Annotated in this window: 48 protein-coding genes, 3 pseudogenes and 2 riboswitches (2 of these 53 running past the window's edge); of the genes and pseudogenes, 49 read left to right on the forward strand and 2 right to left on the reverse strand. The window is 41.1% G+C overall.

Annotation, left to right across the window (positions count from 1 at the left end; genetic code table 11):
• The 8 genes and pseudogenes from V9W66_RS18925 to V9W66_RS18960 all read left to right on the forward strand — a co-directional run.
• Positions 1-515, forward strand: the end of a protein-coding gene (locus tag V9W66_RS18925; protein WP_144094075.1) for a DUF4179 domain-containing protein. It extends 913 nt beyond the left edge of the window; only the last 515 of its 1,428 coding nucleotides appear in the window; its start codon lies beyond the left edge, outside the window; it ends in the stop codon at positions 513-515.
• Positions 516-727: 212 nt separating this feature from the next.
• Positions 728-2,080 (forward strand): L,D-transpeptidase family protein, encoded by a 1,353-nt coding sequence (locus V9W66_RS18930; protein ID WP_243121717.1) that lies wholly within the window; start codon positions 728-730, stop codon positions 2,078-2,080.
• Between the two features lie 337 nt (positions 2,081-2,417).
• Positions 2,418-2,612, forward strand: a complete 195-nt coding sequence (locus tag V9W66_RS18935) for a DarT ssDNA thymidine ADP-ribosyltransferase family protein (RefSeq protein WP_207705786.1) — start codon at positions 2,418-2,420, stop codon at positions 2,610-2,612.
• Entirely contained in the window at positions 2,609-2,833 is a 225-nt protein-coding gene (locus V9W66_RS18940) for a DarT ssDNA thymidine ADP-ribosyltransferase family protein (protein WP_207705785.1), read from the forward strand. The genes V9W66_RS18935 and V9W66_RS18940 overlap by 4 nt, the downstream gene beginning before the upstream one ends.
• Positions 2,834-2,953: 120 nt before the next feature.
• A pseudogene (locus V9W66_RS18945) lies at positions 2,954-3,541 on the forward strand (macro domain-containing protein); the annotation flags it as partial.
• A 22-nt stretch (positions 3,542-3,563) separates the two neighbouring features.
• Positions 3,564-3,986 carry an IS200/IS605 family transposase gene (gene tnpA / locus V9W66_RS18950; protein WP_059086115.1) on the forward strand — a complete coding sequence of 141 codons (423 nt, stop codon included), beginning with the start codon at positions 3,564-3,566 and terminating at the stop codon, positions 3,984-3,986.
• Positions 3,986-5,083, forward strand: a complete 1,098-nt coding sequence (tnpB, locus tag V9W66_RS18955) for an IS200/IS605 family element RNA-guided endonuclease TnpB (RefSeq protein ID WP_439362799.1) — start codon at positions 3,986-3,988, stop codon at positions 5,081-5,083. Before tnpA ends, tnpB begins: the two co-directional genes overlap by 1 nt.
• A 198-nt stretch (positions 5,084-5,281) precedes the next feature.
• Positions 5,282-7,729 carry an ATP-binding protein gene (locus V9W66_RS18960; protein WP_144100529.1) on the forward strand — a complete coding sequence of 816 codons (2,448 nt, stop codon included), beginning with the start codon at positions 5,282-5,284 and terminating at the stop codon, positions 7,727-7,729.
• A gap of 2 nt (positions 7,730-7,731) precedes the next feature.
• Here the strand turns inward: V9W66_RS18960 and V9W66_RS18965 are convergent, their stop codons facing one another.
• Both V9W66_RS18965 and V9W66_RS18970 read right to left on the reverse strand, forming a co-directional pair.
• Complete coding sequence (locus V9W66_RS18965; RefSeq protein WP_144094850.1) at positions 7,732-8,772, reverse strand: hypothetical protein; 1,041 nt, start codon at positions 8,770-8,772, stop codon at positions 7,732-7,734.
• A gap of 99 nt (positions 8,773-8,871) precedes the next feature.
• The gene (locus tag V9W66_RS18970) at positions 8,872-9,801 is read right to left on the reverse strand and encodes a tyrosine-type recombinase/integrase (protein WP_144094852.1); all 930 of its coding nucleotides are present in this window, start codon (positions 9,799-9,801) and stop codon (positions 8,872-8,874) included.
• A gap of 403 nt (positions 9,802-10,204) precedes the next feature.
• Here V9W66_RS18970 and V9W66_RS18975 point away from each other — a divergent pair, with 403 nt between their 5' ends.
• From V9W66_RS18975 to V9W66_RS19175, 41 genes and pseudogenes are all read left to right on the forward strand, one after another.
• A complete protein-coding gene (locus V9W66_RS18975) occupies positions 10,205-11,338 on the forward strand; it encodes an AAA family ATPase (RefSeq protein WP_144094854.1) in 1,134 nt (377 codons plus the stop codon).
• Positions 11,325-12,167: a hypothetical protein gene (locus V9W66_RS18980; RefSeq protein WP_144094856.1), complete on the forward strand. Its 843-nt coding sequence runs from the start codon at positions 11,325-11,327 to the stop codon at positions 12,165-12,167. The genes V9W66_RS18975 and V9W66_RS18980 overlap by 14 nt, the downstream gene beginning before the upstream one ends.
• Positions 12,168-12,646: 479 nt before the next feature.
• Entirely contained in the window at positions 12,647-13,363 is a 717-nt protein-coding gene (locus V9W66_RS18985; RefSeq protein ID WP_243121788.1) for a substrate-binding periplasmic protein, read from the forward strand.
• Positions 13,350-15,485: an ATP-binding protein gene (locus V9W66_RS18990; RefSeq protein ID WP_144094859.1), complete on the forward strand. Its 2,136-nt coding sequence runs from the start codon at positions 13,350-13,352 to the stop codon at positions 15,483-15,485. Before V9W66_RS18985 ends, V9W66_RS18990 begins: the two co-directional genes overlap by 14 nt.
• Positions 15,486-15,741: 256 nt before the next feature.
• Positions 15,742-16,293, forward strand: a complete 552-nt coding sequence (locus tag V9W66_RS18995) for a hypothetical protein (protein ID WP_144094861.1) — start codon at positions 15,742-15,744, stop codon at positions 16,291-16,293.
• A gap of 77 nt (positions 16,294-16,370) precedes the next feature.
• Complete coding sequence (locus V9W66_RS19000; RefSeq protein ID WP_144094863.1) at positions 16,371-18,257, forward strand: beta-N-acetylhexosaminidase; 1,887 nt, start codon at positions 16,371-16,373, stop codon at positions 18,255-18,257.
• 168 nt (positions 18,258-18,425) lie between these two features.
• A complete protein-coding gene (locus tag V9W66_RS19005; RefSeq protein WP_059085761.1) occupies positions 18,426-19,091 on the forward strand; it encodes a response regulator transcription factor in 666 nt (221 codons plus the stop codon).
• A gap of 281 nt (positions 19,092-19,372) precedes the next feature.
• Positions 19,373-20,509 (forward strand): sensor histidine kinase, encoded by a 1,137-nt coding sequence (locus tag V9W66_RS19010; RefSeq protein ID WP_243121789.1) that lies wholly within the window; start codon positions 19,373-19,375, stop codon positions 20,507-20,509.
• A gap of 99 nt (positions 20,510-20,608) precedes the next feature.
• The gene (locus V9W66_RS19015) at positions 20,609-22,090 is read left to right on the forward strand and encodes a DUF6034 family protein (protein WP_144094867.1); all 1,482 of its coding nucleotides are present in this window, start codon (positions 20,609-20,611) and stop codon (positions 22,088-22,090) included.
• A 1-nt stretch (position 22,091) separates the two neighbouring features.
• Positions 22,092-22,982 (forward strand): hypothetical protein, encoded by an 891-nt coding sequence (locus V9W66_RS19020; protein ID WP_055059988.1) that lies wholly within the window; start codon positions 22,092-22,094, stop codon positions 22,980-22,982.
• An 18-nt stretch (positions 22,983-23,000) separates the two neighbouring features.
• Positions 23,001-23,729 carry an ABC transporter permease gene (locus V9W66_RS19025; RefSeq protein WP_243121790.1) on the forward strand — a complete coding sequence of 243 codons (729 nt, stop codon included), beginning with the start codon at positions 23,001-23,003 and terminating at the stop codon, positions 23,727-23,729.
• A gap of 43 nt (positions 23,730-23,772) precedes the next feature.
• A complete protein-coding gene (locus V9W66_RS19030; RefSeq protein WP_044925097.1) occupies positions 23,773-24,423 on the forward strand; it encodes an ATP-binding cassette domain-containing protein in 651 nt (216 codons plus the stop codon).
• A 2-nt stretch (positions 24,424-24,425) separates the two neighbouring features.
• Positions 24,426-25,739: a hypothetical protein gene (locus V9W66_RS19035; protein WP_144094869.1), complete on the forward strand. Its 1,314-nt coding sequence runs from the start codon at positions 24,426-24,428 to the stop codon at positions 25,737-25,739.
• A complete protein-coding gene (locus tag V9W66_RS19040; RefSeq protein ID WP_243121791.1) occupies positions 25,736-26,443 on the forward strand; it encodes a hypothetical protein in 708 nt (235 codons plus the stop codon). Before V9W66_RS19035 ends, V9W66_RS19040 begins: the two co-directional genes overlap by 4 nt.
• Before the next feature lie 433 nt (positions 26,444-26,876).
• On the forward strand, positions 26,877-27,854 hold the full coding sequence (locus V9W66_RS19045) for a M28 family metallopeptidase (protein WP_243121792.1): 978 nt from the start codon (positions 26,877-26,879) through the stop codon (positions 27,852-27,854).
• A 140-nt stretch (positions 27,855-27,994) separates the two neighbouring features.
• Entirely contained in the window at positions 27,995-28,369 is a 375-nt protein-coding gene (locus V9W66_RS19050) for a hypothetical protein (protein WP_144094871.1), read from the forward strand.
• Positions 28,370-28,664: 295 nt separating this feature from the next.
• Positions 28,665-28,937, forward strand: a complete 273-nt coding sequence (locus tag V9W66_RS19055; protein ID WP_144094874.1) for a hypothetical protein — start codon at positions 28,665-28,667, stop codon at positions 28,935-28,937.
• A gap of 98 nt (positions 28,938-29,035) precedes the next feature.
• Positions 29,036-29,275, forward strand: coding sequence for a transposase (locus V9W66_RS19060; RefSeq protein WP_144094876.1), 240 nt, complete (start codon positions 29,036-29,038; stop codon positions 29,273-29,275).
• A complete protein-coding gene (locus V9W66_RS19065) occupies positions 29,272-29,343 on the forward strand; it encodes a helix-turn-helix domain-containing protein (protein ID WP_243121795.1) in 72 nt (23 codons plus the stop codon). The genes V9W66_RS19060 and V9W66_RS19065 overlap by 4 nt, the downstream gene beginning before the upstream one ends.
• Complete coding sequence (locus V9W66_RS19070) at positions 29,327-29,719, forward strand: hypothetical protein (protein WP_243125574.1); 393 nt, start codon at positions 29,327-29,329, stop codon at positions 29,717-29,719. Before V9W66_RS19065 ends, V9W66_RS19070 begins: the two co-directional genes overlap by 17 nt.
• Positions 29,716-29,994: a transposase gene (locus V9W66_RS19075; RefSeq protein WP_243121794.1), complete on the forward strand. Its 279-nt coding sequence runs from the start codon at positions 29,716-29,718 to the stop codon at positions 29,992-29,994. The genes V9W66_RS19070 and V9W66_RS19075 overlap by 4 nt, the downstream gene beginning before the upstream one ends.
• A gap of 248 nt (positions 29,995-30,242) precedes the next feature.
• Positions 30,243-30,908, forward strand: coding sequence for a response regulator (locus tag V9W66_RS19080; RefSeq protein ID WP_144094880.1), 666 nt, complete (start codon positions 30,243-30,245; stop codon positions 30,906-30,908).
• A gap of 511 nt (positions 30,909-31,419) precedes the next feature.
• Positions 31,420-32,376: an Abi family protein gene (locus V9W66_RS19085; RefSeq protein ID WP_439362800.1), complete on the forward strand. Its 957-nt coding sequence runs from the start codon at positions 31,420-31,422 to the stop codon at positions 32,374-32,376.
• Between the two features lie 93 nt (positions 32,377-32,469).
• A pseudogene (locus V9W66_RS19090) lies at positions 32,470-32,798 on the forward strand (S-adenosylmethionine synthetase N-terminal domain-containing protein); the annotation flags it as partial.
• A gap of 123 nt (positions 32,799-32,921) precedes the next feature.
• Positions 32,922-35,411, forward strand: a pseudogene (locus V9W66_RS19095) (SpaA isopeptide-forming pilin-related protein); the annotation flags it as partial.
• Positions 35,412-35,479: 68 nt separating this feature from the next.
• Positions 35,480-36,178, forward strand: a complete 699-nt coding sequence (gene srtB, locus V9W66_RS19100) for a class B sortase (RefSeq protein WP_144095734.1) — start codon at positions 35,480-35,482, stop codon at positions 36,176-36,178.
• 298 nt (positions 36,179-36,476) lie between these two features.
• Positions 36,477-36,604, forward strand: a riboswitch (adenosylcobalamin (AdoCbl) riboswitch).
• A 202-nt stretch (positions 36,605-36,806) separates the two neighbouring features.
• Positions 36,807-37,370, forward strand: coding sequence for a hypothetical protein (locus V9W66_RS19105; RefSeq protein ID WP_144095736.1), 564 nt, complete (start codon positions 36,807-36,809; stop codon positions 37,368-37,370).
• Positions 37,370-39,523, forward strand: coding sequence for a leucine-rich repeat protein (locus V9W66_RS19110; RefSeq protein WP_243121827.1), 2,154 nt, complete (start codon positions 37,370-37,372; stop codon positions 39,521-39,523). Before V9W66_RS19105 ends, V9W66_RS19110 begins: the two co-directional genes overlap by 1 nt.
• Before the next feature lie 61 nt (positions 39,524-39,584).
• Positions 39,585-44,747, forward strand: coding sequence for an Ig-like domain-containing protein (locus V9W66_RS19115; RefSeq protein WP_144100496.1), 5,163 nt, complete (start codon positions 39,585-39,587; stop codon positions 44,745-44,747).
• Positions 44,748-44,821: 74 nt separating this feature from the next.
• Entirely contained in the window at positions 44,822-45,355 is a 534-nt protein-coding gene (locus V9W66_RS19120; protein WP_144100498.1) for a DUF4430 domain-containing protein, read from the forward strand.
• A gap of 94 nt (positions 45,356-45,449) precedes the next feature.
• Positions 45,450-45,605, forward strand: a riboswitch (cobalamin riboswitch).
• A 56-nt stretch (positions 45,606-45,661) separates the two neighbouring features.
• Positions 45,662-45,958, forward strand: coding sequence for a leucine-rich repeat protein (locus V9W66_RS19125; RefSeq protein WP_144095744.1), 297 nt, complete (start codon positions 45,662-45,664; stop codon positions 45,956-45,958).
• Between the two features lie 299 nt (positions 45,959-46,257).
• A complete protein-coding gene (locus V9W66_RS19130; RefSeq protein WP_330575539.1) occupies positions 46,258-47,004 on the forward strand; it encodes an energy-coupling factor transporter transmembrane component T in 747 nt (248 codons plus the stop codon).
• A gap of 5 nt (positions 47,005-47,009) precedes the next feature.
• On the forward strand, positions 47,010-48,743 hold the full coding sequence (locus V9W66_RS19135) for an ABC transporter ATP-binding protein (RefSeq protein WP_144096012.1): 1,734 nt from the start codon (positions 47,010-47,012) through the stop codon (positions 48,741-48,743).
• Positions 48,710-49,579 (forward strand): ECF transporter S component, encoded by an 870-nt coding sequence (locus tag V9W66_RS19140; protein ID WP_243121841.1) that lies wholly within the window; start codon positions 48,710-48,712, stop codon positions 49,577-49,579. Before V9W66_RS19135 ends, V9W66_RS19140 begins: the two co-directional genes overlap by 34 nt.
• Positions 49,576-50,334 (forward strand): sugar phosphate isomerase/epimerase family protein, encoded by a 759-nt coding sequence (locus V9W66_RS19145; RefSeq protein WP_144096010.1) that lies wholly within the window; start codon positions 49,576-49,578, stop codon positions 50,332-50,334. The genes V9W66_RS19140 and V9W66_RS19145 overlap by 4 nt, the downstream gene beginning before the upstream one ends.
• Positions 50,331-51,299: a prenyltransferase/squalene oxidase repeat-containing protein gene (locus V9W66_RS19150; protein ID WP_144096008.1), complete on the forward strand. Its 969-nt coding sequence runs from the start codon at positions 50,331-50,333 to the stop codon at positions 51,297-51,299. Before V9W66_RS19145 ends, V9W66_RS19150 begins: the two co-directional genes overlap by 4 nt.
• A 14-nt stretch (positions 51,300-51,313) precedes the next feature.
• Complete coding sequence (locus V9W66_RS19155) at positions 51,314-52,249, forward strand: AAA family ATPase (RefSeq protein ID WP_144096006.1); 936 nt, start codon at positions 51,314-51,316, stop codon at positions 52,247-52,249.
• Entirely contained in the window at positions 52,246-53,433 is a 1,188-nt protein-coding gene (locus V9W66_RS19160) for a DUF58 domain-containing protein (protein ID WP_144096004.1), read from the forward strand. The genes V9W66_RS19155 and V9W66_RS19160 overlap by 4 nt, the downstream gene beginning before the upstream one ends.
• The gene (locus tag V9W66_RS19165; protein ID WP_186290124.1) at positions 53,346-55,670 is read left to right on the forward strand and encodes a DUF3488 and transglutaminase-like domain-containing protein; all 2,325 of its coding nucleotides are present in this window, start codon (positions 53,346-53,348) and stop codon (positions 55,668-55,670) included. Before V9W66_RS19160 ends, V9W66_RS19165 begins: the two co-directional genes overlap by 88 nt.
• A 13-nt stretch (positions 55,671-55,683) precedes the next feature.
• The gene (locus V9W66_RS19170) at positions 55,684-57,054 is read left to right on the forward strand and encodes a DUF4430 domain-containing protein (protein WP_186290123.1); all 1,371 of its coding nucleotides are present in this window, start codon (positions 55,684-55,686) and stop codon (positions 57,052-57,054) included.
• Positions 57,054-57,671 carry the start of a hypothetical protein gene (locus tag V9W66_RS19175; protein ID WP_186290125.1) on the forward strand. The gene runs 1,026 nt beyond the window's last position, so the window shows 618 of its 1,644 coding nt (coding positions 1-618); it begins with the start codon at positions 57,054-57,056; the stop codon falls past the right edge of the window. The genes V9W66_RS19170 and V9W66_RS19175 overlap by 1 nt, the downstream gene beginning before the upstream one ends.

Genomic DNA, 57,671 nt, shown 5'->3' on the forward strand with positions numbered 1-57,671 from the left:
TAAGAGGGCTGGAAGCAGACTATGAGTGGTCAGAAGCGGATGATGAAAACTATGGAAGGGATGCCGGCTACTACAAATATGAAGGTGACTGGAGTTTCGATATCCCGGTTACAGTAGATGATTCCCGGACAGAAGTATTGGAACTGAATGATACAAACGATGCTGGTATCGGACTCAAATCCGTAATTCGTTCTCCGTACGAACTGACGGTAAATGAACTTTATAAGGAAGGATCCAACAGTGACTGCTTCATGGTAGCTCTTGATGCCAACGGAAACACACTTCCATATAATGAGTCTGCTGGAAACTGTAATAACTTCGCAATTCAGGATAGGGACATTTCGACAGTAGATATTTATTTCCTGGATTATATCCAGTATATGGATGAACTGAAGGGGCAGCAGAATTTTGATAATCCTACGAAAGAAGACGGACAGAACTGGAAAAAACTTCTGGAGGAAAATGCAAAGTACCATAAGACATTACATTTTGACAGTGACAATGCAAAAAGCTAATTGATTCAAAGAAAGATAAATAAGACATGAGACCAAAAGAAGTGATAGGGCAATCAATGAGAACCACAAAATCGGCAAGACCAGGTTCAGTTGTTTATGTGCCGATGGATAAATCGGAATTCAGATCCATTATATTTTCAGAAAAGAAGAAAAATAAAATTAAGAAAATTGTAATATTGATTATATTGATGATTTTTGTTATAGGCTGTTGTATGTATGCAGGTATATCTTATTATTACTCATATCACTTCTTTTATGGGACGACCATCAATGGGATTGACAGTTCAAATAAGACAGCTTATGAGGTTGAGCAGGAGATTGCTGGGAAAAAGGATAACTATACTATTCAGGTAAGGGCAAGAATGCAGGATCCGCAGATCATTACAGGAAAAGACATTGCTTATAAATACGTATCCAGCGGTGCGGTTCTCCAGCTGCTGAAAACTCAGAAATCAGGGGAATGGATCAGCGGTCTTTTTGAAACAAAAAACTATATGGTTCAAGAAGAGACTTCTTTCAGCCGGGAGAAACTGGAAGAACAGGTAAATTCATTAAATTGTGCGAAAAAAGGGAATCAGATAGCACCGGAAAATGCGTATGTAAGTTTTGTTAACTCAGAATTCACTATTGTGCCAGAAACGGAAGGCAACGAATTAAATACCAGGGAAGCTTATCAGGTGATATGCAGGGCAATCGATAACGATGCGGCAGAGGTAGATCTGGAAAGTGATCCAAAGGCTTATGAGAAAGCAGATGTGACGAAAGAAAGTTCAGAACTTCAGAATATGGTAAATACATATAAGAACCTGACAAAAGCAAATATCACATATACATTTGGAGACGAAACGGTAACACTCGATGGGAATACCATCAAAAACTGGCTGCAGTTTGACGAGAAAGGGCAGCTGCTCCAGAATGATGAAGCCTTCCGGCAGCATGTAGTGGATTATGTGGCACAGCTTGCAGCAGATCATGATACAGTTGGCACTGAAAGACAATTCCAGACCACGAGCGGAAGGACGGTGTATGTATATGGCTCAGCTTATGGATGGAAGATTGATCAGGACAAGGAAGCAGCACAGCTCATGCAGGAAATTCAATCAGGAACCCAGACAACCAGGGAACCGGTATATTCTATGAGAGCAAATGCACATGGGATCAATGATCTCGGAGATACATATATAGAGGTAGATCTTACAGAGCAGTATATGTGGTATTATCAGAATGGAAATATTATTTTTCAATCAGAAATCGTATCCGGACTGCCAGGTGATCCGGATAGAAAAACCCCTCCTGGAATATTCACACTGAATTCAAAGAGCAGTCCGTCTGTGCTGCGAGGTGAAATGACAGCAAATGGGACCTATTCTTATGAACAGCCGGTAACGTACTGGATGCCATTCAATGGAGGAATTGGCTTTCATGATGCAGACTGGCAGCCGTACTTTGGTGGTGACAGATATCTTACAGGTGGTTCTCATGGATGCATCAATCTTCCCCCGGAAAATGCCGGACAGCTTTACAGCCTTATTCAGTATGATGTCCCGATAATTTGTTTTTATTAATTTCATATTCAAGATGTACAGGACAGGAACTAAGTTGTAATGCAGCTGGCTCCTGTCCTTCATTGTCAGCAGCATCAGCCTGGCACATGATCACCCTCTCGGTAATCCAGAATAAAGCAGGCATGATATAGAAATAGCAGAACGATTGGTAAAAGTTAGAAATCTCTTCCTTTCGCAAAGAGTGAAGAAGAGAAGGCACATTAATGGGATTGACGTATCAATACTGGAACCATATAATGGGTACAAAAAAAATTTATTTATGGAAACAAACACATTGACAGAGCATACAAAAGTGCTGTGATTAAAGTTTAATGTGTGTTATACTAGGAGGAGAACAATGGGATTAAAAAATGCGAAAGAGGGGAAATTACTATATCATTTAACAGAGTTAAAAAATCTGGAATCTATCATTGACTCTGGGCTTGTACCAAGAAAGATTCTAAGGGAGAATACCGTAACGTTTGGAGATGTTGCAGATCCGGAAATTATACGCAAGAGAGAAGGTTTAGGATTGGACGAATCTTTGAAATGATTGACTGGGATACTCTTACCAGAGTGGGGCAGAATGACGAGAATGCCAGACAGATAAAGATGGCGGAATGCCTGAGTCCATTGGTTATTCCAGTTGATGCTTTCCAGTGTATCTATGTTTCATCGAAAGAAACTGAAAACAAAGTAGCAGATATGCTCAAACAGAAAGGCATTATTTTTCCGCCGCCATTCATTACAGTGATGTCCCAATGGTTTGAGTAACGAGAGGAGGTGGTTGTGTTGATTAAATACACAACTGGAGATATGTTTCAGTCTGGTGCAGAGTGTTTAGTTAATACAGTCAACTGTGAGGGCTACATGGGAAAATGAGTTGCGTATCAGTTCAAGCTGAAATTTCCAGAAAATAATAAAGCCTATATAAAAGCTTGCAAAAATAAAACACTGCATGTTGGAACAATTCATACGTTTGTAGAGAATGGTATAACTATTGTAAATTTTCCAACGAAAGATAAATGGCGTGAAAATTCTAAAATAAGCTATATAGAAACAGCGTTAGACGTTTTGGCAGAACGACTTCCTGGATTGCATGTGAAATCAGTAGCCATTCCACCACTGGGGTGTGGAAATGGTGGCTTGGATTGGCAGACAGTAAAAGAACTGATACAAAAGAAATTAGAACCAATCGCTGATAATTTTACATTTTTGATTTATGAGCCACAGAGAAATTATGTACAAAAGGCAGCGGTTGCACCTAAACTTACAGCAGCCAGTTTAGTTCTGATGAAAATAAAAATGGGCCTGAACCGTTGTACAAAACTTCGTCTGCAAAAAGCTGCATATTTTATGAATTTGTATCTGGAAGAACCGTATTTTTCGTTTCAGAAGTATAAATATGGTCCCTATGCTCATTCCATTGATATAGTTAGTAGAAACATCGGAGAATATCAGAGTTTTTATTGTATTAACTAATGAACCATAGTATAATATAAATATGAACACAACATATAAATCAAACAACAATGTCGTCTATTCCTGTAAATACCATGTAGTATGGTGTCCAAAGTATAGACGAAAAGTATTAATTAACGGTGTGGACGTCCGGCTGAAGGAGCTGCTCACAGAGTATGCTGCAAATCTTTCTGTAGACATTCTGGAAATGGAGATCATGCCAGACCATGTTCATATGCTTTTGGAAGTAGATCCTCAGTTTGGCATCCACAAAGCTGTAAAGTCATTTAAAGGCTATACGTCCAGAATTTTAAGACAGGAATTTCCCTATCTTAAAACGAAAATGCCGACTCTCTGGACAAACAGCTATTTTGTATCGACGGTGGGCGGTGCTCCGCTGGAAACAGTAAAACAGTATATTGAAAACCAGAAAACATCGCAGAGACAAAAGGATAAGATGGGATAATGCAAAAAGGAATTAAATTTAGGATCTACCCGAACAGAGAACAGAAAAACTTCATCCATCAGACCCTGGGATGCTGCCGGTTCATCTACAACCGGGGACTTGCCATGCGTAAGGAAGGCTATGAAAATGGGGAAAAGATCGGCTATCCCCAGACTTCCGCCATGCTGACTGAACTGAAAAAGCAAGAGGAGTTTGCCTTTCTGAAAGCAGCAGATTCCATTGCATTACAGCAGTCTTTGCGGGATCTCGACCGGGGATTTGTGAATTTCTTTGAGAAACGGGCTTCCTATCCAACCTTCAAAAGTAAACATAACCGGTTCCAGTCATACAGAACGGTAAATCAAAAAGATAATATTCGTATTGTGGGAAGATATATCAAACTTCCGAAACTTGGATTTGTTAAAATACGGCAGTCGATGGAAGTGGAAAAGATTAATCACGTGATCATTGAGCACACACCGTCTGGAAAATATTTTGCGGTTTTAAATGTTGATTTTGAACCGGAACCACGCTCAAATGCTGGCGGAACGATAGGGATTGATGTCGGGATCAAAGCGTTCTACTCCGACAGTAATGGAAATACGGTATCAAATCCCAGATATCTGGAACGCTCAATGCGAAAACTCATAAGAGAACAGAGCAGGCTTTCCCGAAAACAAAAAGATTCCCATAACCGCGAGAAGCAGCGGATCAGGGTGGCAGGAGTGTATGAGAAAGTAACCAATCAGCGGAATGATTTCCTGCAGAAACAGTCAACGATGCTGGTGCGTGAAAACCAAACCATCTGTATTGAAGATCTGAATGTTAAGGGGATGATCCGGAATCATAAACTGTCAAAATCGATAGCGAGTGTTTCCTGGGCAAGATTTTTTGAAATGCTGGAATATAAAGCTGGCTGGTATGGAAATGAAATTCACAGAGTACCAACGATGTATCCGAGCAGTCAGACCTGCAGCTGTTGTGGCTACAGAAATCCACGGATAAAGAATCTGGGCATTCGTATCTGGGAGTGTCCCAAATGCCATGGGGTTCATGACCGGGATACGAATGCAAGTATCAATATTCTGAAAAAAGGACTGCAGATGCAGTCTGCATAAAGATAAAAACTGTACCGTAGGGCATACGGGAACAGTATAAATATAGCTTGTGGACACTGTGTAAGACATTGCAGTACCGTAAGGTGTTTGCCAATGCAGTAGTGGGAGAAGCAAGAATCCCCCTGCTTTAGCTGTGGGGAGTGTCAATGAACCAAGGATAATATCTAATTATCTTTTTTATGGAGATTGGAGGATTGTATGAATCTGGCAGATTATCAGTGGGAGATGATTAATCAAATTTATCATCTTCTAACAGATGACGATCATAATAAAGTAATATCTTTACATGGTGATACTGGATGTGGAAAATCTACAATAGCGTTAGAAATCAGTAACCAACTCAAAGAAGGATGGTCTGTTTTTTTCATTGAAGGCATTGATCAAAATTTGGCTCCATATCTCACATGGCATATTGGAACTAAAATGTATTCCAAAAAGAAGTTAGATTTAGGGAGTGAAATTTCCTTTGGAATCAATTTTTCTCCGATACCTATATCGTTAGAGTTTGGTGCCACTGCACAATATGGTAAACAACATTTTGTATTGACTCCCAGTGAGGAATCATTAATAGCTGGAATTAAGAATCAGGCTGCCGCAAATCATCATATACTTTTTATTGCAGATAATTATGAATTGTGGGATGTTCCGTCAAAACAATTTCTACAGAAACTTATGTTACCACAGCTGAATCTACTCTCGGGTTTTCATTTGGTTACATTACTTGTATCCCTTGACAAAGCTTCTGTAAATGGGAATATTTCTTTTGATGTTCCGGTGAAAGATATACCTGATAATGATATACTGGATATATTACGTCAAAAAGGACATTCTGAACGCATTAATATAAAAGATATACGAGCTTGTGCAGGAAATGACCTGACCCTTGCGCTGATGGCTGCAGATTATTATCATCATAGCAATTCTATGACACGGGATTTTAATGAGATAATGGAAAAACGTTGTCAGGAATTGCCATCGCAAGATAAAAGTGCATGTAAGGTTTTAGAGCCACTTTCCATTATAGATTCTTACTTTACTAAGGATGAAACTGCTTTTTTTATTAATTCTGCCCCTGATGATGCGGACGAGACAGAGTATCTTGCTGAAGAATATCTTACATTAGCTGAAGAGCACATGTTTATTGTTGGAAAAGAAAGATACCATTTTTCTAATGAGTGGATTAAATCATATTTTAAAACACAGCTTTCAAAAAGAGAAAAATATCATCATCGCAAATTTTCTGGATACTTGCAGAAACGACATGCGGATGACTACTATAATAGGGGAAAACATTTGAAACTTAGCCTTCAAACAAATGATTCTAAAATTATTCTAGAATCCTGGCAGCTCTTGTTTCTTTCTTATCTTCGACGAGCTTCTAAAATCGGGGAAATGAACGATATATATAATATACTTGATCAAATTTATTCATTACTCAGGCGTTTAAATGGTGATCTGGAAGAAACTCAACGTTATACGCTAAATGAGTTTCTTTCAGGATATAAGGAATTTTCAAAATATAATTATAAAGAAGCACTTCTCCATTTACAGTCAATAACTCCAAGCCGATTGATTCCGGCCAGTTTGGCTGAATGTCAGAGATTAATTCTTCTTTGTTATGTGCAGTTGGCTGAAAACCCTATTATAATCAGTCAGTTGGCTGAAGAGTTATACGAAACGATAAATATGTCCGATTTTTGCGAAGACGAACAGTATTGTAGAGCAGCACTTGTGTTATTGGATGTTTATATAGATCGCTCAACCGATAGTCAAAAAGTAAAGATTCTTAAAAAGAGATTTATTCAAATGATTCAACAGCATATGGGAAGTCCTGCATTTGAAGAATTTGAAGCTTGTTATAACCGGAAGGCAGCTCTTTATTATTCGGCATTGATTGCAAGTAGGCAAACGGCACAAAGTATACAGTTTTATCGTAGTCACTTTAACCGCAATGGTCTTTATATGGCACTTTGCAATCACTTAGCAAATACAATTGTTGCTGGTGATTATTTTTCAGCAAAACAAACTCTAAATGAATGTAATGAAATGCTCAAACATAATGATAGATGGTACTATCCAAGCCGATACAAATTAGATAATAATCAGATTCTTCTTAAATTTCTTCTAGATGAAAGAAGGTATCTGAAGGATCGAGACCAATATTTAACTTGCGCAAAAAAGGCGGCTATGGCTTTTTCAGAAATTATGGAAAATCAGAGAGATGAAGTTTCCCATGTGATCCTTTTTAATTATTTAGGACTTTCTTTATTATATGGTTCAAAATCTATAGAAAAGGATATTGAAAAAGCGGTTAAAGATCTTTCGGATGCAGATGAATATTATCAATACTTTCTGCATGATTTACTTTTTGCTCATGCATTACTCCAAAATAACACAGTCATTGCCGGGAAAGAATTGAATATTTTAAAGTCACTGGATGTCCCACTTCTGCGTGAATACAAGCAAATTTTTAGAAAAAGGCAGAATGAGCAGGAAAATCTACTTCATGCCTCTTTTAAACTAAATGGAGATCCAATGATGTATCATACCGCCATCACAACAGCATGTACCCACATCCAGGATCCCTCATGTCAGTTTTATGGTCGTGGTTTTTTGCTTTCAGATCTCCAGTTTTTGTCATTTTAGTGCTACTGTTTTAATCGGTGAACAGCAGCAGTTATAATTGCATTGTAGATATCACTGTATTGAAACTGCATTTGATCAAAAGCAAACGCAAACGAACTATGTCGAGTAGTGTAAGGGGTTGTTGAAACATCAAATATGTAAGGCTTCCCATATGAATTTATACGAAAATCTATGCGCCCATATACATTCATCTGCATCAGATGAAACGCTTCTTTGGCGTAATTGCATATCTGGTCAATTGTCTGTTGTGATTGTGTGTCACCTAAACAATAAAAATCATAGCTGTTTTCTGCCGAAGATTGCTCATCAAGAATCTTCCTTTTACCAAGATTGATACCGACAGGGGGAAGTATTTTTATGGAATTTCCTATTTTAAATACAGGAACTTCACATTCCTCACCATCAATATACTCTTGTACGATACAGGTTACCCCATGAAATTGCGTAAATTTTTCTGGGGAAGCATAAAAAATACCAGATTCATGAACTCCTTGACTTGCAGATTCCGAGCAGGGTTTGCAAATAACTTGAATCCCCTCTTCAGGAGAACCGTTAATCCAACTGCCTTCACTGCTTAACAACCAACTTTTTGGTGCAGAAATATTATGTGAACGAAACAATGTTGTGAAATAGTACTTATTACGGCATAATGCACAGGATAAAGAAGACGAAGTGCTGTAATTGAGTCCTACTAATTCACAAAAAGCAGGAATCACCGTCTTTTTGTTATCCCCAAGTCCATTTCTTGCTAAATTATATATGAGACACTTTTGGAATCGGGTAGGATGCTCTATAAAGTCGGATATGAAATCCAACTCATTATAATATACCGATTGTATATAATAGCCGGCAGTTATGATTCCCTGATAAATTTCATTAAATTCTTCAATAGAAAATCGCTCAGTTTCACTGCACTGAAGTTGACTATTATTGATATAACCTCTTGGCTGTTGGACATGTGCCAATAAAATGATACTTAATATATTTTTATCTACTTTATTTTCTTCCTTGGTCCAAAAAGGAACATATTTTTTCTCTCGCATAGCAGACTCCTTTGTAATAGATAATTAGATATTATCCTTGGTTTAGAATTGGTAAAGAGGAAGAAAAAAAGGCCGCTTTAAATTGAGCGGCCTACAGTGTCACATTGTAATATCAATATGCATTGAGTTGCGAGGGTGTTTAGCAGTGAGGATGCTGTTTTGTTTGGAAGTAGACACGTTTGTATATATTTCGGTTGTTTTTATAGAGCTGTGTCCCAGCATTTTCTGTATATACCGAATATCAACATCAGATTCTAATAACAGTGTTGCAAAAGAATGCCGGAACATATGTGGAGTTACGTGCATATCTATGTTTGCAAGTTTCAGATACTTTACTATCATGTTTCGGACAGATTCTTCAGAATATCTTTTGTGAAGACGGTTGATGAAGAACCATCCTGTTTTAGTGATATCTGTTTTAAAGACTGTATAGTATTCAGATAATATTTCTTTGACATCTTCATTTCCAATTTGTAAAATACGTTCTTTTGAACCTTTCCCGTTTATAATAATTTTGTAAGTAGTGAAATCTATTTGGGCAGGAGTAAGTGAGCATAGTTCAGAAACACGTACTCCAGTTGCAAATAGTAATTCTATTACGGCTATATCACGAAGGAGCGAATTGTATTGATATGTTGTAGGCGCCAGTTTTTTTTGTTTATACATAGTACTGAGAAAGATTTCTATAATAGTATCAGGGACTGTTCTGGGAAGGACTTGTGGCTCTCGAAATTTCACATTGAGTTTCTCAAAAGGACTTTGAGACAATAATTCTTCATAAACAAGGTAATGGAAAAATGCCTTTAAAGTAGCAATCTTCCTTTTGACAGTTTTGGGTTTGTATTTCTGGTGTAACAGTGACAGGAACGAGTTTAAGGTGTTTTTTTCTGTGAAATCTTCCAGAGGCAGCATAAATGTATGAAATTGTGATAAATCTATACGGTATGCTTTAATGGTTTTTGAATTTAACTTTTGTACAGTTTCGCATGTTTTAAGATATTCGGATATAAAATTTGATAATTGATCCATGATAGGCATCCTCCTTTTTTTTCAATTATGATTGCCTATGTGGAAGATGTCGAATTTATTTTGAAAAATATTTTTCAAAGTTTACGCATCCCTCGTTCATCCCCCTATAATATGTGTTGTATAAGTCGGTAACTCTGTAACTCTTCCTTATCCTTCGTACTCTGCGAAACTGTCTTGATTGCATTATTTTATGGGATTGACATAGAAACCCTTATGCATAGTAAGCCCTTCCTATGCATATTGCTAAACAGTGTAAACTGAACAGGAATTTTTTGTTTTGGGGAGCAAAAGGGTATATTTTTAAAGAAGTGTAAAAAAATTACTTTTAATAAGTAAAAAAAGTGCATTAAGTGTTGACGCATAAAAAATAGTGTGTAAAATATAAATCAAGGAGGAAAACATCATGCTGGCTAAAATGTATCTTACAAATTTTCTTTCATTTAAAGAAAGAACAGAAATTGATTTAACTGCATCTAAGTATTCTATTCTTGGAAAAACAAACGTATATAAAAGCGAAATTCTTAAAGGCGCACTGTTTATTGGACCAAATGCTTCTGGAAAATCAAATGCATTGAAAGGTCTTTCATTTATTATAAAAATGATAAAAGGGGAAGGAGTATCGTTCAATAGATATCGTTGCCTTTTTTCAGATAATCCTATTATTACAATCGAATATGAATTTATATTTGAAAGCAAAAAAGTTGAATATGCGATTGAGTATAACATCCAGACGAATAGTATTTCGGAAAATCTGAAAATAGACGAGATTACCGTTTTAAAAAGGACGGGAAATACAGGAGAATTAAGAATTGGTCAAAGTGTAACAACAGATGATCAGGTTGACAGTGAAACATTATTCTTACGAACTGCGTCATTTAATACAGGCCGCTTCCCGCAGGAACCTACATTGAGAAAACTTATGGATTTCTTACAAAATTCATATATTGTTGATGAGTATAATTGGGATGCGAGGGTAGGAAGTACGATAACCAGATATGCAGAGGAGTTTGGTGTTGAAAAAATAAATAAATACCTTACTGCGTTTAAGTATGATTTTTCTATGGAATATGGTTCTGAAAGTGAGGGAGCAGGATTGAAACTGACCCTTGGTGCTGACAATAAAATGGTTTTCCTGAAAAGAAAGAGTTTTCCTTTTCCAAATGTACTTATTAACGAATCTCAGGGCAATCAGGTATTTGCCGATTTACTGCCTCATTTAATTAGAGTGATAGAAAATGCCGGGATGCTGATTGTTGATGAATTTGGCAATAGCTTTCACAATAAATTAGCGGAAAAAATTATTAGTTTTTTTATGGAAAATGCAAAAAACTCTCAGATATTCATTACATCTCATCATACAAATCTGATTTCAAATTCAGTATTCCGTCCGGATCAGATTAACCTGATTACTTTTCTTAATACGTCAGGAAGTAATGTGAAACGACTTTCACAGTTTAAGCCAAGGGAAGCACAAAATTTGGAAAAAATGTATCTGGGTGGTATGTTCGAGGGTTTACCAATATATGAAGAAGTATAGAATTGATAAGACGAAGAATATTGGAAATGTGATTTTTGTTGTTGAGGGAGGAAGACCGGAAACGGGTGGTACAGAACTCAGGCTATTGAAAAAAATATTCGCAGATATTTTGGAATATGAAGTTCAGGAACTAAGACGAGGCAGTGAGGAATTTATTGGGTATGGACAAAATCCGAACTTTCGTGTATTTGCGCTAAATTTACCCAAAAATCAATTAACGCAATTAACAGAGGAGGCAATGGACGAGTTATTCTGCAAATTAAGAGAAGAATTTCATATCAAACCAGAAGATTGTCCTATTTTCTATTTATATGACAGAGATGTGCTTAGCTATCAACGAAATGAGTTACGCAAGAAATATGTTAAAAAATATACAGATCCTTATGGTACTGAATCCGGAGATCAAGGACAGCTGTTATTAAGTTATCCTGCAATAGAAGCTTATCTTCTGTCATGCGTGAAAGACAATACTATTGAAATGTCATTTAAACTGGGAAAGGATGCAAAAGCGGCTCTTGCAAGAGAAATATGTACTGCAGACTGTGAAGACAAAACAGAGCTGCATTTAAAAACAATCAATCTGGTATTCTCGAACGAAACAGAGGAAATGGAAAAGCGGCTCATTCATTCTATTAATGAAATGGATAATGGATTAGAAGCATTAGGCATTCACCCATATGATTTGGATGATCTGGCACCAACATTATTGGAAGTATATGATAATCAACAACAAAAATACATGGGAGAGAACACATTTTCACTTCTTTCACTTGTTGGATTGGCATTGCTCGAATTAGGGGTTATTACTGAGGTGGAAGAAGAGGAATAGTAATTATACCAATTCAACAATATGCAATAATAGAAAACATTCCACTGCCGATAAAAAAGGCAGCGCTTCCCTATATCTACACGCCATAGGTATCGAAAATCTATGGCTTTTTTTAGGCCCATTTCTGAAGGAGTACCGGAAATTAAACTGGCAAAAGTAAAAATGAAGATGGAGTTTCAGATTAAAAGTGATGCAACGCCATTCCGGATGAAGTTCATATAACATAATCCAAAAAATCACCTGTTCTTTTTGAAAATATAAAATTTTGTGCATGTTTTGTATTATATCTTTTATGTAAATCCAGTATAAACAGAGTTATTATAATGACGTAAAATCCAAAAAAATCAGAGAAAATTGTTGAGGTACATAGCATGAAATCTAAATACATGGCAGTAATACCGTTTTTGTTTGCTTTTGGGGTATTACTGATATCAGGATGTTCAATTACAACACAGAAAAGTACATCTTCACAGGAAAATATGCCAGAGATAATCATTGGAAGTGACGATTTTCCACCTTTTAATTATTCCGATGAAAATGGAGAACCGGCAGGGATTGATGTTGACATTGCAAATGAAGCTCTGGGACGCCTTGGTTATAAGCCGGTATTTACAAAGATTGTATGGGATGATAAAGATAAAGATCTGGAAAATAAGGAGATAGACTGTTTATGGGGGTGCTTTTCCATGGATGGCCGGGAAAATGATTATAAGTGGGCTGGTCCATATATGGTGAGCCGGCAGGTCGTTGCAGTCAATGAAAACAGCAATATAAAGAAGCTTAGTGATCTGTCGGGAAAAGTAATCGCAGTACAGGCTTCCACAAAGCCTGAGGATATCTTTCTTAACAGGATGAATCCTTCTATTCCATTGGTAAAAGATGTGTATAGTTTAGAAAACCGAAAACTGCTTTTTACCTCTCTTGGAAAAGGTTATGTTGATGCCATAGCAGCTCATGAAACTTCCATACAACAGTATATAAAAGATTACGGGGCAAAGATAAGAATCCTGGACGAAGCTATCCTGACTACAGGAATTGGAGTAGCTTTTCCTAAAAACACGGATAGTGAACTTCCGGAAAAACTCACAGAAGTCTTTAAAGAAATGAGAAAAGATGGAAGTGAAGAGAAAATTTTAAAAAAATATCTTCCCGAAACCAGTGGATATCTGGAGGTGGATAAAATTGAAGATAACTAAACTGTCCAGACGGCAGACTCAAATCATCGTTATCACGGCGGGACTGCTTCTGTTTCTGATAACTATAGTTTATTCTGTAAAAACCGATATAAAAGCAGTTGCCAGGCAAATGGACGAGACTCTGAAATATGTGAAAGAACAATGTTATATTTATAACAGATATAATGAAGCATCCCAAACAAAAGGTTTAATGCGTGCAATTGAAAATGCCCAGCAGGTTAATCGTAATCTGACGTATACAAAGGATGAAGTTACGAAGGATAAGCTGAAAACATATGCAGAGGAGCAGAAACTTACCGGAATTATTATACTTGATGTAAACGGAAAGGTAAAATGTGAATACAGTACAGACGATCTTAATTCCAGGGCTTTACAGGATAAGATTCAAAAGAAAACAGTACTTGATGTAGCAGCACATCCCCAGAAAACATACGCTGCAAGTATCGTTCTTGAGGATGGGTCACAGGTGGATCTGGCTGCATATGGACGCTCTGACGAAAAAGGTATAATTATCACTTTTTATCATACATCGGCTGAGTATGCCAGAAACTATAATCTTACGATCCAGAGCCTTCTTAGTGGCTATGATACATATTCCAGCGGAATGATCGTTGTAACAGATGGAAAAAATGTGGTTGCTTCAAATGACGAAGATCTGATCGGACAAAGCTCTGGAGGTATTCATATTATCCAACAGGTAAAACAGAAACCAGCTAACAAACTGGTCCGTGTTTCAGACAGAAAATGCAGATATATTGGCAGAATGACTAAGGGACGCGATTACTATGTTTATATGTTTATAGATGAGCAGATGGCGTTTGCTTCTGTTTTTAAAAACCTGTTGGTCGTGTTGCTGTTGTATATATTTGTGGCTGCTTCCGTATTTGCCTTCCGCAGGAGATCAAAAGCACAATTGTTGAAGATTCAGATGATGCAGGAAGAAGCCTATAAGCAGAAACTTTTGCAAGAAGCTCAAAGAGCTGATATGGCAAATAATGCAAAAACAGAATTTCTGCAGCGAATGAGCCATGATATCCGAACTCCTATTAACGGAATCCGTGGCATGATCGAAGTGGCTGATCATTATAAAGATGATTTAAAAAAGCAAGATGAGTGCCGCAGGAAAATATGGGATGCTTCAGGATACCTCTTGGAGCTTATTAATGAAGTGCTTGATATGAGCAAATTAGAGTCAGAGGAAATCGTGCTGGAAAATAAGGATTTTGATATTAACAGGCTATTGCATGAAATAAGAGAAGTGATAGAAAAACAGGTATATGAACGTGGAATCAGCTTATCTGAAAAAGAATACAATCTGGAATACAGATATTTGAATGGGAGTCCGGTTCATTTAAAAAGAATCCTTATGAATATCATAAGTAATGCTGTCAAGTATAATAAAGAAAAAGGAGAGATACTGCTCAGCTATTATGAAACACAGGTGGATGACAGGCATATACTGTTTGAGTTTCACTGCAAGGATACCGGAGTTGGAATGAGTAAAGAATTTCAGAATCACATTTTTGAACCATTTACTCAGGAAACAGGCGGTGCAAGATCTGTTTATGGAGGAACAGGTCTTGGTATGCCAATTACAAAAAAACTAATAGAGAAAATGGGCGGTACAATTAAGTTTGAAAGCGAGAAAAATGTAGGAACCACATTCATGGTACAGCTTCCATTCCTTATTTCTGCTGATATGAAGCAGGCAGAAAGCCAGGAAGATGATGTATCAATTGAAGGCATGAGAATCCTTTTGGCAGAAGACAATGAATTGAACATGGAAATTGCGGAATTCCTTCTGACAAATGCAGGAGCAGAAATTATAAGGGCTTCAAACGGCAAGGAGGCTGTTGAAGCATTTGCAAAATCAGGTGTTGGTGAGATCAATGTAATTCTGATGGATATTATGATGCCAGTTATGGATGGACTGGAAGCTACCAGAGAAATACGTATAATGAACAGAAGTGATGCATCTGCTGTTGTGATTATAGCTATGACCGCCAATGCTTTTACAGAAGATAAGACTAAAGCACTGAAGTCTGGAATGGACGACTATCTTACCAAACCACTGGAGTCAGAAAAACTGATTCGTGCCTTAAGTAGATATAAACACAATTAACAGTAACGTTCTTATTAGCCTGATTCAGCCATAGAAACAGGGTGTGGTACGAAATATTATGCGTAAATTTATAAAATGGAACAGTAATTCAGACAAAGAGGGGCATATCAATTGGACAATGATATGCCCCTCTGCCGATGTTTGTTAACTGATGCATTTTGTTTATATATTCCCTTATTTTGTGCATGGACTCTTTTATATGGAAGATGTATAGTGAATGAAAACTATATGATAAAGATTATGGAGGCATAAGATCATGGCTGACTTGATAAATTTTGTTACACTGTTGAATGGAAAATTTGATAATAAGGATCAATTTGAGAAAATAAGTAAGACAAATCCACAGTATCCATATGCAAAGCATATCAATACAATATGTAATTCCAGAATTACAAATCTCCCAAATGGTTTCGAAGGCGTATTTATGATTGAAGAGAGCTATTATTCTGTACAGGGAACTACCCGCTCTTCTTCACATTTGTTTCTTTTCATGGAAGAAAGCAATTCAATAAAACTTATTTCTTATGAGATACCGGAAGGATATGATAAAAAGAATTTTACTTACAAAATGTTCAAAGGTGCCGACTATGATCAGCTAAAGTGTTCTGCAAAATTTACTCCTGCATTTTTCAGAAAATCAGGTGATACATGGGAAGGCGGAAGTGTAAGTATGTTTTCTCCCGTATTGAAATTTTCTCTGCATGAAAAGTTCACTGAAAATCAATTGGAAGTATCAGAGTCCATGGAAGTAAATGGGAAAAGAACTTTTGGTTATGATGAGCCGATTATTTACAAACGGATAAAATAGAACATTGACAGGGGATGCTCTGCTAAAAAGATTGATTTATTAAGAAGAGCAGAATTTCTAAATAAAGAGGAATACGTATGAACGTTGTTTTTTCATCTGATAAGAAAGAATATAATACTATTAAAAAAGGTACTGAAATACTGCTGGCTGAAAAGGACGGTTTCAACCAAAACATAGAATTGTTTGTTAAATTTCAGGACAGACCAGAAATATTGATCAATAAAAGAAAAAACCAGATTCATATCATCTGTCGGGAAATATCTCATTATTACCGGGCACTTAATTATGCCATACATCATATGGAAGAGGATGAATTTCAATATCAAGAGCATGTCTGCTTTGAAAGAAACGGTCTTATGCTGGATTGTTCCAGAAATGCTGTATTTACAGTTGAAAAGGTGAAATTCCTGATCAGGATACTGGCAAAACTTGGAATGAATGTACTCATGCTTTATACAGAAGATACCTATGAAGTAGAGGGGCAGCCTTATTTTGGAGCTTATCGCGGAAAATACACCAAGGACGAAATAAAAGAACTGGATGCTTACGCTTCCATGTTTGGGGTAGAGCTTGTTCCGTGTATTCAGACCCTGGCTCATCTGCACAATGCGCTGAAGTGGCCGGGAATGGATAAGATTCGTGATTCTGCGGACATTCTCCAGCCTGAAAAAGAGGAAACTTATCAGTTTATTGAAAAGCTGCTCAGCTCAGTAAAGGAGAATTTTTCTACCAACAGGGTACATCTTGGAATGGATGAGGCTGTCATGCTGGGACTTGGAAATTATCTAAAAGAAAATGGATATAAAAAAGGGTCACTGATAATCAGGGAACATTGTAACAGGGTCGTAGATATTTGCAGAAAATTAGAATTAAAGCCTATGATATGGAGTGACATGTACATTACAGCAAATTCTACAGGCGGATACTATGATCTGCCCGAAAACACGGACTGCTCCAAATGGGAAAAACCGAAAAAAGATCTAGGATTAGTATATTGGGACTATTATCATGCTGATACCAGAACCTATGAAAAAATGCTGGATATCCATGCGCAGCTTTCGGATAACGTTATTTTTGCAGGAGGATCTTGGATTTGGAACGGAATTTCCCCCAATTATTCTAAGACCTATGCGTGTACCAAAGCAGCTCTTTCTACTTGTAAAAAATACAATATAAAAGAGGTGCTCTGTACAGCATGGATGGATAATGGTGCAGAAACCCCGGTGGATGCTTTGCTTCCGGGACTTGTACTTTTTGCACACCTTGATTTTCACAGAGACTATGACGAAACAATCCTTAAGCAGGAGTTCAGGAACTGCACAGGCGGGGAATTTGATGATTTTATGGCACTTGACAATTTTGATTCCTTATTTTTAAATACGAAAGAGAATAAAGAGGCTCAAAATCCTTCAAAATATCTGTTATACCAGGATCCAATGTTAGGCATTTTTGATTATCATGTGAAAGAATCAGGTGTCAATACAAAATCTTACTACCAAAACATACAGAAATGTATGAAGGAATGTGCAAAAAAAACAGGAAAATATCAGCTTTTATTCTCATTTTATGAAAAACTGGCGGCGGTATTAGCTGATAAAGCCGATTTGGGCATGTGTATAAAATCAGCATATGACAGATCGGACAGAGCAGCGTTGAAAGATATCAGTCAGAATGTTATTCCTGGAATCATCTGCAATCTGACAGATATGAAATCATCAAGAGAAAAAATCTGGATGAACGATGCAAAGCCATTTGGTTATGAGATTCTGGATATAAAAATTGGTGGCGTAATTACAAGACTTAAAAGTACAGGATACCGGATTGATAATTATCTGAATGGAAATGTGCTTCGTCTGGAAGAGCTGGAAGAGGAAAGACTTCCCTATTTTACCAAAGGAATGGACAAGCGGGAGAACTTATGGAATCGCATCATCAGTGGATGTGATTTGAATGACACGATCTGATAAAGGTAAATGAGGGGAATCAGGCTACGTATGGAAACCAAAACTATTCTCACAGAATGGTTTTGGTTTCCTTTTTTGCTGTTACAAATCAGTTACAACTGCAATATAGAATTTAATGTATAATTAACCTGTGAAAAGATAGTTATAAAAACATGTGAGGTAATAATTATGAAGGCAAGAATTCTTGTGATAGAAGACGAAATGTCAATCAATGACCTGCTATGTATGAATTTGGAGATTGCAGGGTATGAAACAGTAGGATATCTGGATGGAAATGAGGCATATGAAGCAATTATTCAAGATCATGCGTTTCAGTGTGCACTTGTAGATATCATGCTTCCCGGAAGAGACGGATATAGCCTGTTACCGAAACTGAAGCAGTATGAAATCCCCGTAATATTTCTTACCGCAAAGGGAGATATCGCGAGCAAGATAAAGGGATTAAAAGACGGTGCAGAAGATTATATTGTAAAACCATTTGAAATGCTGGAAGTGATGGTCCGTCTTGAAAAGGTACTGGAACGTAATGGCACTGTACAAGAACAGATTCAAATTGGTGATGTTATCATTGATACGTCTAGTCGTACTGTTACAAAAATGGGCATGGAAATCTATTTAAAGCCAATGGAATATAACTGCCTCATGGTGTTCGCCAAAAACCCGAACAAAGCACTGACCAGGAATCAGATTCTGCAGGAACTGTGGAATGAAGAGTTCTGCGGAGAAACAAGAACTGTGGATGCACATGTGGGTCGTATCAGGAAAAAGCTTGGCTGGCAGGATAAGATTAAAACAATTCCCAGAATCGGTTACAGACTTGAGGTGGATTTATGAAACTCTTAATAAAGATCTTTGCTCAGACTACATGTATCATTCTGTTGGTGTCGTCAGGGATCTTTCTCTATACCACTTATTGTTGGAAAAATCAGAGTATACAGAATATCAACAGTTATGAAAGCAGTATATTCAGAACAAATATCTTACAGTTTGAAAATAAAACAAGCCTTTCTGACAATCAGAAACAGAATGCCGACAACGAAATGCGCCCCCAAATAGTTACTTATGCTTTTCGGCAGGTTTTTCATGACAGCGCGGTTTTATATCTTGATGGAAAAATGACCTATAATGGAACTGTTTATGAATTCGATGTAAAAAAGTTAAGAGAATTATGTGAAAGTAAGGCAAACATGGTGGATCATGGCAGCAACAGTGACGGTCATGGCCCTATGGTCAGTCAGATAAATGGAAGGACACTTTTGTTATTTTACTATGGCAATGTAAATATGGGATATCAGATTGTTACGTATAAAGATATAACAGATGTAATAGAAAAAAGTCATCTGCTGTTTTTTCAGACGGGTGGATTTACTTTATCTTTGATCGTGGTGATGGGAATTATCCTTTATTTGAGCCTTCGAAAAATCACAGCACCGCTTACAAGCCTAAGAGAAGCTACGCTTCTTGTTTCTGAAGGTATTTATGATTTTAAAGTACCGTCAGAGGGCAATACAGAACTTGCGCAGGTAGGTGCAACCTTTAATTTTATGACAGGTAAAATAAAAGAACAAATTGAAGGTCTTTCTAACATAAACCGGACACAAAAACAGCTTATTGGAAGTCTGGCTCATGAGCTGAAGACCCCAATGACTGCAATCATAGGCTATGCAGATACATTGCTTACTGTGCGCCTAACCCCGGAAAGGCAGGAGAAGGCTCTGATTTATATTGAAAATGAATGTCGCAGGCTTTCAAGACTTTCTATGAAAATGCTGGAATTAACCGGACTCTACGAAGCTTCGGAAGACTCATTCAATCCAGCTGAAATACAGGTGGATAACTTCCTGAAAGAAGTAAAAGAACTTATTGATTGCAGGCTTCAAGAAAAAAACATCTCTCTTGATGTATTTTGTGAACCAAAAGAATTGGTAAAGAAGTTTGATCAGGACTTAATGATAAGTGTAGTGACAAATCTAATTGATAATGCAGTCAAAGCTTCCAGGAAAGAATCTAAAATTGTGCTTGAGGCAACCCCAGACCATCTGATGGTTCAGGATTTTGGAAAGGGAATACCGAAAGAGGATCTGGAAATGGTGACGGAACCATTTTATATGGTAGACAAATCTCGTTCCAGGGCAAAAGGAAGTGTAGGGCTCGGTCTTTCTTTATGTCAGAAAATTATAGAACTGCACGATTTCCAACTGAAGATTGAAAGCAATCCGGGAAAAGGAACTACCGTCTCTGTTTTCTGGTAATCACACTAACGTTTACATATCAGTTACAAATCGCGAAAGATTTGGTGTAATGCTCGATGATATACTTATAACAACCTTAGAAAGGAGATATTACCAGAAATGAGAAAAAACATAAAAAAGTTTGCAGGAATAGTGCTTTGTATTGGAATGTTTACAGGATGCGCACAGACCCCGGATTCTTCTTTGGTAAAGCCGAAGGGGAGCAAGGCTGTAGATGCTTATACGGAAGCGGATGATGTTAGCGGTTCTAAAGGAGAAGCATCTGAAAGCAAGAACGATGACGGTTCAGAGTCAAAGACAACCCTCAGGAATCTCATTGATGCTCCTCAAAATTATAAAAGCCATGTGGAAGATGACAGTGCCAAGCTCGTGGTAAATACAGATGCAAGCGTAGAAATTCCGGAAGTGGAAAAGATATCTGCTATTTCTGTCACCGCGGCAGAAGTTACCCAGGAGCTTCTCGACCGTATTACAAACGCATTCTTCTCAGAGGCAAAACTTTATACCATGGATAGTTATTACGCGATGACAAAGGATGAAATTAAAAAAACTCTGGATGAACTAAAAGAAGACGTTGCAAACGGAAACCTGGATCCGTATAACTATGGAACAGATGATGATGGGAATTATGTCTATGATATCTATGAAGATATTGAGACATGGGAACAGGAATACGAAACTGCTCCGGAAAAGAAAACCCTGACAGAGGCAAAACCTGTTGCCGGAAATTTTTTCGATTGTATTGCACAAATGCCAGACGATTCACAATACTATTATAAAATATCTTCCGATGGCTCCGATACCTTGTCAGTCAAGATCAAGAAAGCAGCAAACAAAGGGGAAAAAATACCGGAGGATGCAATGTGGTGTGATTACGGATATTCTGAAGAGGAAGAAAAACCCACAGAAGAATCTATCGGGCTGTCCCTGGATGAAGCAAAAAAACTTGTAAAGGAAAAAGTTGAAAAAATGGGCATCACAGATTTACAGTTTTCTAACTGGAATTACGCGGTGTGCAAAAGTTTTGAAGGCGATAATAGTTCAGGTAATTTTGGAAATGGATATAGAATTGATTATGCACGTACCATAAATGGTGTGCCGGTAACTCAGACAATTGCAGACGGTGGGGCATTGGAAGATATGGACAGCACAATGGAAACATGGTCTTATGAAAGTCTCTGTTTCTATGTCGATAAAGATGGCATAGAAAGCATGACTTATTCAAATCCCTACACAATTGGTAAAATAAAGACAGAGAATTTAAATCTTCTTTCATTCAGCGAGGTTATGAAAATTTATGAAAAAATGATGGTGGTAACAAACGCTGATAATATGCAATATGAAAATTCCAGGGTCTATAATATTGATCGGATCGTTCTTGGTTATGCCAGAATATATGAGCCGTCTACTGACGCACACACAGGTATTTTGATCCCCGTCTGGGATTTTTTCGGCAGCATGACTTCAGAAAGTGAATATAACGGAGAAACAGAATCAAATACCAGTAAAGATCCGAATGAAAGCTTCCTTACCATTAATGCCGTGGATGGCAGTATCATAAACCGGAATCTGGGTTACTGACATGAGACAGGTATTTGGAATTGTACGGTACAATTTCTTCGGATTTTTACGCAATCCAAAAGTTATTTTTATATTTCTGTTAGAATTTGTACTTAGTTTCCTGCTTACAGGCAGAATCATGGTTGTAATGGAGACCTACGATACACCGGTACAGGCCATTGAACCATTTATCTGGACATTTGGGGATGGGATAGCAGTACTGTCCAGTTCGCTGCTCTTGCTTCTTATGTTTTCTGACCTGCCAAAGATGACACCTATTACTCCATACCAGCTGACCCGGACAACCAAGAGGAAATGGCTTTTAGGTCAATTCATTTATGTTATTCTTGTGACTGTTTTATATACGGTTTTGATGCTGTTATTTACGGCCGTGCTGTGTATGAAAAAGAGTTATCCAGGTAACCTGTGGAGCGAAACTGCGGCCATGCTTGGTTATTCAGAATTAGGAAAAAACCTGCAGGTCCCTTCTACAGTAAGGGTCATGGAAAGTATCTCACCCTATGGCTGTATGCTGCAGGTTTTCTTCCTTCTGTTTTGTTATTCGCTGACCTTAAGCTTTGTAATCCTTGTAGGAAATCTCTATAAAGGGAAGACTAAGGGGATGATTTTTGGTCTTCTTTACAGTGTCTTTGGTTTTTTATTGGACCCGAAAGTACTGGCTGCAATTTTACATAAAGAAAAATACGAAATGTATCAGGTAAATGTATTAATCTGCTGGATCAGTCCTCTGAACCAGGCAGTATACGGAAAACATAACTTGGGTTATGATCCATTGCTCCCGAAAATCTCGCATTCCTATATGTTTTTTCTGGGTATTTTAGTTCTTCTTGCAGTTTTTGCAATTAACCGGATGAAAAAATATACCTTTGAATTTCTTGGAGAAAAGACATGATCGGAAGGGGGAAAACCTATGTGGGGTGAAGCAAAACGTATGTTTTTTAATAAGAATTTTCTGGCAGCATGGCTGATAGCCTGCATTTCCATCGCCATTGGACAGACTTATCCCAGCTTAAAAAAAGCACTGACATGTGGTACTTTTATCAGTATACTGGAAGGTTCCTTAAAAAGTCAGGCAGTATCTTTTGCCATTCCGGTAGCAGCCGTATTGCCATGGAGTGATTCCATTCTGCAAGAATATAAAAGTGGATTTTTAAAGGAGATACTTCCCAGAACGACTCGCAGACAGTATATCGAAGGTAAAGTTTTTTCCATTATGGTATCTGGTTTTATGGTCTGGACGTTATCTATACTAACGGTACTTTTTATCAATTTTATTGTGTTCTATCCGCTGGAGATAAAGGGTGCTATTCAGAAAGAAGCGCTTCTGGACTTACTCATGAAGGCATTTCGGACAGGACTTATCGGAAGTATCATAAGTACTTTCGGTGGAAGCTGCGGGATTTTATGGGATTCTGCTTACATGGCATATGGAATCCCTTTTGTAAGCTTTTATTTCGGAATTATCCTTCATGACCGCTATTTTAAGAATCAGATATGGTTTTATCCAGTAGAATGGATACTGGCTGATGAAAATTGGGGACCGGACAAAATAGGAGTTTGGCTATTTCTACTGTTGTTTTTATTAGTAATGCTGGGAATTCTGGGAGGTGTTTTATATGGAAGATTGGAAGAAATCTGAAGGGACATTTAATCTGGCCTGTGATCCGCAAAGAGCAAGTGGAATGATGCAGAACACCTGCGTAAAAATAGAACACGTGACCAAACGTTTCGGTGAAGACATCGTGTTACAGGAAGTAAATCTTTCCCTGAAAACAGGGAACGTCTATGGGATTGTTGGAAATAACGGTTCCGGAAAGACCGTTCTTATGAAATGCATCTGTGGGTTTCTCCCTGTAACTACGGGCACTATTTTTGTATTTGGAAAAAAAATAGGCCATGATGTGGATTTTCCTGAAAGTCTTGGAGTTATTATCGAGACTCCCGGTTTTCTTACACAATATACGGGCTTTAAAAATCTGGAGATCCTGGCAGACATGAATGGCCGGATCTCGAAGGCCGATATCCGCATAGTCTTAAAAAGGGTAGGATTGGATCCGGACATGAAGAAACCAGTCGGAAAATATTCCCTTGGAATGCGTCAACGCCTTGGTATTGCACAGGCCATTATGGAAGATCCTCTGTTTTTGATCCTGGATGAGCCGTTTAATGGACTGGATAAACATGGCGTGGAAGAAATAAGAGAACTGCTGCTGGATTTAAAAGCAGCAGGAAAAACCATTTTGCTGGCAAGCCATAATGAAGAGGACATCAGAATCTTATGTGACCACGTATATGAAATGGATGGAGGAATCTTAAGAGAAAGGACTGCCTGATAATGAGAAATTTATTTGTAAAAACGGCATTAGTATTGTGTACGACAATAATATTTCTTCCAGCTACCGTTTTTGCCACAGAGCCTCAAAACACGGAAGTTACATCTGCTGAAGAAGGATTTACGGACTCAGATCCGTCCGTATCTTATGAGAATGACAACTCGTTAACCCTTGATGAAAAAGAGGATGATTCTACGAGTACCGAACCTCCGAGTACCGAACCTCCGGCAGAGGATGAAAAGACTCCTGATAAAGCTGATAACGATAAAGAAAATCCGGATCCGGATATTTTTACATCAGGAGATGACTTTGGTGATGGTTCTAAATCGAATCCTTTTCATGTTGTAATAGACAGTGATAATCCGGAGGACGGTGACGCCCCACAGATAACAGATCCGGTTATAGACAACGGAGGGTATTCGGGCGGTGGGGGAGGAGGTAATTCAACATCAGACTCATCAAGTGAAAAAATATTACATAAACCGCAGGTATTATTAGAAGACAGCAATCTTTCAGGTGGACGATTGGAGGCTGGTTCTACAACAGAAATGTCGCTGACATTTCGAAATAAAAGCTGCAGTCAAAATGTATTTGGTTTAAAAATTTCCCTTTCTACAGAGAACAAAGGAATCGAATTTGAGAAAAACTCTTTTTATGTACAAGTCCTGGCTCCTGGTGAAGCAATTACTTTGGAACAGATGATTACTATAACAGAAAACTGTGATCCTGGCCAGGCTGTCATTACTTTTTCTCTGGATTATGAAGATTCGAAAGCAACGGCAACTACCGGTACAGAATTACTGTCTTTTCAGATCATCCAACCGGTTCGTGTTAAGCTGGAAGCTTCAGATATTCCATCTGTTTTATACACTATGGATACAGTAGAGATCCCGGTAAAAGCAATGAATCTCGGAAGAGACAAAATATACAATGCAAGTGTCAGCTTAAAGGCTGATGAATTAAGCTCAAACGATACTGCATTCTTAGGGACCATAGAGGCCGGAGATTTATCCCAGGGAAGTCTTCGCATATATGTAAAAGGAAAAACAGGAAAATGTGCAGGTCAATTAATTCTTACGTATGAGGATGCAGATGGCAAATCATATGAGGAAGAAATAAAATTTGATTCTGAAATCAAAGAAACCCAGATAAAGTCTTTAAAGGTTGAAGATGACCAGGAGAAAACCAATAACTGGTGGTATTCCATAGCTGCAGTTGTTGCAGTACTGCTTATTTCCATAATCCTGATTCTGGTCAGAAAGCTTCATAAGAAAAATATCCTTCTTGAAGAAGCGAGAAAGGCGGCTTCTCATTGAAAAGAAAAAAAATAGACAGCTTTACCTTATTTGTCATACTTCTGCTGACATTGACACTTACATTATTAGGAATGCTGCTGGCAGGCATGAAAGAAGAAAAACGGCAATTTACTGTGTTGCTCCCACTTGGAGATCTGGCTTATGATGAAGATTTTTTTCAGAAAGCGAAGAAGATAAAAGGTATAAAAGAAATCTGGCCAGTCATAGAAGTCCCGGTTGTCATCAAAATTGAAGATTATACGGAAACAACGACTTTTTCAGGAATTGATATGAATGCGTTTGGAAAAAATCCAACTCAGAATGAACTGGGGAAGATGCCGTTGTTATTGCTGGGAAATGGTTCCCTACGGGATATGAAAGACTATAATAATCATGCCATTTCAAAAAAACAACAGGAAAAATTTTTAGAGATGGGTGAAAACCTGAATATTTTTTATTCCCTGGATGAAAAAGAGAAGGAAACTTCCAAAGCCACGGATGATCTTACCACTTTATCCGGCAATTCCGAAAGAGAACTGCAAACCTCATATATGCCCTGTAAAGCCGCTGTAGTAACAGAAGGCAACGAAATCTACATACCCATTTCCCAGGCACAGGATCTCTGCAGAGAAATAGGAGAGCCTTCTGAAATCAGTAAAGTATATCTAAAAATAAATGGAAAAAATAACCTGGAGAACGCAAAGAAAATACTTTCAGGAATTTAACATAATATATAGCAAGAAGTCTCTTTCCTTTACAGATGTGCAATGAATTGTAAAAGCACTGTACGAATGCTGTAAAAGCAAAAAAGAACACTTGGTTGGTGATGCAGTTCATGGTATAATAGTATCAGTTGATAACATAAATGATAAAAAAGCTTATTTTGTTAAAAAAAGGATCACAATGTACATTTGAATATCAGATTTACTGCTTTTTGATTATGTGGTTGTAATGTTCCGTGCATAGCCCAGAATGGAACTAAGTAGATTTATCAATGTCTGTTCCTTTTTCAAAATCTGAGAGTTAAATGGCAGAAGTATATCACATGATAATGCTTATGGTATGGAAAAAGGCTTTCGTTGTAGCCTATGGTTCTGCATGGAAAGTTATTGGATAAAAGATACTGATTAATACTTGGTAAAATGAGGAAGCTCACAAATGAAAAAAATTACAATTGCCTTAATTATGGTTATATCATTAATAGCACCAATTCAGACAATGGCGGAGAGTGTTACCCAGAACGGTACAATAATAGAGCCTTTGGAACAGAATATTGAACAGATCATCGATGAAATCACTTTTGAACCGCGTCCAATAAATTCTGATGCAATACAGAATGTAAAAGAATATATTAGTGAATATTTTGGCAATCTGGGATATGACAAAATAGAATACCAGAAATTCGAATATAACGATGAAAACAATGAGAATGCAATAAGGCATTCCTCGCAGGCAGATGTGTTTCTGGCATCAACAGCCGAGAATGCAATTGTTGACGGCATTGGTGAAAATATCATTGTGACAAAAAACTCATCCATTGATACTACAAAAAATCTGATCATAAGTGCCCATTATGACAGTGCAGAAGATTCGGTGGGCGCCAATGATAACGGTTCCGGAGTGGCAGCAGTGCTTGAACTGGCAAGGATTTTAAAAGATACAGAGATACCGTATAATATAAAATTCATCCTGTTCTCGGGCGAAGAGAAATATATGCTGGGTTCAAGATGGTATGTTGGTAAGCTGACGGAGGACGAGCGGAAACAGATCATCGGAGTAATAAATATTGATACTATTGCAGAAAAAAGTGATCTGGGTTATATGGCGATGATCGAAGGAAACAAAAGACCAGACAATGCGGAATATGATGATGAGGGATTGAAAAAACTGGCAGAATTAAATAAAAACAGTATGTCAGAACTATTTACACCCAGTGACAGATTTTTCCTGACAATGGCAATCAACAGTGACCATTATCCGTTTGCATTAGTGAATATCCCGGCAGTATCGATTGTCCAGGACTGGCAAGATGGTTTGAACGTGAATGATAGTTCTGATGTAAAAGAAAATATGGATATACAGAGAATTGTGGAAGTGATTGATCAGGTTATGGAAGTACTTCCAACGATCAATTAAATTTATATTAAAAATCTCCCACTAATGGTAGTGCCAGATAAAAAACATTGTAGAAGTCAGTAATATTAATGTTTTTCATGGTGCTAGCACGGTGTGAAGTCGAAATAATCAAATACTGACAGAGACTAGGAGGTGGAATAATGAAAAAATGGATCGTGATGCTGGCGGTACTTGTTATGTTCTGTCTGGCGGGATGCGGGGAAAAGCCGATGACAGCAGTGTATTTTCATACAGATGATAACAGCTGGTATTTTGCGGATCTGGACACGGACACGATTTTCTCCGGAACGATACCGGATAAGCTTACGGATGAGAATGGAAAGAAGCTGAGAGAGGAAGATATGACAGACGGAGATGTTTACCTGATCTATGGAGATGGTATCATGCTGGAAAGCTTCCCGGGACAGTATCCGGGAATCACAAAGATGGTACGGAAAGAACAGGGCAATCAGGAAAAGGCCGATCATTACCGGAAGGAGCTGCTTTCCATGATGCGTCCGGTGACTGGAGAGTGATAAAATAAAGCTTTTTTAGAAAAATATTAAAAGAAAATATATATCCATTTCTTCTATATTTTGATAAACTATATATTAAGACCACTGAGAAGAATAAATTTTAATTGCTTTGTGGAACAGATTGGTATTTACAGGGAGGAATCGTATTTCAGATTCTTCAAGTACATAAGGGTTCACTTTTCGTTGTATCTTAAAGAAAGAGAGACATGGAAACTTTGGAACAACAGCGTAAGTATCCTTGAAAAAGATCAAGGGATTACGATAAAATGATATGTAAATGAAGAGTAAGGGGAAAATGCTGATTACGGATATTATTAACATTTTGGGGAATGAGTTTAGTAGTATATATTGCGTAAATCGTCAAGATCAGTACATTCAAATTTATAGACATCTAAATGAAAACACAGAGTTAGATGAATTAATGAACGAGAAGAAAACATATGAAACCGTAATACAAAAGTATATAGAGACCAATGTATTTGAAGAAGACAGAAATAAAATGCTGGTTGCTACGGATTTTAACATAATATATAGCAAGAATTCTCCTTCCTCTACAGGTGGGAGATGAATTGCAAAAAACAAAAAAAGAACACTTGTTTGGTAACGAAATCCATGGTATAATAGAATCAGTCGATAAGATAATTATTCAAAAAAAGGACTGGTTTTATGGAAAATATGGATCACAATGCACATTCAGTGTACCTGATGTACTATCACCTGATTATGGTGGTGAAATATCGAAGAAAAGTTATCAATTGTCCGATTTCAGAAAGAGCAAAGGAAATCCGGGAAAAACTTTGGAAAGAAGCATTCTGGAGCCTGAATTTCTGCCTTTTGACGGCAGGAGAGGTACCAGTAGAAGTGATCCGTCAATACATCGAAACCCAGGGAGAGAAAAAGAATTGAACATAGCATATCGTTTCCGGATCTATCCAACAGAAGAACAGAAGATACTTCTTGGAAAAAGCATATAAGAATTTTTTCCGTGATCCTAAGATTGGATTTCCACGTTTCAAGTCAAAACATCACTCCAAAAACAGCTATACAACAAATGTGGTCAACGGAAATATTCTGGTAGGAGATAACCGGATCCGGCTTCCGAAATTAAAATGGATCCCCATGAAAAAACACAGGGAGCCTGCAGAAAACTGCCGCTTGAAATCAGTGACAGTCAGTATGGAGCCATCCGGAAAGTATTTTGCAAGTCTGCTGTATGAAGGATACAGCTGCGAAAACCAAGCAGCAGATAAGGATTACAGCAATGTCAAAATACTGGGGATTGATTATGCAATGCAGGGGATGGCAGTGTTTTCAGAAGAGATTGAGATGGAGGAAGCAGGAAAGCGATGAGCCAGTGCCTGCATTTTGGGAAAAGTGTACAGGATAATGGATATGGGATGTTCCGGAATATGCTGGATTATAAGCTTGCCTGGAAGGGAAAAAGATTAGTAAAGGTAGACCGCTTTTTCCCATCAAGCAAAAAATGCAGTAAATGCGGAAAGATAAAAAAAGAGCTGAAATTATCCGAAAGAGTTTACCGCTGCACGTGCGGAAATGAGATGGACAGAGATCGAAATGCAGCGATCAACATCCGTGAAGAGGCAAGAAGGATGCTGGCAGCATAAACTATCCGTATCCGGACAAGACAATAAGTAAGAAATATGCCCGTGTCCGGGCAAAAAATCGCGGGGCACGCGAGGATAGCTTGTAGATACTTGGCTCAGTAGAGCCATTGAGCAAGAAGCCCCCACTTCAAAATCAGAGATTTAAGTGGTGGGAGCATGTCACTAATATATGCAAACAACTGCAACTGGTCTCACAGTTCACAATACATTACAGGATAAAAAATGGTAATGATATTTTGCGTTATCGTATGAAATGTGCAAGAATTGGAAATGCAGATACATTCGAAAAAATAGTGTTTGCGTTTGCAAGTGAGGATTCAGATATAAGATTAGATGAGTTAGGCATTATGAACTTGAGCAGCACCGGTGAGAAAAGAAAAATATTAATTGTGGAAAATGATGTCTCCAGTCTGAAATTTTTAATTTCTCTGCTTGAAGATCGATATGAAATAATTACAGCATGTGATGGAAAAATCGGTTTGAGATTACTGGAAGAGAATCATAAAGACTTGGCACTAGTTCTGATAAATTTTCAGATACCTGTATTGAGTGGATTCGATTTTCTGAGAAAAGTGCAAGAGGACACCTTCCTTTCTTTAATACCGATTATTGTAATGACAGCAAATGATACACCAAAAACAGAAGTAATATGCCTGAATTTAGGTGCGACTGATTATATACGAAAGCCTTATAATGCAGAACTGATTAGAAAGAGACTGGAAAATGTAATTAAATTGAGAGAGTCCTCGGTGTCGCTCAGAGAAATAGAGAAAGATTCGTTGACAGGTTTATATACGGAGCAGGCTTTTTACGATACCATTATAATGAAGGCTATCCTGATTTTTACGACAAACAGGAAATCACCGTCAAGAATAAAGGTGGAAGAGAGATTAAAGCCATTGTCTATATCATGACAAAAGATTACATGCAGCCCTTTAATCCCCCCGGACGGTCGTACCTGACCGGGATCTTAAAGGGCTGCAGACAGAAGCAGATCCCAACAGAACCAATCCTGAAAGCAGCCAAGCGGAGGGAAGTGTTCGAAACGGGGGATGATTACCTGAAGGGTATATGTGATAAGGTCTTAACGCTCATATCGTGTTCGTATGAATGGAGCGGTGCCAGGAACATCGTCCTTGCCGTGCCCGTTTCCGGGGCATTTTGGGGCGAAAAGTGTTGGTAAGTACCCGAAAAGTGCAGAATATGAGACAAATTTTCAGGAGCCAAAGACGGGAATATGATATAAAAATAAGCATATAATAGATAGTGACAAATGTTCGCAAAAAGCACTTGCCTTTTATAAAGGTTCGTGTTAAAATATTTGTCAGTGATCAGGTTGCAGAAACTTGCGATGCCTGCGACCGGACGGAGGACCTGAGGGCCCTCCGTTTTTCTATATACGCAGATTTTTATAGCAGGTAAAAAATGACAGAAAAAGCATTAAAACCGATAAAACCATTTTTGAATTATGAAGAACAGATCAAGAATCTCATTGAGCGAAAAGGGATGGTTATTACTGACCGTAAATTCGCTACGTCTAAATTAGAAGATATCAGTTATTTTGCCCTGATAGACGGGTACAAAAATCTGTTTTACAATCCCATGACAAGAAAATACAGAGAAGGAACAACCCTTGAGGATATTGTTGCTTTATATGAATTTGATGAAAAGCTTCGAGCATTGATTTTCCAGTATCTCTGTCATTTTGAGCAAAAAATGAGATCGTTGATTTCCTATCATTTTTGTGATACTTATTCAGAGAGGCAAGAGGATTATCTGGATGCAGCACATTATGATAATTCAGGAGCAACCAAAAAGAAAATTGCTGGTTTAATAGCCATACTGGACAGAGAAGCAAAGAAAAACACGGATCACGAATATGTGGTTTATCAAAGAAAAACCTATGGGAATGTTCCGATGTGGGTCATTATGAAAACCCTGACGTTTGGACAGATGTCAAAGATGTATTCATTTCTGACAACCAGCATGAAAACGAAAATCAGTATACATTTTGAGCATGTAAGTGAAAAAGAACTGATCCAGTATATGAAAGTGCTTACTTTGTATAGAAATGTCTGTGCCCATAATGAAAGACTGTTTTCCTATAAGAGCAGATATGATATTCCAGATACTGTATTACATAAAAAAATGAAACTTCCACAGAATGGAAATAAATATGAATGTGGAAAAAACGATCTGTTTTCGGTTGTGATTGCTTTTCGGATGTTGCTTTCCAAAGATGATTTTGCTGAGTTTAAAAAATCTTTAAATCAGATCATGAACCAGTATATGAAAAAGACAAGCAACCTAAGTCAGGATATATTTCTCAAAGCAATGGGTTTTCCTGAAAATTGGAAAAGTATAAGCAGATACAAATTATAAAATCAAATAAAGAATCATTAATATGGCAGGAAGTGTTCCGTAAAAAGAATGCTTCCTGCCTTTTTTGTTACGTTGGAAAGGATGGTAACGATTATGAAACGATTTTATACAGCAGAATCCGTAACAGAAGGACATCCGGATAAGCTTTGCGACCTGATCGCAGACAGCATTCTGGACGCGTGTCTGAAAGAGGACGAAAATTCCAGAGTGGCCTGCGAGGTGCTGGCGACCAAAGGAAAGATCATTGTGGCAGGAGAAATCACCAGCCGATATGAGCCACAGATGTTTGAAATCGTCAAAAAAGTGCTGGAGAGTGCAGGCTATGAAGCGGAAGGAATCCACATGGATGCCCTCATTCACAAGCAGAGTACGACATTGCCGGGGAGGTGAAGCAATCCAGAGAACGAAGGGCAGGGACTGTTTATTCCGATCAGGAATTAAAGCGATTTAATGCTTTCCTTACGAAAGTGGATGTGCAGACGGCGAGACTTATGCTTATTCATCAAATGTTTGGAACAAGAATGTCAGATACATTGACACTCAGGACCACTAATAAAAATGGGGAAGCTGTTATCAAAGATCTTCTGCTTGGAAAATACCGTGTGAAGGAAACAAAAGCACCGTCCGGATTTGCCTTAAATCCAGACAGTCAGGAAGTATCCTTTATCTATAAGGATCAGAACACACCGGAGATCGAAGAAAAACTGGAATTTTCCAATGAACGCCAGAAAGTAGAGCTGAGTGTAGAAAAACAGGATGCCGAGACCGGAAAGGCTTTAAAAGGTGCAACCTTTGGATTATACAATAAAGAAGCAATTTCTTCCGGCGACAAGGTGATCGTAAAAGCAGATACACTGCTTCAGGAGATCACAAGCAACGAAAAAGGTAAGGCAGCGTTTACGCTGGATCTTCCGCTTGGCAGATACTATGTGAAAGAGCTGCAGGCGCCGGCGGGTTATGTATCTTCCGATGAGATCCTGGAATTTGATGCCACATACCAGGGACAGGACGTAAAAACGATCAAATTAAAATCTGTGAAGAAAAACCAGCCGATAACGGTAGAAGTAACAAAAGCAGATATCACGACCGGAACAGAACTTGACGGGGCTTCCATGAGTGTACTGGATAAGGACGGCAACGTGATTGATTCCTGGACATCCGTAAAAGATTCCCCTCATGTAATCAAGAGACTTCAGGTTGGAAAAACATACATTCTGCGTGAGGAGCTTGCACCATATGGCTACTTACGTGCAACAGACGTAGAGTTTACGATCTCTGATACTGCAGAAGTACAGAAAGTCAAAATGGAAGATGAAGTCCCGGTAGCAAGACTTCTGGTAAACAAGAAAGGGGAATTCTTAGACAGCGTATCCCTTCTTGACAATGCAAAAGGCATGATCGAGCACCTGTTCAACTATGTGACTGGAAACCTGACTGATGTAACCTTCAATGTTTACGCGGCAGAAGCCATCCGTGCAGCAGACGGGGTAAGTGCAGATTATTATGCGGCAGATGAACTGGTCGGCTCCATTACAACAGATGGAAATGGCATCGCCCAGATGGATAACCTCCCGCTTGGACGCTATTACATCGTGGAAAAAGAGACCTCACATGGCTACGTTCTGGATAATGAACCAAGATATGTGGATCTTACATACCGTGACCAGGATACATCTCTGGTTACTTATAGTGCCGACTGGCAGAATGCGCGCCAGAGGGTACAGGTGGAAGTCCTGAAAAAAGAAAAGGACAGTGACAAAGTACTTTCCGGGGCAATCTTTGGCCTCTATGCAGCAGACGACATCGTATCTTCAAAAGGCAAAGTACTCCTTGCGAAAGACACCCTGATCGAACTGAAGACCACAGATGAGAATGGAAAGATCCAGTTTGTTGCAGATCTCCCGGTTGATAGCAGGTACTACATTAAGGAACTTGCCGCCCCGGATGGCTATGTGACAGACCAGAAACCGCAGGAATTCACTTTTGAGTACCAGGGCAGTGGAACCAGTGTTGCAGAGTATGCGTTCACCTTTGAAGATGAACAGACCACAGTAGAGCTTTCCAAAGCAGACCTGACAGACAAAAAAGAACTTCCGGGAGCATCCTTAAAAGTAACAGATGAGGATGGAAATACGGTGGATGAATGGGTGTCCAAAGAGGAAGCGCATATCATCAAGGGCCTTATCGTAGGAAAGAAATACAAGATGACAGAAACAAAGCCGGCAGATGGTTATGTGACTGCGGAAAGCATCGAATTTACCGTCGAAAACACAAAAGAAGTACAGAAACACCAGATGCTTGATGATGTGACCAAAGTGGAAATCAGCAAGAAAGACATTACGGATTCCAGCGAGGTGCCGGGAGCGAAACTGATCATCCTGGATAAAGACGGAAAGAAAGTTGACAGCTGGACTTCTACGGATAAACCGCATATGGTCGAAAAACTTCCGGTAGGCAAATACACCCTTCGTGAAGAGCAGGCCCCGGATGGATACCTCATTGCGGAAGATGTGAAATTTACGGTAAAAGATACTGGAAAAATCCAGAAAGTCAAAATGAAGGACGCACATCCGTATGGAAAACTGGTCATCAAAAAGACCGATTCCACCAGCAAGGCAGCCCTTCCAGGAGCAGAATTTGAACTGCGTGAAAAGGAAAGTGGAAAAGTCGTAGAAAAACTGGTAACGGATAAGACCGGAACAGCGACAAGCGGCAAGATTCCGATTGCTACTTATAAAAATGGAAAAGTAGAGAAAACCGTGGAATATATCCTGGTAGAGACCAAAGCACCAAATGGTTATGAATTAAGCAGCAAAAAAGAAGAGATCCGCTTTGAATACAAAGACGGAAAAACCAAGGTGATCGAGATCGTAAAAGAGATCAAAAACACCAAATCCCCTTCCGGCAGCACACCGACAGGAAACAGCCCGAAAACAGGGGACAGCACCAACATCTGGCTTCCGATCCTTCTGGCAGTCCTTTCTGCCTGCGGCATTGGTGGCGTGATCTGGTATAAGAAGAAAAAAGGAAATTAAGGAATACGGTTCAGGGCTGCTCGATTTACCGGCAGCCCTTTTTCCAGGAAGAATAATCGGAGGTTTGTATGAGACACATAAAAGAAATCATGATCGTGGCAGTCTGCCTGATGGTACTCAGCTTTTGCGTATGTACCGGTTTTGGCATTTACTTTATGTACCGGGAAGGTGTGCAGGAATATGAAGACCTGCGTACATACGTCAAGGAAACAGATGAGGATGACCACACAGAAGGAACAGACGGAAGCGATGGGAAACAGACCGTGGTTGATTTTAAGGCATTAAAAAAGATCAATCCGGATATCGTTGCATGGATCCGGATCCCGGATACCAGCATTGATTACCCGGTAGTCCAGGGAAATGATGACTCCTATTACCTGACACATACTTTTAAAAAGGCAGAACATGTGGCAGGGGCCATTTTCCTGGATTCCGATAACGATGCCGATTTTTCTGATGACAAGAACATCATTTATGGCCACAATATGAAAGATGGCAGCATGTTCCGCGGACTTCGAAATTTCCTTGACGATGAATTTTTAAAAGAACACCATATCCTCTATCTGTATCTTCCGTATGAAGGGGTATGGATCTTTGTGATCGTAAAATGCGAGTATACACCGGCAGATGGAGATGCTTTCTTACTTGGAACGCAGGAGGAAGTTCCAACGCTACTGCTTTCTACCTGTGGAACAGATGCCTCCAAACGTCTGGTCATATGGTGTGAAAAGCAGGAGGAAAAAGCAGAACAGATTTTTGAAGGGTAAAGCAATTTGAATTTCAGGTCTTTCTAAGACAGAACACTGTCCTGGAAAGGCCTTTTTTTGTTGCAAAAAATGGCATAAAATGGTATTTTTAACGGAATATGACCGCAGAAAAAGAAAAAGATGTTAGTTTGTGCTATCTTTAGAATAGGGTAAAAATGTCGATTTTTCTCGAAACTTGTCTATAAAAATAAATGACGTTTTGTATTATTTCAAGGCAAAATAATTGACAAAATATGGAAAAAAAGTTATGCTAGTAGCAAGGTGATATTGTAGGAATTTTATATATGAGTGGTTCGTCAAAGACTCATATATAGGAAGTTCGGTGAGAATCCGACACAGGAACGCTACTGTGATGAGCAAAAGCTACAAGTCAGGTCTATTTCTATAATATTGTGCATAAGCCCTCGGTTTCAGGGTGGCACGGTATTTTGTGACTGGGTCGTGCCATGAGTAGGGTGCGGCTCTTTTTTTGTAAAACCGTACGTTATTCAGTACATCCCAGATATCAGGATATTCCCAATAAGGGAGAGGAGGAGAAAGGCAGGTCCAGACATGCGATCTGTACGGGACAGAAACCGTTGTCCTAAGGAGAACTGATAAAAGAGTATTTGAAAAAGGAGAACAAACAATGAGAAAAACTTTTAAAAAATTAGCAGCCGTAGCATTAGCATCAGCAATGACATTAAGTTCCAGCGTAATGGCATCAGCAGCAACCATGAATGTTTATGTAAGAAAGTGGACACAGACCAGTTCGACAAATACCTATGAAGGAACTGTAACACCAAATCCGTTTGGCTTGAATCCGGTAGTAAAAGTAACGGGTGTAACTTCTGGTATGACTTATAAGAAAGCACTTCAGATGGCAAAGGATGAAGGATTAAGTACAACATGGAATGGTAATTATTTAACATCTGTTGGATATGGCGATATTCTGTGGGAAAATAATGGTGCAAATCATAATGTAAACAAAGACGCAGCAGGTAATACAATTGGTGCTATTTGGAAGGGAGATTCTTGGATGTGGTATACAGGAGATAATCTTGGATATGATGTTGCAAAATATCCGGAGACTACATTAGGTGAGACATTAGTACCAGCTAATTTAAAGGATGATGATGTCTTTTCTATGGTATTAAGCTATGATCATTCTGAGTTTGCTTGGGGAACTCCGGCAAAAGAGGATAATCAGTGATGAAAAGAAAATATTTAGCAGTTATCTTAAGCCTTTCAATGGCATTTTCGGTATCCAGCCCAGTAATGGCTTCTTCTGATGAAACCCAAGTTATAGAAGAAGTCTCAGAAGACTTATTAGAAGAGGAGTCTTTTGATGACGAAGCAGCGGACACTGATTTTATTGAAGATGATATTGATGAGGTGGCTACAACAGCAGAAGCAACTGATGATTTTGATACTGCACAATTTCCTGATATCGAGGAAGATTTTGGAGATGGAAGCGGTAGTGTTGTTGCAGTAGGTGATGGTGAAACATCTGAGGATGGCTGGACGACATTGGAGAAAGAATCCAGTATTTCTTTTAAGTATGATGAAAGTGATAAGACATTATACTTTAAATGTTCGGGAACAGCAGCATTGCCAGATAATAATCAGTCAGGCAGTACTGCACAGTGGGCTTTAGCGTTAAAAGATAAAACGAAAGAAATAGAAAAAGTTGTAATAGGTGAGGGCATCACTAAGATAGGAAATAATAATTTCAGTAATAAATTGGGAGATTGGCCAAATCTTAAAGAAGTGCAACTTGCATCTACAGTTACAGCGATTGGAGAATCTGCATTTTATAAAGATTCAAATCTTAAAGCAATAAATTTAAATGCAATAGAAGATATAAAGAGCCAAGGAATGGCAGAAACTGGTATAGAGCAAGCTATATTTGAAAAAGACCAAGTTGAAATAGGAGAATCTGCATTTGAAAGTTGCACACAATTAAAGTCGGTATCTGTTAAAAATATTATAAATTGGGGTGAGCAATCATTTTACAAATGCAGTAGTCTTGAATCATTTCAATGTGAAACACCTGTGGAGGAAGTACCATCTAATGTATTTGCAGGTTGTATAGCGTTATCCGAATGTTCTATTACTGGAGTAAAAAGAGTCGAAGGATATGCCTTTGAATCATGTGCATCTTTAAGAAACTTTGATTTTTCAGATGTAGTACGTTTAGGTGGTGGCGCTTTCAAAGGATCGGGACTAACAAAAGTTGCTTTTACTACTAAAGATGTAAAAATGTATGTTGGAACATTTAGAAATTGTGAAAATTTGATAGGTATTTGTTATCCTGGTACGAAAGAAGAGTGGGATAATATTTCTGCAAGGTCAAATGTTCCAGATACGACGGCAATTCATTGTAAAGCTGATACAGTAGAAGCAAAGTCTGCAACCTGCACAGAAGCTGGCTGGAAAGAAACTGGTGTCTGCGAAGTATGTGGTGAACACTATTCCTATCCAACTGAGGAAAATGTGATTCCTGCTACTGGTCATACATGGTCAGAGGATTATGTAGTAGATAAAGCAGCAACCTGCACAGAAGCTGGTGAAAAGAGCAAACACTGTACAGTATGCGATGCCAAAGAAGATGTACAGGAAATTCCGGCATTAGGTCATGACTTTGTTTCCAAGGTAACAAAGAAAGCAACCTGTACAGCAGATGGCACGCTTACTTATACTTGTAGCAGATGTGATGAAACAAAGACAGAAACCATCAAAGCAACAGGTCACAAGTGGAGCAACTGGAAAAGAACAGCAGCAGCTACAGTATTTAAACCAGAAGTTCAGACCAGAAAATGCTCTGCATGCAATAAGAGTGAAACCAGAAATGTAGGTAAAAAGCTTGCACCGAAAGCAACTCTTAACGCTTCTACTGTAACCTTAAAAGTAAAACAGTCTACTTCCAGACTTAAAGTTACCAGACTTGCAAAAGGTGATTATGTGAAATCCTGGAAATCTTCTAATAGAAAGATTTTCACAGTAAGCGGCAAGTCTAACGGAACCTGCAAGATCACTGGCAAAAAGAGTGGAACTGCGAAACTGCAGATTACCCTTGCCAGTGGACTGAAGAAGACCGTTAAGGTAAGAGTTCAGACAGCAGCAGTAAAAACCTCAAAAATCACAGTATCCAAAAATGTAACTGTTCGGAAAGGAAAGAGAGTGACACTGAAGCCAGTCGTAACTCCATTCACATCCCGTCAGAAGGTTACTTATACAAGTTCCAACAAAAAGATTGCAACCGTTTCTTCCAAGGGCGTTGTAACCGGAAAGAAAAAAGGTACTGTAAAAATAACAGTAAAATCCGGATCTAAATCCGTTAAAGTGACTGTCAAGGTAAAATAATTAAGAGTTGAAGAGCTCTTCTTCCGTGAGGAAGAGGAGCTTTTTTTAAAGAAGGGACAAAATGAAAAAAACAAAATTGTGGAAAAGGATTGCCGGATGGCTGCTGGTATTTTTGTTAGTACTACAGCTTCCGGTAAATGCATTTGCAGAAGACTGGAATGCTAATGAGGCGTATACATCCGAAGAAACAGATTTGGCCGGTCAGGACATTCTGGAAGAAGATATTTCTGCAGATGAGCAGCTGGATTCGGAAGAAGGGACACTATCCGATGATTCGGTTGATCTTGTGGAAGAAGATTCGGATGATATTCAGGCAACAGAGAATGGAGATTCCGATCCTGATCTGGATATGGAAGAGCAGGACACAGGTGAAGGTGAATTTACAGATGAAAGTGCTGCTCTTTTCAGTGATGGAACAGACCAGTCTGAAGGAGAAACAGGAGCAGCAAAAGAAATACAGGTAACTGTCAGTGTCAGTAAAGATGGAAAATTCCTTGATGACAAAGATGGACAGCTTATGGCAGGACGTACTGTGACGTTGAGTGGGCAGTCTTCTTACACTATGGATGATGCCCTTAGGATAGCCCATGATCTGTATTACTCTGGCGGTGCAGCAGCCGGCTATGATTTTCGTGAAGATGAAAGTGGAAGCTATGATGGTCTGATCTATAAGCTCTGGGGATATGACCGGGATTCGGTGCCCGGCATTCGATTCGCACTGAATAATGACAGTGCGAATTATCAGGAATCCCTTACCAGGAGCGTTGAAGATGGAGACAGCCTTCATTTTTATATCCAACAGAGAAAAGGAAAAGACCGATTTGCCTTTTTTACCGAAACAGAAGAAACGGTCACACAGGGAGAAACTATAACCTTACGGCTGCGCCAAAGCAATGTATATGGAACTGCATTTTCAGACTGCAGCGGGGCATCCGTTTATATTGATGGTGTGAAACAGGAAGGACTGCTCACAGATTCGGAAGGGCGGGTTACACTTCCTGCTTTGGAGGCAAGAGATGTTCCCTATTTCGTTACAGCAGAAAAACTGGTGGAAACAGAAGATGGTTCGCCGGCAACCGCAATCTCAGCGGCTTATGCTAATGTAACAGTTGTCCCGGCATCCGGACAGACGGGGGATTATCTCGATGCGGTGAGTCTGAAGATCACAGACGGGGAAACCCAGAAAGAATACCGTCTTGATGGATTAAATTCTGAAAGTGCATTCATGCTGCCTATGGAGCTGAGTCATGGACAGATGGCTCTGCATGTGGACACGAAAGACAGTTTTCCGGAAAACGGATCGGTCTATGCGGTATACACGAATCCGGCTGATGAAACCATATGTAGGGTGAAACTGGATAAGAATGACTTTTCATTATTAAGGGGTACCAGTGTTAAGTACAGCTATAAAGCAATTCAGACAATCAGGCTTGAGGTACGGCAGGAGGGAAGTGTTGTCCAGTCTGTACAGATTCCTGTTTCTTATAAGACCCATCTTACGGAACTAACACTGGAAGATTCCTGGGGACATAAACTCGGAGGTGATCTGAAAGACACACTGGATGACCAGCAGATGGAAGTGCTTGTTCCGCAGAATACGAAATATATCAACATTAATGCATGGGCTCCCGGCTGGGCATATCTTTCCAATTATCCGGAATTGTTATCTTTAGACGGAGCGGAACTTACACAAAGTACCTTTGGCTTAAGATTTACCCCTGACTGGGACCAGCACAGTGAATATAAATTATGTATCCATTTACCGGAAAGTGAAGAGAAATATATTGCGGAAGCTACCGATTATACAATCATTTTTAAGAAGGGCGAGACCGACTATACACCGGTTCTTTCTTACCAGGGACAGGAACCGGACAGATATGGCTTTATGCAGGATGAAGAAGCAGATCCATTTATAATACAGCCGGAGGTACTGCGGGAAGATGAGGGAAGACTGTCCTATCAGTGGTATCAAGGAAATACATCTGACCAGATGGAAGAGATCGAAGGTGCTGTTGCATCATCCTATCAGGTACCAACAGATACCCCCCATTATTATAATTATTACAAATGTATTGTTTCCTATGAGATAGATGGAAAAACTTATTCTGCTGAAAGCGGCTTATATTGTGTAAGGGTATATCCTCTGACTTTGGAGGCTCCACAGATCACAAAGCAGCCAGCAGATATAACCGGGGTGAAGGGAGTACCGCTGCAGGATAAATTATCTGTAGAGATTTCTGATATAAAACAGTCAGACGTTAAGGCAAGATATCAATGGTATAAAAATACGGAAAATGGCACCACAAATGGAACGCTGATTCCAGGTGCAACGGAATCTTCCTATGAACCGGATATAAAAGAGGCAGGAAAGACTTATTATTACTGCAGGATCCGGTATCAGCTGGATGCACGTACCCAGAAAAAAGATAAGACGATAAATAGTGCATTTGTATATTCAGACACCGCCTGCGTCACCGTCACAGAAGCCCCTCTTCCATGGGAGGGAAACGGAAGTGAAAGTTCCCCATACCTTCTTAAGACAGCTTCAGATATTGAGGCATTGCGTGACAAGGTAAATACAGAGGGATTTTCCTTTGAAAATACATACTTCCAGCTTACAGCAGATATCACCCTGCCAACTGGATGGAAGCCTATTGGTGTGACAAAAGATGGAAAGAAAGATCTGCATAACGGTGCGAATCTGAATGTATTCAGTGGTATCTTTGATGGAAACAACCATACAGTGACTATCCCGGAAGGTGGTCTTCCGCTGTTCGGATATGTGCAAAATACCAGGATCAGAAACCTGAACATCTATGGAACAAAGATTGCCGGATATGGTCTGGTCAACAACTTTGAAGGTGTCGGACTCTCCGGAACGGCTGTTGAGATAGACAATGTAACCTTAAAGAGCGGATCCAGCACTCTGAAAGCAGGACTTCTGGGTGCGAATAAGACCATGAGTCCTTATGCCGGATGTTCTTCTTCCTTTGAAGCAACAGTACGGAATTGTACCATTGAAAAGGATGTTGTCATTGGATATGACAAAGATATGAATGAAATCGGAGCTATTGCCGGCCGTATGCAGGGTACCGTGGAAAACTGTGTAAGTTATGCGACTGTCTATGGAACCAGTTATGTTGGTGGAATCATCGGAACCCGCGACAATGCCATGGGAAACTGCTCCGTGATCGGCTGTAAGTTCTACGGCACCGTAGAGGCTTCCAGTGAAGTGGCTGGTGGTATTGCAGGTGGCGGTTATGACAATTCCACAGCCCCGAACGGATGCAAGATAACTATCAACAGCTGCAGTTCAGAGGGAAGCATCACCGGTTCTGACAAGGTCGGAGGAATCCTTGGTGGAGACCTCTATGTGGCACAGACCTGGAATAACTGCACTTATACCTTTAAGAACAATTCCTTTACAGGAAAGGTACAGGCAACAAAGGCAGACGCAGCATATGTAGGAGGTATCATTGGTTTTTATGACAGCCTGAACCGTATCGATGACATCACCAACAATTATTATGCAAAAGACTGCGGGGCAAATAAAGGGATCGGTTTTGTAAGATACATTGATACCAATTGTCTGACCCATGAGACGGCAAGCGGAGCCACTTATGTCAATACAGAAAAAGAAACCACCAGCTGCCCGAAGGTGGAAGGCTGCGGATGGCAGACCGGATATAACCGGATGGATGATCCACTGGGGGCAGACCAGGAAAAACTGGTCTCTACAGAAGGCCTGCGTGTTTATGTGGATTCCCTGGAGCTGACTGGTGATTACCGGACAGAGTTTTACCTTGGGGAGGACCTGGATCTCAGTGGAATGAAAGTGGTTGCTGTGATCAGTGACGGAACCAGACAGGAACTTTCGTGGACAGACCTTACCATAGAGGGATATAACAAGGATAAACGTGGGGAACAGAAACTGAAGATTTCCTATAAGGAAGCATTCGTGGAACTGACCGTCAGGGTATTGAAAAAAGATGCCGGTACGATCACGGTAAGCTTTACGCTTCTCGGAGACTCTGTTCATGGCAGTACAAAGGAGAATCAGGAACACACCCTGCGGAAAGGAAATCTGGAGACCTGGATCGCAGCAAAAGATTATACGATCGATGGAAATGCCAATGTCCTGGAACTCTTAAAAGAAGTGCTGTCCCAGAATGGAATGAGCTGCCGCACATTAAGGGATGAGACCTACATTGCCGGAATCACGAAGGATGGCCAGGAACTTGCAGAATTTTCCAACGGACAGAACTCCGGCTGGATGTATACTTTAAATGGAATCCACCCAGATCTTGGAGTAAAAGAGCAGTACCTGGAAGACGGGGATGAGATCGTATTCCATTATACCGATGATTATACCCTGGAACATGACCATGTATGGGACAGCAAATGGAATTTTGATAAGGATGCCCACTGGCATGAGTGTGTTGCCATGTATGGAAAATGTGACATCACGGATAACACGAAAAAGGGTGGTTACCAGAAGCATTCCTATGGAAAAGGAAAGCAGATCAAGGCTGCTACTTATAAGACAACCGGACTGATGAGATATACCTGCCAGGTCTGCGGATACGAAAAGACGGAAACGATTCCTGTAATTGCACATACGCATAAATACACCTGGAAAACTACGGCAAAAGCTACGGTATTCCGTCCGGCGAAGCAGGAAGGAACCTGTTCCCTCTGCGGTAAAAAACAGACACGGAATTATGGAAGCAAATTAAAGGCAACTATAAAACTGAACGTATCCTCCATTACCCTGCAGCGGAAACAGGCCACCACAAAGGTGAAGGTTTCCATGGCATACGGGGATTCCATAAAGTCCTGGGCTTCCAGCAACAAAAAGATCGTGACCGTTGATAAGAACGGAAAGATCAAGGCCGGAACCAAAACAGGAACGGCAAAGATCACCGTTACCTTAAAGAGCGGAAAGAAAGCGACTCTGAAAGTAAAAGTCCAGACTGCAAAGGTAAAGACTACGAAGATCAGCGGTCTCAAGACAAAACTGACCATCAAGAAAGGAAAGAGTGTTACTTTAAAACCGGTGGTCAGCCCGATCACTTCCCAGGAGAAAGTGATCTACAGCTCTTCAAATAAGAAGATTGCAACAGTCAGCTCGAAGGGCGTAGTTAAAGGCCGGAGAAAAGGAACTGTTACCATCACAGTTAAATCTGGAAAGGTTACAAAAAAGATAAAAATTACAGTTAAGTAAACAGAGTAAGGGTGTAAAAGGTATCAAAAATCAAATAGTGTTTTTGGTACCTTTTCATCCGATAGAGGATAATTATGAAGCAACTGAAAAAAATATATTGGAAACGGATCGGGGTAATAGGAATCAGCTGTTTTATGCTTTTGTGGAGCTGTCTCCTTACGAGCTGTGGAATCGGAAAAGGGGATTCCGGAAAGCCTGCTGCCTGTACCATTTCGATAGACTGCCAGACGATCCTTGACAATATCGGTGATCTAAAAGAAACCAAAAAAGAATTTGTCCCGGAAGACGGCTGGATACTTCCGGAAATGGAAGTTAAATTTACTACGGGCGATACCGTATTTGACATCTTAAAAAAAATCTGCGAGGAAAAGAACATCCAGCTCTCTTCCAAATACACCCCGTTATATAAAAGCTATTACGTGGAAGGCATCAATCAGCTTTATGAATTTGACTGCGGAAAAAATTCTGGCTGGATGTACAGTGTAAATGGAGAGTTCCCGAATTATGGGGCTTCCAGTTATAAGCCCAAAGATGGGGATAAGATTGAATGGAAGTATACCTGCAATCTTGGAAGTGATGTTGGAAACCCATACAAAGATAAGAAGTAAAGAAATTGTGAAAAATAGTTAAACTGGTATGAGAAAAAGACCAGAAACATTGGCAAACATTGACAGAAATAAGGCGTATCGTTATAATTAGAATAACAAAAAAATCGAGCGTGGTTCGGCTGATGGCAGCCGATTTAAGGAAATCCGGTGCGATTCCGGAGCTGCTTTTCCCTGTGTGAAATGTATCGAATGAAAAACGCCTTATGAAAGCATTTTGAGCCAGTATATCCAACACGTCAGGCAAAGAATACAAACCTGTAAAAGATATACAGTTTGGTATGAGCCGAACGTTGGAAAGGAGATCATATGCGTTCACAGAATGACAAAGCAACATGGAGTATTTTACGGTTTAATTACCGTACATTTACCGCACAGCTCGCCCGGATGCAAAAAGTGAAAAATGTGTACATTCCGGCAAATATTACATTCATTGGAGAGGAAGCTTTTCATGGATGCAACCGACTGGAACATCTGGAGATACATCATGATCCGGAATATATTGGTTCCCGGATTGTAAATAAAAATTGCACCATATGTTGTAAAAAAGGAAGCAAAGTGGATTTGTACTGTGAAGAGCAGGGATTAAAGAGGGAGTACATTTAAACGTGTTATCAACAAATAAGACCGAGAAAAGAAACAGACAGACTGCGGATCAATCCATCATTGATGCTTTTTCCACATGCCATCCATTTTTGAATTTTTTTTATTTTGCTGTAGTACTGTTATTTACTATGTTTAATCAGCATCCCGTCTTTATCTGCATTTCTTATGCGGGTGCTTTGTCTTATTCCATCTTTCTGCTTGGAGGAAAAAGGACACTTAGGCAAAGCTTTCTCTTTACCCTTCCCAGTCTTTTGATCGTGGCTCTTCTGAATCCACTTTTCAATCATTATGGGGTCACGATGCTATATTATGTAGAAAGCAGTGGAAACTGGATCACTTTGGAGGCCTTAGTCTATGGAGTAGTCCTTGGAGCGGTCATGTTCGTAGTGATCCAGTGGTTTTCCTGTTATAATAAAGTTATGACAAGCGACAAGTTTATTTACCTGTTTGGAAGGCTGATACCGGCCCTTTCCCTGATCCTTTCCATGGCACTTCGCTTTGTCCCCAGATTTACGGGGCAGCTGAAAGTGATCCGGAACGGACAGAAATCCATGGGAAGGGATGTTTCAGAGGGCAGCCTTTTTAACCGTATCCGTGCAGGCTTTAACATGCTGTCGATACTGGTCACCTGGGCTTTGGAAAATGCCATAGAAACTTCGGATTCTATGCGGAGCAGGGGATATGGATTAAAAGGCAGGACTGCTTTTTCCATTTACAAATTTACGAAGAAGGATAAAAGTCTTCTGGCGGTGATGGCAGCTTTATTCCTTGTATTTGCTGCTGGCTGTATGAATGGGGCTTCTTATGCAAGTTATGATCCCCGTATTTTACTTGCTGGTTTTACCATTCAGGGGCATCAGGCTCCGGTATCTGTTCCAGTAGTTGAAGCAATGCTTACATACATCTGTTTCGCATGTTTTTGTTTCCTTCCGGTGATCCTGGATGTGACGGAGACTATCCGTTTTGCCAGAAGCCGGAAGCATTGTGAAACAGATCTGGATATGACTTACAAAAAAATCTACGAAACTCTGGAACAGGAAGGATAATGATTATGAATCTTGTAGAAGTAAAGGAGTTTAGCTTCGCATACCCGGAATGTTCCAGAAAGGTTCTGGACCATGCGAATCTGAAAATAGAAGAAGGAACGTTAAATGTGATCTGCGGACGGAGCGGATGCGGCAAAAGCACGCTGCTGCGCCAGTTAAAAACCGTGCTGGCCCCGGTTGGAAAGTCAGAGGGAGAAATCTTTTACCGGGGGATGCCGCTTTCGGGGATTGACCACCGGACACAGAGCCAGGAGATCGGTTTTGTCATGCAGAACCCGGATAATCAGATCGTAACGGATAAAGTCTGGCATGAGCTTTCCTTTGGACTGGAAAGCCTGGGATATGACAATGCGACTATCCGGCTGCGGGTTGCGGAGATGGCCAGCTATTTTGGCATCCATCAGTGGTTTTATAAAAATGTCTCAGAGCTGTCAGGAGGACAGAAGCAGATCTTAAACCTGGCTGCGATCATGGCAATGCATCCGTCCCTTTTAATACTGGATGAGCCTACGTCTCAGCTGGACCCCATCGCTGCTTCTGATTTTCTGGAAACCGTAAAAAAGATTAACCGTGATATTGGAACAACGGTGCTCCTTACGGAACACCGGCTTCAGGATATCATCCCTTATGCGGATAGGGTATTTGTCATGGATAAGGGGAATGTTTATCTGGAAGGAACTCCCAGGGAAATCGGGGTAAAATTAAAGGAACAAAAACATGGCATGTTTCTTTCCATGCCGATTCCTATGCAGATCTATGGTGAGACAGACAGTCAGGCAACCTGTCCGCTGACAGTCAGTGAGGGAAGACAGTGGCTCTCCCGTTACTGTAACGAAAAAGGAATTGCTTCGGATAGTCAGCGAAAGAGCGAAAGCACTGAAAAAGTCAGATACACAAAAACAGATAGTTCGAAGAAAGAATTGTCCATTCAGGCGAAAGATGTCTGGTTCCGGTATGAAAAGGACAGCCCGGATGTTGTCCGGGATCTTTCCCTGGAGGTAAAAAAAGGAGAGTTCTATGCACTGGTAGGTGGAAACGGTACGGGAAAGAGCACTACGCTGTCTCTTTTAAGCCGGGTGCGATGTCCATACCGTGGGAAGATACTTCTGGAAGGGCGGGATATCCGTTCGTATAAAGACCGGGATCTGTATTGTGGGCTTTTGGGAGTCATGCCGCAGAACCCACAGAGCATTTTCTTAAAGAAAACAGTCTTGGAAGATCTGTATTCTGTGATCGGGGGCAGGAGAGAAAAAATGTCTTCGGAATATCAGATTCATATGAAAAAAGAAAAGGCCATAGAAGGGATCGTAAGCCTTACCAAACTGGAAGGGCTTCTGGAAAGGCATCCTTATGATCTGAGCGGCGGGGAACAGCAGCGGCTGGCACTTGCCAAAGTCCTTTTGCTTCGACCGCGGATCCTCCTGATGGACGAACCCACGAAGGGAATGGATGCAGAATATAAAGAAGAGATCGGAAAGATCTTAACCCGGCTGAAACAGCATGGCCTGACGATCTTTATGATCTCCCATGACGTGGAATTTGTTGCAGAATACGCGGACAGAGTAGGCCTGTTTTTTGAGGGAAACATCGTTACCAGCCAGAATACCCGGGAGTTTTTTGCCGGAAATAATTTCTACACAACTGCAGCAAACCGGATGGCAAGGCATTTGTTTCCGGAAGCTGTGACCGGAAAGGATGTGGTTACGTGCTTACAGAGCAGCAACTGGACCAGTTTATAGATGAATTCTGGGAAGACACCCCAAATGAAGCACAGGAAGAGAAAGCGGCAGAAGATCTGGAAGAATATACCCTTCCCTCCGATGGGATGATCGTCCGGCAGATGGAAAAGAAGGGGAAAGTGAACCGGAGGACCTGGTTTGCTCTTGCTCTGATGCTTTTGGTCGTACCACTGCTTTTGTATCTGTCAGTCCGGTTTTTCCATGGAAGGAAATATCTGATATGCAGCCTGATTGTGATCGTGGCTGCAATGCTCCCGTTTTTTATGATGTTTGAAGGACGCAAACCAAAAGCACGGGAAATCATGGTGATCTCTGTCCTTGCAGCGATTGGTGTCGCAGGGAGGGCCGCCTTCTTTATGGTACCCAGTTTCAAACCGGTGGCTGCTATTGTGATCCTTACCGGTGTCTCTTTCGGAGGCGAGGCAGGTTTTCTCGTTGGCTGTCTAATCATGATGTTATCCAACATGTTTATGGGACAGGGCCCCTGGACGCCATGGCAGATGTTTTCTTTTGGCATCATTGGCTTCCTTGCAGGAATCCTTTACCAGAAAGGAATCTTAAAAGCAAGGAAACGGGATCTTTGCATTTATGGGTTTTTAAGTGTAGTCCTGATTTATGGAGGAATCATGAACCCGGCCAGCATCCTGATGTCTTACGGGTATATCACACCAGCCAGCCTGGTTGCTTTCTATATTTCAGGAATACCGGTGGATCTGGTGCATGCACTGTCAACTGTGATCTTTTTATGGTTTTTGAGCAGGCCGCTTCTTGAAAAACTGGAACGCATTAAGAAAAAATACGGGCTGATTGAGTCCGGGAAAGAGGAAATGCTTTGATCTATGTCAGCCATTTGCTTTGCGATGAAGATATGAAAGAAATCTGCGGTCAGTATGGAACCGGTGTGGAAAGTATCGAGTTTTCCATATCTGACAATCTGGACCAGCTGGAAAGAAAAATGGAACAGTATCAAAAAAGACTGGAGCAGATGGGAAATCCACCGCTTACCCTGCATGGGCCATTTCTGGACTTAAACCCGGCATCTTTTGACAGTCGGATAAGGAAAGTGACGATGGAACGGTTTGACCAGTGTTACCAGGCAGGAATCCGCCTTGGAGCAAAAAAGATCGTATATCATTCAGGGATGATCCCTACGGTATATTTCCGGGAAGGATGGGCGGAACAGACAGGCCGGTTTTTCCAGGAGTTTTTGAAAGACAGGGAAGGTCCCCAGGTCGTCATGGAAAATGTCCTGGATGAAGACTGGCGGCTTCTTTTGGATGTATACAACTTCGTGGATCATCCAAACTTTAAGCTGTGTCTGGATATGGGGCACGCACACTGCTATTCGGAAATTTCGGTCCTTAAATGGGCGAAAGAACTTGCTCCATATGTCGGACATGTCCATCTCCATGACAATGCAGGGGACAGGGATTCCCATTTGGGCTTAGGAAAGGGCACAATTCCATGGGAAAAGGTTTTAAAACTTCTTCCCTGCACAAAGGAACGGACCTGGACGATAGAATGTTCCAATAAAGAAGATGTGATTCTTTGCATAAAACAGATAAACGAAAAAATGAGGGGGAGATTATGAACAGATTAAAAAAACGGACATGCCAGTTTCTGGTGTTAGTTACCACAGCAGGGTTTTTGACAGGCTGTGGGGGCGGGACTCCAAAACTGGAAGATGCACTGAAAAAAACAGCTGCTTATGAACAGAAAACCGTAACATCACCGGCATCGGATACCCTGGGCGGGGAATGGACGGTGATCGCACTTGCCCGTTCGGGAGAAACGGTGGATGAGAACTATTTCGAAAAATATCGTGCCAATCTTGAAAAACGGGTCAAAGACCAGGAAGGCGTGCTCAGTGATAACCGTTATACAGAGTATTCCAGGGCAGTCATGGCATTGAAATCCATAGGAAAGGATCCAACGGATATTGGCGGTTACGATATCGAAAAGCCGCTGGAAGATTTTGATGCAGTGGTCTCCCAGGGATTAAACGGTGCCATTTATGCACTGATCGCCTTAAATGCCGATGACCCGGATGCCAATAAAGACGGGGAGCTGGAACAGAAATATCTGGATTACATATTGGAACGGGAAAAAGCAGATGGCGGCTTTTCCCTGGATGATAACGCCAAAGACGGGGATGTGGATCTGACCGCCATGACACTGCAGAGCCTGGAACCATACCAGGATGAAGAAGATGTAAAGGAAGTCATTGATAAGGGTGTGGATTTTCTGGCAGATATACAGGACGATGATGGCGGTTATACTGCATTTGGCGCAAAGAGCTCGGAATCCATTTCCCAGACCGTGATTGCACTCAGTGCGGTAGGTGTAGACTGCAATGAGGATGAACGTTTCCAGAAAGATGGAAAAGGCCTGTATGATACACTGATGACTTTTTATCAGAAGGATGGAAGTTTTAAACATACCCTGGACGGGGAAAGCAACCCCATGGCAACAGACCAGGGATTCTGTGCACTGGTGGCTTACCAGCGCTACCAGGATAAGGAAAACAGTTTTTTTGATATGACAGACCACAGATAAGGATGGAGGAAAAAATGCCGCAGAAAATAACAGAACTTCAGAATCAGCTGGAGAAAATCATTAAAGGAAAAAAAGATATCACAGATAAGATCCTCATGGCAGTGCTCGCAAAGGGACATGTCCTTCTGGAAGATGTGCCTGGTGTTGGTAAGACCACAACCGCACTGGCACTGAGCCGTCTTATGGGAATGGAATTTAACCGTATCCAGTTTACACCGGATGTTGTCCCTTCCGATGTGACCGGATTTACCATGTATGACAAACAGAACGGACAGTTCTCCTATCATGAGGGAGCGGTCATGTGCAACCTTTTACTGGCAGATGAGATCAACCGTACTTCCAGTAAGACCCAGTCTGCCCTTCTGGAAGTAATGGAAGAAGGAAAGGTGACGGTAGACGGGGAAACCCATTGTGTGCCATCCCCGTTTGTAGTCATTGCCACAGAAAACCCGGTGGGCTCTTCCGGTACACAGCTCCTTCCGGAATCACAGCTTGACCGTTTTATGATCAGTGTCAGCATGGGGTACCCGGATCACCAGAGCCTGGTGGAACTGTTAAGGGACAGACAGAGGGAAAATCCCCTGGAAAATGCAAAGACCGTAGTTACCCGGGAGGAGGTGCTGAAACTCCAGAAAGAGGTACAGGAGATCTATGTAGCAGACCAGATGCTCGACTATGTGGCAGACCTTGCGGAAGCTACAAGGAAACATGTGCTGATCACGCTGGGATTAAGCCCGCGTGGAACCCTGGCACTGGTAAGGATGGCAAAAGCAGCTGCTTACATGAAAGAAAGGGATTATGTCATTCCAAAGGATGTGCAGGAGGTATTCAAGGACGTTGCGGCACACAGGATGATCCTGGATTCCAAGGCAAGGTATCAGGAAAAAACTGCCCGTGAGATCCTCTCGGAGATCCTGTCAGAAGTGCCGGAACCGAAGGTGGAAGGATGATAAAGAACAGGATCCTGTGGCTTTTGTGGCTGGTCTGCATGGCAGGAGCAGCAGTAATTACAGGCACATGGCTCTTTGCAGCGGTTCTCTTACTCTCCGCCCTTCTTCTGATCTTTTCCGCAGGGAGTGTGGCCTTATCCGGAAAAAAGGCCGTTATAAAACTGCATCTTCCAAAGGCGGCAGAGAGAATGGGGCGTTTTGACGGGGAAATACGGATGGAAAACCAGTCTGCATGGCCGGTATTTGGCGGGGCAGGAGTGCTCCGGTGGGAAAATCTTTTTACCGGTGAAAAAGGAGAGATCCCTCTTTCCTTTTCCCTGGGAGGAAAGGAAAAACAGGTCATCGGGTTTGAGACCGGAAGCAGCTGGTGCGGCTGCATCAGATTTTGTTTTTCTGACTGGAAATGCCAGGACTTTTTCCGCATCTTTTCTTTAAAGAGGAAAGCAGACGCAAGTGCTTATACGGTTGTAATGCCGGAAAAACAAAAAGGAGAGATGTCCCTCCTGGCCAGGGAGGGGTTTGATATGGAAAGTTTCCGCTATTCCGGAAGCCGCCCGGGGGACGATCCGGGAGAAACTTATGATATCCGGGAATACCGTTCCGGTGACAGCATCCGGCAGATCCACTGGAAGTTATCCGGAAAGTTGGATGACATCATGATCCGGGAAAAAAGCTTTCCGGTGGATGATACGGTACTGATCCTGGCAGAAGCATTTCAGGCAGACCGGGATCCGCAGCGTGCGGAAACGGTGGCAGAAGTCTTTTCCGCAGTCCTTCAGAGCTTTATGGAAAAGAAGATCTCCTGCCAGGCCGGAGTCTATGACCACAGCACTGGGAAGTTCCGGCTGGAGAAGATCCGTACAGAAGAGGACCGCGAAAACATCCTGTACCGCTTCCTGCGTTATGGAAGTGATGCAAAGACCCCGGTCACGGTACGGGAATATCTGAAAGACCCGGGAATACAGAATTTTGCAAACTATGTATATATAACCGGCGACCCGCAGGACAAAGAAGCAGAACTCCTGGCAGCAAAGGGAGAAGTGACGATCGTAGGATGCGGCACAGGCGGCAGAGACAGTGGAGGAGAACAGGTATTATGGAAATACGGATCACAGAATCCAAAAGACAGTCAGAAACAGCATATGGAAAACAACTGTCCGGTATCCTGCTGGAAACTGCACTGATCTGGCTGAGTGCAGGCGGAGGGCTCCTGCTTTTTATGAGTGTCCTTACTGAGCAGGAACGCATGGCACCGATTTTGGGAAGCGTGCTTCTTATGGCAGTGTTCTGTACTGCAACAGAAAGAATGGGAAGATATGGACTTTACGGACGGATGGGAATGGGAGCGGTTTCCATCGCAGGGATCTTCCTGTTCCATGGACAGCTCTTAGACGGCATGGCATTATACTGGAATGATATGGCAGGCATCCTGGGAAGCCGTGCCGGGATTTATCTGAAACGGTTTGAGACTGCCGGGATACAGGGAGAGGATGTCTCCCACCTGATATTTCTTATCTATCTTGGAATGGCAGCGGCAGTCTGCGGATTCCTTGTCCTGAAACTGCAGGCTTATGTCTTGGTGATCGCCTGGGCCCTGGTGCTTCCCATCCTTTCGGGGATCCTTGGCATGGAGCCGGATGCAGGCACAGGAGTTATTTTTTACATGGGGATCCTTTTGGAACTGAATCTTATCCTTTCCCGTTCTGGAGGGAAACGCCACCGGGCAGAGAGCAGCCGGGCATTTTTGACAGGAAGCATCCTGACATGTGCCGTAATGCTGGCAGCCGGGATCCTTCTGGAACAGTTTATGCCGTCCGAAGACTATGGTTCCTCGACACTTGTCACAGAAGCTAAAAAAGAGGCCCTGGACGGGATCAGCAGCCTGCGCTACAAAAAAGGAAAGATCAATACCCTTCCGGATGGAAAGCTGAAAGAATGCGGTGCCTGGAGTGCCTCAGACGATACGGCACTTTCCGTTACCATGGAAAATCCGGATTCTCTCTACCTGAGAGGATTTGTGGGAAGCGTGTATGACGGTTCTTCCTGGGAAAGCCTGGATACGGAGGATGCCTATAAACAGAGGACGCTCTTTTACTGGCTCCATCAGGATGGATTTTATGGGGAGACTCAGCTAAGCCGTGCAAGGGCACTTGCAGATGATGATGCCCTTTCTGACAAAGTATCCGAAGTGGACATAAAAAATGAAAAGGCAGACAGCCGTTATCTCTATACCCCTTATGAGATTACAGAACTGCCTGCTGGATACAGGAAAGAGACACCGTTTGCTGACAGTATGTTAAAAGCAAAAGGACTCTTTGGAGCAAGAAACTATCACTATCAGGCAAATGGAAACCTGGTAAAAGATTTTACGGTGCTGGGGGCAAGGGTCTATCAGGCACTTGCCAGGGATGAAGGGGATTCCTACCGTGATGATGAGAGTTATTACAACGCATTTGTGTACAGCCAGGATACGAAGCTGTCCGGTGCCCTGGAAACCCTGTTCCGCAAAGAACTGGGGGACGGTGGAAACCGGGAACAGGGGCATACCGATTACTATACAGCGATCAGCAGGATCCGTTCCTATCTGGAAAAGAACCTGACTTACAGCACGGCAGCCGATCCGTATACCGGACAGGGGGATTTTGCAGAGGACTTCCTGACAAACACTAGGATCGGCCACAGTGTCCATTATGCCACGGCAGCGGCACTGATGTTCCGTTATTACGGGATCCCGTCCCGTTATGTGGAAGGCTATCTGATCACACCGGAAGATATCAAAGATAAAAACCCGGGGGATACGATAGAAGTCCCGGGAAAGAATGGACATGCCTGGACCGAGATCTATATGGACGGCCTTGGATGGGTACCGGTAGAAATGACACCGGAATACTATAATGTCATGGAGGAAGCAGACCTCACGGCAGGCCTGGAGGCAAAAGGAGCCAAAGCAGCCGCCATCCCGGAAGCACAGGACGAACCGCCTGCACAGGAGAACATCCAGACACACTGGAGCTTAAAACTGGCACTGTTCGGAATCGAAAAGCTTCTGATCCTCCTGCTTGCGGTATTTGACCTCTTCTGCCTGATATTTATCTTTACGGTCTGTGTGCTCCGCATTCACGCAAACAGAAGACGGAGAAAACTGTTTGAAAGTGAAGATGACCGCCAGGCGGTTCGCGCCATGGCCGGATATGCGCGACTTCTTTATTATCATGGCCCTGAGCTTTATTCGGAAGATGCCATGAAGTGTTACCGAAAAACAAGCGTTATCGGGGAAAAGGCTGCGTTCAGTCCCCATGCTGTATCAAAAGAAGAACGAAAGGATACCGCTCTGTGCGTGCAGAAAATGAAAAAAGAACTGAAAAAAGCCAGAAGCTGGTATGGAAACTGGATCATGAAATATATAGAAAGGCTGTATTAAGGAGGAAATGACCATGAAAAAGAGAAAAAAGAATAACCGGCTTTCCTTTCTGACAGCTATTGTCTGTCTCCTGCTTTTTGCCGGAGTATTATTTCTGGGAATGAAAAACTATGAACCGGAGAAAAGTGAAAATCCGGTACAGGGGGTGAACAGTGAAAGCTCCTTAAAGGGCTATCTTGGAAGGGGATATGCTTATGCCGGAAGCCAGGAAGATGCTTCTACGGGTGAAGAATCTTCCTTTGAAGAACAGGCACAGATCCTGGAAGATGAACCGGAGGAAGAACCGGAAAAGAAAAAGGAAGAGGCACAGGCGACTGTCACCCCGGAGCCGACATCAGAGCCGGAAGCTTCCCAGACACCGGAACCGGACAGCCAGAAGGAAGATACCCAAAAAGGGGATACCGATCCGGAAGACGGCTCTACAGGAGAGGATAATGACAGCTCCAAAGACAATACCATCCATTATGACAAAAATGGTGACCAGGATGATGACAGCCGGAAAGAAACACCGGACCAGGACGATGACCGGAACCAGGATGGGGCGCAGGTACCGCTCAGTGCAACGCCGACGCCATCTCCGGAGCCGGAACCGACACAGGCACCGGAGGAAGACCATTATCCAACGATCGCCACAGACCTGGCTGACGGGGAAACGGTAAATGCCGCATACCGTACATTTTATGTACAGGCGGTAGACTGGTACGGGAACAGCTTATCCTCTACGGCACTGGAAGTATATGGAAACGGTGAAAGACTTTCTTCAAAAGGGGAGCCTTCGCCGGGAATCCTGGCTTACCGTCTGGATCTGAATGAGGGCAGCAACACTGTGGATATCAAGGCAACGGATGATGAGGGATGGAGTACCACACTTCCAACGTTTACCATCTATAAAGGGGATGAGAGCCAAGAAGAACCTGCCGGCTCCATCACGGTCAGCATTGAGGCGGGGACTGTCGGACTTGGGACAATCCTGCCGGCGACATCCATCGACTTTTATCAGGGCGAACAGCTTTCCTCCGTGGTCTTAAGGCTTCTGCAGAACAGCGGGTTTGACTGGAGGAATGATGGAAGTGCAACAGGAGGTTTTTACCTGAAAGCTATCGGACGCGGCGGCATCACTTCCGGAGCTTCGATCCCGGATGACCTGATGGCGCATCTGACAGAAGTAAACTGCCAGCTGTCCGGGCATGATGCCAACTGGCTGGGAGAATTTGATTTTACCATGAATTCCGGCTGGATGTATTTTGTAAACGGTGAATATATGAACATTGGAATGTCGGGCTATTTCCCGGCAGACGGTGACGAAGTAAGGCTTCGCTTTACCCTGTATTCCGGAGCAGATCTGGGTGTCGGGGATAACGGCGAAGTATGGGGGGACTGGTAATGAAAAAAAACAATTTAAAGAGACCGATCATTAACAAATTTATTATCGGGACCCTTTCTGCAGGACTTCTGGCAGGAGGGGCTGCACCAGAAACAGATGCGATCTTTGTCAGGGAAGTTTATGCAGCAGACAGCACAGAGAGTTCGGAAGGGGAAACGCCGGCAGAACCATCGGTACCCGCAGAACCTACCGCCGTTCCGGAGCCGACTGCAGAACCGGAGCCGACCCAGATACCGGAACCAACCGCTGTGCCGAAACCGACTGCTGCACCAGAGCCAACTGCCACTCCGGAACCATCCGCTGCGCCGGAACCGACGGCAGCTCCAGAGCCTTCCGTTACGCCGGAGCCTTCTGTTACACCGGAACCGACCGTCACTCCGGAAGTTAAAAGCAGCAATGCGGATCTGAAAGAATTATATATATCCAGTTCCGATACCTGGGGAAAAGGGATCTTAAAACTAGATCCCGCATTAAACAAGGACCGTGACAGATACAAGGCGGTTTATGACGGGGAACGCCAGAGCCTGAACATCTGGCTGACAGCGGAAGAAGAACATGCCACGGTCAAGATCTATGCGCTGAGCGGAGTGAAGCATTCTACCGTGGAAAAAGATGAG

The sequence above is a fragment of the Blautia massiliensis (ex Durand et al. 2017) genome, from assembly GCF_051861785.1.
Classification (GTDB): domain Bacteria; phylum Bacillota; class Clostridia; order Lachnospirales; family Lachnospiraceae; genus Blautia_A; species Blautia_A luti_A.

What these genes read in the sequence shown, in the direction of transcription:
- V9W66_RS18935 (WP_207705786.1), top strand. Translation starts at nt 2,418, where the DNA reads ATGGGATTAAAAAATGCGAAAGAGGGGAAATTACTATATCATTTAACA.
- V9W66_RS19010 (WP_243121789.1), top strand. Translation starts at nt 19,373, where the DNA reads ATGACCTATAATGGAACTGTTTATGAATTCGATGTAAAAAAGTTAAGA.
- V9W66_RS19130 (WP_330575539.1), top strand. Translation starts at nt 46,258, where the DNA reads ATGCTATATTATGTAGAAAGCAGTGGAAACTGGATCACTTTGGAGGCC.
- V9W66_RS19170 (WP_186290123.1), top strand. Translation starts at nt 55,684, where the DNA reads ATGAAAAAGAGAAAAAAGAATAACCGGCTTTCCTTTCTGACAGCTATT.
- V9W66_RS19165 (WP_186290124.1), top strand. Translation starts at nt 53,346, where the DNA reads ATGGAAATACGGATCACAGAATCCAAAAGACAGTCAGAAACAGCATAT.
- V9W66_RS19115 (WP_144100496.1), top strand. Translation starts at nt 39,585, where the DNA reads ATGAAAAAAACAAAATTGTGGAAAAGGATTGCCGGATGGCTGCTGGTA.
- V9W66_RS19060 (WP_144094876.1), top strand. Translation starts at nt 29,036, where the DNA reads ATGGAAAATATGGATCACAATGCACATTCAGTGTACCTGATGTACTAT.
- V9W66_RS19025 (WP_243121790.1), top strand. Translation starts at nt 23,001, where the DNA reads ATGTGGGGTGAAGCAAAACGTATGTTTTTTAATAAGAATTTTCTGGCA.
- V9W66_RS18980 (WP_144094856.1), top strand. Translation starts at nt 11,325, where the DNA reads ATGAAGAAGTATAGAATTGATAAGACGAAGAATATTGGAAATGTGATT.
- V9W66_RS19105 (WP_144095736.1), top strand. Translation starts at nt 36,807, where the DNA reads ATGAGAAAAACTTTTAAAAAATTAGCAGCCGTAGCATTAGCATCAGCA.
- V9W66_RS18975 (WP_144094854.1), top strand. Translation starts at nt 10,205, where the DNA reads ATGCTGGCTAAAATGTATCTTACAAATTTTCTTTCATTTAAAGAAAGA.
- V9W66_RS19050 (WP_144094871.1), top strand. Translation starts at nt 27,995, where the DNA reads ATGAAAAAATGGATCGTGATGCTGGCGGTACTTGTTATGTTCTGTCTG.
- V9W66_RS19055 (WP_144094874.1), top strand. Translation starts at nt 28,665, where the DNA reads ATGCTGATTACGGATATTATTAACATTTTGGGGAATGAGTTTAGTAGT.
- V9W66_RS18960 (WP_144100529.1), top strand. Translation starts at nt 5,282, where the DNA reads ATGAATCTGGCAGATTATCAGTGGGAGATGATTAATCAAATTTATCAT.
- V9W66_RS19030 (WP_044925097.1), top strand. Translation starts at nt 23,773, where the DNA reads ATGATGCAGAACACCTGCGTAAAAATAGAACACGTGACCAAACGTTTC.
- V9W66_RS19155 (WP_144096006.1), top strand. Translation starts at nt 51,314, where the DNA reads ATGCCGCAGAAAATAACAGAACTTCAGAATCAGCTGGAGAAAATCATT.
- V9W66_RS18930 (WP_243121717.1), top strand. Translation starts at nt 728, where the DNA reads ATGTATGCAGGTATATCTTATTATTACTCATATCACTTCTTTTATGGG.
- V9W66_RS19120 (WP_144100498.1), top strand. Translation starts at nt 44,822, where the DNA reads ATGAAGCAACTGAAAAAAATATATTGGAAACGGATCGGGGTAATAGGA.
- V9W66_RS19085 (WP_439362800.1), top strand. Translation starts at nt 31,420, where the DNA reads ATGACAGAAAAAGCATTAAAACCGATAAAACCATTTTTGAATTATGAA.
- V9W66_RS18965 (WP_144094850.1), bottom strand. Translation starts at nt 8,772, where the DNA reads ATGCGAGAGAAAAAATATGTTCCTTTTTGGACCAAGGAAGAAAATAAA.
- V9W66_RS19150 (WP_144096008.1), top strand. Translation starts at nt 50,331, where the DNA reads ATGAACAGATTAAAAAAACGGACATGCCAGTTTCTGGTGTTAGTTACC.
- V9W66_RS19125 (WP_144095744.1), top strand. Translation starts at nt 45,662, where the DNA reads ATGCGTTCACAGAATGACAAAGCAACATGGAGTATTTTACGGTTTAAT.
- V9W66_RS19110 (WP_243121827.1), top strand. Translation starts at nt 37,370, where the DNA reads ATGAAAAGAAAATATTTAGCAGTTATCTTAAGCCTTTCAATGGCATTT.
- V9W66_RS19015 (WP_144094867.1), top strand. Translation starts at nt 20,609, where the DNA reads ATGAGAAAAAACATAAAAAAGTTTGCAGGAATAGTGCTTTGTATTGGA.
- V9W66_RS19080 (WP_144094880.1), top strand. Translation starts at nt 30,243, where the DNA reads ATGAAATGTGCAAGAATTGGAAATGCAGATACATTCGAAAAAATAGTG.
- V9W66_RS19005 (WP_059085761.1), top strand. Translation starts at nt 18,426, where the DNA reads ATGAAGGCAAGAATTCTTGTGATAGAAGACGAAATGTCAATCAATGAC.
- V9W66_RS19160 (WP_144096004.1), top strand. Translation starts at nt 52,246, where the DNA reads ATGATAAAGAACAGGATCCTGTGGCTTTTGTGGCTGGTCTGCATGGCA.
- V9W66_RS19045 (WP_243121792.1), top strand. Translation starts at nt 26,877, where the DNA reads ATGAAAAAAATTACAATTGCCTTAATTATGGTTATATCATTAATAGCA.
- V9W66_RS19000 (WP_144094863.1), top strand. Translation starts at nt 16,371, where the DNA reads ATGAACGTTGTTTTTTCATCTGATAAGAAAGAATATAATACTATTAAA.
- V9W66_RS19075 (WP_243121794.1), top strand. Translation starts at nt 29,716, where the DNA reads ATGAGCCAGTGCCTGCATTTTGGGAAAAGTGTACAGGATAATGGATAT.
- srtB (WP_144095734.1), top strand. Translation starts at nt 35,480, where the DNA reads ATGAGACACATAAAAGAAATCATGATCGTGGCAGTCTGCCTGATGGTA.
- V9W66_RS19020 (WP_055059988.1), top strand. Translation starts at nt 22,092, where the DNA reads ATGAGACAGGTATTTGGAATTGTACGGTACAATTTCTTCGGATTTTTA.
- V9W66_RS18985 (WP_243121788.1), top strand. Translation starts at nt 12,647, where the DNA reads ATGCCAGAGATAATCATTGGAAGTGACGATTTTCCACCTTTTAATTAT.
- tnpB (WP_439362799.1), top strand. Translation starts at nt 3,986, where the DNA reads ATGCAAAAAGGAATTAAATTTAGGATCTACCCGAACAGAGAACAGAAA.
- V9W66_RS19035 (WP_144094869.1), top strand. Translation starts at nt 24,426, where the DNA reads ATGAGAAATTTATTTGTAAAAACGGCATTAGTATTGTGTACGACAATA.
- V9W66_RS19135 (WP_144096012.1), top strand. Translation starts at nt 47,010, where the DNA reads ATGAATCTTGTAGAAGTAAAGGAGTTTAGCTTCGCATACCCGGAATGT.
- V9W66_RS18940 (WP_207705785.1), top strand. Translation starts at nt 2,609, where the DNA reads ATGATTGACTGGGATACTCTTACCAGAGTGGGGCAGAATGACGAGAAT.
- V9W66_RS18995 (WP_144094861.1), top strand. Translation starts at nt 15,742, where the DNA reads ATGGCTGACTTGATAAATTTTGTTACACTGTTGAATGGAAAATTTGAT.
- tnpA (WP_059086115.1), top strand. Translation starts at nt 3,564, where the DNA reads ATGAACACAACATATAAATCAAACAACAATGTCGTCTATTCCTGTAAA.
- V9W66_RS18970 (WP_144094852.1), bottom strand. Translation starts at nt 9,801, where the DNA reads ATGGATCAATTATCAAATTTTATATCCGAATATCTTAAAACATGCGAA.